This window comes from Shewanella sp. MM_2022_3 (assembly GCF_022557375.1).
Classification (GTDB): domain Bacteria; phylum Pseudomonadota; class Gammaproteobacteria; order Enterobacterales; family Shewanellaceae; genus Shewanella; species Shewanella xiamenensis.
Map to the genome: position 1 here is coordinate 1 of NZ_JAKZGV010000036.1, position 44,896 is coordinate 44,896.

Below are 44,896 nucleotides of genomic sequence, written 5' to 3' on the forward strand. Positions count from 1 at the left end.
AAACAATGGTATACCCTTAAAAAGTTGCAGGGGAGCAGTTTTCAGTACTAATGACCTAAAGTAAATTTATAGTTAATATAGAACCGAACATCATTGAAATTCTCACCTTGATCAAAATCAATAGTGGCATAACGAGCTTTTAACCCTAAACCGGAAAGTGCTCCAGAGAATTTATAACTAATTGAATAGTTCATTTCGCTAAAATCACTACCAGCATTTTCTGGCACATCATATTGACCATAATATGCATAGGCCTCTAATCCATTAAGGCCGAGTTTCTCAAAATCATAGGCTAGTTTTAATGCATTGACTTCTTCATCAGCACGCGCAGATTGATATACCTGTTGAATAACCACTTTTTCATCTCCCCATGGAGTGAGCACAGTGTCATCACCAGTTTTAGCATATAGATAAGTGATATCAGCACCAGCAAACTTGGCACCGAGATGGAAACCATATTGATATGTGTCTAGAGGGCCGCCAGTTTCATCACCCGTTGCTTTCTGAGTTAAGTAAGATGGAGTGAGATAAAAATTAACCGCACTGATGTCAGTGGAGAATTTTACTTTTGCATAGGTTTGATTAAAAACATCTTCCATGCGGTAATGCCAAAGATTAACCTCGGTTTTGACCGCTTCGAAAGGTAACTGATATTTAGCACCCAGAGCATAAACAGGGTTATCTGCCACCTCAGTAATCACACCCGCTCTGGCTAGCTCACTTTGTACAGCTTCTTTAACCGATATGAAGCTGTTATCAGACCATCCCATTGAGTCCGTAATATACAATGCGGAAAGAGTGAGATTATTTACGCTATTATTTTCAACAGAAAAACCACGAAAGGTTCTTGGAATGGCTCTAATATCGTGAGGATTCATCATCGGAGTTCTTAATTCTTGAGCTCCAAGTTTAAATTTAGTATTCCACCAATCACCTTGAATAAAATATTCTTGTAATCGATTGACACTATCATGGTCGCCATTTTCATCTCGAGCAACCAAACCATAAACACTATCAGAATCATTAGTCCAAATAGGATTAGCAGAGGCAAAGCTAGTACCAAAACTAATTCCGTTAACTTTAGCAGTATTATAATAAAACAGCCCACCTAATGACGTATCATGTTTTTTATTCGTTGCGCCATCATAATCACGCGTAAAATCAAATAACCGCAATTCTCCTTTAACAGTTCCATCGCTAAACATTTTATCAATCGTTGTATCTGCGAACGCAGATACAGAAAGAGCAGACAGCACAAAAAAAGATAGGCTTTTCATTTTCATCATCATCTTCCTGTTATTAGTTAACATGTTTGCCATGCCTATACTGGTTAAGAAACAGACTCCAAACCACCTTGGAGAAATGTATGACGTATAACCTTACTTAACAATGAAGACTGAACAAATATGAGAAACTAGTTGCGAAATTTATAGAGATGTTACTTCGATCAACAAAAATGAATGTTTTTTAATCACTAATATAGGAAATGCGAGAGTACATTTTCTGCCTCAAAAGTACTTTTATGTTAAGATGGCGGAACTAAGCATATTGAGGGCAAACTAGTGCATAACTTCAAGCCAATTAAGCAGATAAAAGCATCTAGTGAAGTTGGACAACAGCTAAAAAATGCTATTTTAGGTGGCGATTATAAAGCTGGTGATAAACTACCATCCGAACGCGAGCTCATAGAATTATTCCAAGTGAGTCGAACCGTTGTCAGGGAAGCCATTAAGAGCCTTGAAGCGAGCGGCTTGGTAGAAATTCGCCAAGGAGCAACGGGTGGTGCATTTGTTAAACATCTGACATTTGAGCGGTTAAGTGATGCCTGCCATGACATGTTTATGATGGGAAAGTTATCACTCCCCGAATTATGCCAAGCGCGCATTTTGATTGAACCTCAAGTCACCAGAATGGCAGCTAAAAATTGCACACCAGCACAAGCAATTGCTTTGCATGAAGCATTGCGACATGAAAATGACTCGTACGCATATCCCGAGACTGTCGCTTTACGCTCTGAAGTGCATTATTTATTAGCAGAAATGTCAGGCAATCGTTTCTTAGAGGCAATTGTAAAATCACTATTGATTTTACTTAAAAATCAAACAATAAAGTTTGAGCCACCAACGGATGAAATCCATCCCTTGGGCTTACACGATGTTATCGTTCAAGCCGTTATCGAAAAAGATGAAGCCAAAGCCGAAGCCGCCATGTTGGCACATTTAGAAGACTTTAATCGTCGTTTGAAAGAAATCGAATTAAGGTATATCAAGCGGCAAAATAACGCTTAGTACTGCCCGCGATAAATTTTGGCATTACAGTTTGATAAGCCGACTTACTGTAATGCCAAATTCTTCCATTACAACTCTTGACGACTGATTGAATCAACTCAATATCAGTATTATCTAATAAGTTAAGCTCGATTCTCTGCACCATACTCTTAAATATCAACCATGCAAGATTTAACAATTTGATTTTTAATAGATAAAATTAATTAACGCGTCAGATTTTACTATTCCCTTTGAGCGATTAACCGCCGCATTACACCTTTAAATAAAAACACCCGATGGGTTCATCAGGTGTTTTAGGAGTCAATCAGTAGCTCTGATGGCAAACCAGACAGTCGCACAAATTTGATCTAATTGATTGCAGATTTAGCTGAATTGAGAATGCTTATAACCCAAAGCTTCAGGATGTTATTTTTTGCAACGTCCAATGCGGGAACCAGTAGATGTGACTTTGTTACACTCCTTAGCGACTTTCTTTTCGGGAGTGTTTGCCACGCTAGCGTCAGCATCATTTGTCGATGCACAACCGCTCAAACCGAGAAATACGAGGGGAATAAGGCTCAGTGTCCATGTTTTTAGCATTGTATACATCCGTGAGTTAATTAGTGTTTAACATTTTGTTGCGGCATTGAATAGCGAAGACAGTAAGCTAACCAATAAAATCTCCTGATACAATGCTATAAACTGCAAAGACAATGTAAATTAATACATTCTACTGACGACATAAGGTTTATTAAGCGATAACACGGTAAAACACTTAGACGATGACCTGATGATAGGTTTCGACTTGGAACGACTCAACCAACTCAGGCATCACTTGGTGGAAATAATGTTGAATAGCCTCTTTAGCGCAGTGCTCATCAAAGGCAGTAATATCAACAAACTTCTCCACAAAGGTCACGCGGCGCGGTTCATCACGGCTGACGTTGAGCTCATACCGAATACAACCGGCTTCACGGCGGGTATCGGGGATCAGCGAGGCGAGCGCCGCAATCAAGGCCTCGGTTTTGCCTTCTTTGGCTAAAAAGCTCGCGACGCAAACGAGTTGTTGTTGATTGATTTTATAGTCCGCAACAGTAGTCATTTGATTTCCTTAATAAGATGTAAATTCAGCTAGTTAAAACTAGATTACTTAGGCTGGTAGCGCATGTCGATATGAGGAATGCCATCTTCCAAATACATTTCAGAACAGATGTTAAACCCGAGTTTTTGGTAGAAGTTTTTCAGATAATCCTGAGCACCAATTTGGATCCCCGCCTTGGGCCAAGTACTGAGTGCAGATTCGATCGCCCGCAGCATCAACGGCATTGCCAATCCTTTACCTCGTCCAGCAGATGACACCACCACTCGGCCAATGCTGGCCTCGGGATAACTCAGCCCCGGAGGCAAAATACGGGCATAGGTGAGTAACTCGCCCGCAGGCGATAAGCCGATTAAATGCTGGGTTTCAGGGTGTCTATCTTTATCATCAAGCTCTGGATAAGCACAGGCCTGCTCGACCACAAACACATCGACTCGCAGTTTAAGGATTTCATATAAGGTGTTGGCAGTTAATTGATTAAATTTAAGAATTTGCCACTCAACTGAATCTTGTATCGACATAAAAAGGCTCTGCGTACGACAGGAAAAGAGCTCGAGTCTATCACAGCTCTGCGCATAAAAAAGCGCCTTAATTCTGGGGGGAATTAAGACGCAAGGGTTACGCATTGCGAAAACTGACTCAGTGTTATTCGATCACCGCATCGTGGGCGACTGGGCCTTGTGGTTTACGGATAAGCAGTACAGCCACCACGGCAATTAACAACAGGGCCCCCATAATCAAAAACACATCGTTATAGGCTTGAATATAGGCCTGCTGACTCATGGTTTGCCCTAACAATGCCTTGGCCTGCATAGAGGCGGTGTAGGGATCCGAGCCACCCTGTTGCAACATACTGGCACTCTGATTCAAATAGTCCTGCGCCTGCGTGCTGACCGCTGGCAAAGATTCCTTCACATGGGCCAAATGGCTGCGAGCCAAGTTATCGGTTAAAGTCGCCACCAAGGCGATACCAAAGGCCCCACCTAAGTTACGCATCACGTTCAGTACGGTCGAAGCCGAAGGATTTTCATGGGGTTTTAAATGCGCAGTCGCGAGCATTCCGATAGGCACTAAAATAAACGGCTGGCCTAAGGCGCGTACCACTTGGGAGGCAATCATCTGCTGCCCAGCGTAATCTGCGGTCATTTGGCTATTCATGTAATAACTGAGGGCAAACATAAAAAAGCCGAAGGCGGCTAAATAACGTCCGTCGAAACGTTGCATTAACCGCGGCACTAATGGCAATACCAAGAGCTGCGGGAACCCCATCCACATAATCACCTCACCAATTTCCAGTGGTGTGTAATCATGCACTTGAGACAAATAAAGTGGGATCAAATAGATAGCGCCAAAGAGCGCCATCCCCAATAAAAAATACGCCACGGTTGAAAGCACAAAATCACGTTTACCGAGTAAGCGTAAATTCACTAAAGGATCTTTACGGTTGAGTTGGATCCACACAAACAGCACTAAATTCACTGCGGCAATGATGGCGAGATTGCGGATCAAATCCGAGCCAAACCAATCCTTACGGTTTCCCTCCTCAAGCACCACCTCGAGGCAACCCATGCCCAGCGCCATGGTGACAATGCCCGCTAAATCGGCATTTTTCAGCTTGTCCCATACCACAGGGCGTTTTTCGAGACCATAGGCCAACATCGCCATTACCAGCAATCCGGGCGGCACGTTGATATAAAACAGGTAATGCCAACTAAAATGCTCAGTTAACCAACCACCTAAGGTTGGGCCAATCGAGGGCGCAAATGTCGCAGTCACCCCGAATAACGCCATCCCCACGGCACGTTTATTCTCGGGTAAAAATTCTAAGATCAGCCGAAAAGCCAGCGGGATCAACGCGCCACCAAAGAAGCCCTGCAACGCCCGAAAGGCGATCATGGCCTCGAGGTTCCACGAAATCGAACACAGAATAGAAGCAAAGATAAAGGCTGCGGTGGTCCACAGCAGATAACGCCTGACCGAGAGCCCAGTGCTTAACCAGCCCGAGAGCGGGATCGCAATCATCTCGGCAACCAGATAAGCCGTTGAAATCCAGCTGCCTTCCTCAAGCGTCGCCCCAAGGCTGCCTTGGATTTCCTTCATCGAGGCATTGGTGATTTGAATATCGAGGATCGCCATAAAGGCACCAATCAAACCACCAAAAACGGCAATCCACGAACGGCGACTACCACGCTCATATTCGCTCGGCGTAGCCCCTGCGGCGATAGCCTCAGGTGCAGCAGCAATTGTGCTCATGTTAACGACCTACTTAGCGACCGACGTTTGCAGCGATGGCTGTCGTCGGATGCGACGCAGTATCGACCTTCACCACCGCACTTAACCCAGGGACGACACGCGCCTCTGCTTCGGACAGCTCTAAACGGATCCGCACCGGAATACGCTGCACGATTTTGGTGAAGTTACCCGTGGCATTTTCGGCGGGCAGCAGACTAAATTTGGCTCCGGACGCCGGCGACAGACTATCGATAACACCTGTAAAGGTTTTGTCGGGAAACGCATCGAGACTGACCTGCACCGACTGCCCGGGTTGCATATGTTGGATTTGGGTTTCTTTAAAGTTCGCCGAGATCCACACAGCCCCGTCCGGAACCAAACTAAAGAGTGCTTGGCCGGGCTGAACATACTGCCCCACCATAGCGCCGCGTTTACCAATCACCCCAGAGAAGGGCGCGGTCACACGGGTATCATTGAGCTGAATGTTAGCTAGCTCCAATGCCGCATTCGACTGCTCAACCACAGAGCTAGCTTGATTAAGCTGAGCATTAAACACAGCAAGCTCACGTTCTTTAGCCACTAACAGCGCCTTGGCTTCATCGAGGCGCGCAGCAGCAGAATCAAAACCCGCCTGCAATTGGTCGACATCGTCCTGTGAGCTGTAATTGCTGACTTTTAACTTTTTCGCTCGGCTTAATTGTTGCTCGGCACGAATTTTATCAGCCTGCGCCGCCACCACACCCGCACTCGCTTGGCTGATCAGCGCATGTTGCAGATCCACCTTAGCGGCTAAGGTTTGTAGATCGGCTTTGGCACTGGCAAGTGCAGCCTCAGCTTGGCTGACTTTGGCGCTAAACTGGTTATCTTCAAGTTGCGCCAATAACTCGCCCTTACGCACATGCTGGTTATCGGTCACATCGGATAACACCACATAACCTGGCACTTTTACGCTCACATGGGAGATATCAGCCTCAACATAAGCATTATCAGTGGTTTCGATAAAACGTACTTGCGTCCACCAGTAATAGCCGCCACCCGCAGCGGCGGCGAGTAATAGTGGAACGGCGATAATGAGCTTACTTTTGGACATGAATGACTCCTTGATTAGTGAGTACTAGTGTACTACTGTCTCATCAAGTTTATTAGGTAGTTAAAAATCAACCCACTGTTTCACAGGTGTAACAATCATGGATCTCAATCGGGTGCAAATATTTGCTCAAGTGGTAGAGCAAGGTAGTTTTACCGGGGCAGCTAAAGCCCTCGGACTCACTAAGGCAACAGTCAGTCGCAAAATTGCCGAACTAGAAGCCGATACGGGTACTCAGCTATTATTCCGAACGACTCGCGCACTCAAACTCACAGAAGCGGGTTCAAGTTATTACAATCGAATCAATAAGATCTTAAGTGATCTTCAAAGCGCCGAAAATCAGCTCAGTGCCCACCAGCAATTAATCAAAGGTAACCTAAGAATCGTATGCCCTATTGAATTAGGCCAACTGTTTCTTGGGCCGATCTTCGCCCAGTTTTTAACCCTTTATCCCGATATCACCATAGAAGCCGAGCTCACTAACCGTAAAGTGGATGTGATAGAAGAAGGTGTGGATCTGCTATTCCAAATCGCTGACTCGAGTGATACCCGCCTACAAAGTTATTCCTTAGTTAACGCCTATAAATCCTTAATGGCCAGCCCTAAATATTTGGCCGAACATGGCACGCCAAAAGTGCCACAGGATTTGGCTAAACATAAAGCGATTCGTTTACAGTCGGCCCATATTGAAGGGGCATGGAAGCTATTTGATGGTAAAACTTGGGTAGTCATTGAGCCCGTCACGCAATTAACAGTGAATAATGTCACCATTGCCCGCGAAGCTGCCATTGCAGGGCTTGGCATTACGGCCGTGCCGTCGATTATTGCCCAAGAGGCGATAGAGAAAGGCTATTTAGTGCGACTCCTTGACGATTATCCTATGGTGCAAACCAAGGTGGTACTCAGCTATCCCAAGCGAGCCTATCTGCCGCGCAAATACCGCGTTTTTATCGAGTTTATCTACGCCTCTTTGTTTAAACGCTGGGGCTCACAAGTATTAGAAGTGCCAGAATTTATCGGTCAGCAAAAATAGACCCATTCACACCAAAATTAACAACTGTAACCTTGAGAGTGTGAAATCTGCCAGTGCAGGATAAATCCTTAATCTCAGAATTGCCTTAATCCTTAAGCCCCTATAAGCTTGGCAAGGTAACAGGCAGCAAAAGACCCTAAGGTTTTCCTGATACAGTTAATACAATAAAATTTAACATTTAATCATATTTTCGGAGGAAACCTAATGAGCTTACTTAAAGAGTTCAAGGCTTTTGCATCCCGTGGCAATGTAATCGATATGGCGGTGGGTATTATCATCGGTGCCGCTTTTGGCAAGATAGTCTCATCCTTTGTGGCCGATATCATTATGCCACCGATTGGGATCATTTTAGGGGGGGTGAATTTTAGTGATCTGAGCGTTGTGCTCCTCGCTGCCCAAGGTGATGCGCCTGCTGTTGTCATCGCTTACGGTAAATTTATCCAAACCGTTATCGACTTTACCATTATCGCCTTCGCGATTTTTATGGGCTTAAAAGCCATTAACAGCTTAAAACGTAAACAAGAAGAAGCGCCTTCTGCTCCGCCCGCACCAACCAAAGATCAAGAACTACTGTCTGAGATCCGCGATCTGCTTAAAGCTCAACAGGAAAAATAAGCCTCAAAAGTCACTTAGGCTGAGTATTGAACATAAAAAACCCATCGATTTCGATGGGTTTTGTTTTTAACCTGTCAGGTCTCGATTACTCTGCGGCTTCGTGCACGGTTTCGCTATAATCTTGCACCACTTCGGCGACTCGGATGCGATAAGCGTTAAACAAACAAGGCACTATGCCAGTCTGCTCGGCAATGCTGTGGGCCATTTGATTACGCCATTGGGTAATAGAGGCCATATCATCCCAAAACGATAAGCTCAGCACCTTACCATCGTCGGTTAAGCTCTGAAAACGTTCAATCGAAATTAATCCCTTGCGGCCTTCTAAATACTGGCGCATTTCAGCGGCCACATGCAGATATTCTTCCTTTCCTTCTTTCGTGGGAACGACTTCAAAAATGACTGCGATCATACTCTCTCCAGAGATACTTATCCTTAATACCAGCGCTAAGCCTAGCCTATATCACACACTATAGCTCGCTGATTTTTAAACTTTAACATTGATACTTACCACAAAATCATGCCAAGACTCAGCCCCAACTAGTCAGGCAATTTATCGTGTCGATATAACCAGCGGTATAAGGTCGGTAATACCAATAAGGTCAACGCCGTTGAGCTAAACAAACCGCCAATGATCACCACCGCTAGCGGCTTTTGGATTTCACTACCAACGCCCGATGACACTAAGATCGGAATTAACCCTAAGGCAGAGGTTAATGCCGTCATCAATACTGGTCGTAAGCGGCCCACAGTGCCTTCATAAACCGATTCATAGAGCGACTCGCCGCTCTGCCTGCGTTGGTTTATCGAATCCACTAATACCACTCCGTTGAGCACCGCCACCCCAAACAGCGTGATAAAGCCAATGGAGCTTGGCACCGACAGATAAGTACCACTAACAAACAACGCCACAATACCGCCGATGAGTGCTAGCGGCACGTTAGCCATAATCAGTAATACCTGCTTAACCGCGCCGAAGGAGAAGTACAACAGCAAGGCAATCAAGGCGATTGAGACTGGCACTACCAACATCAGCTTTTGCTGTGCCCGCTGCTGATTTTCATACTGACCACCCACAATCACAGTATATCCAGCAGGTAGATCGGCCTTTGGCACCAGCGCGTAAATATCATTTACCACAGAGCCCATGTCTCGCCCCGCCACGTTCGCTTGCACCACCACGCGGCGCTGCACATCATCACGGCGAATATTCGGCGGCGCCATTTCCACTGCAACGCTGGCCACCTCACCTAAGCGCACAATTGCGCCATTGCTGCCACTCAAGAGCAAATCCTTAATCACATCTGGACTGCTGCGAAACTCGGCGGCAAGGCGTAAATTAATGTCGTATCTGGCGTTACCGTCGATGACTTGGCCAGCACTGGCGCCACCAATACCTTGGCTGACGAGTGTCATCACCTGATCAACACTGATGCCATAACGGGCAAGCTGCGAACGGTCTGGCCGCACTACCAGCTGCGCCTCCCCACTCACCTGTTCGAGGGACACATCCACAGCGCCGGGGATTTTCGCCACCAGATCGGTCAGCACTTGACCCTTTTCAGATAAGACTTCTAAATCGGGGCCAAAGAGTTTAATCGCTAACTGCGCCTTAACCCCCGAAAGCAGCTCATCGACCCGAGTCGCAATCGGTTGTGAGAAGGTGAGTAGCAGCCCAGGGAAGACACTGAGCTTTTCCTCCATCAGCCGTTGCAACTCCAAACGCGAACTGGCCGATTGCCATTCTTCGATGGGTTTTAGGCCGATATAGACTTCAATATTGCTGACAGGCTCAGGATCGCCGCCTAATTCTGGCGCACCGATTCGGCTTAAGGCATACTCCACCTCGGGGAATTCCAGCAGCAAAGCCTCAAGCTTAGGTGCGACATCCAAAGAGGTGCCAAGGCTGGCGGTGGGTGCTAACGTGACCCTCAGGTTAATCGTGCCTTCCTCTAACTCGGGCACAAACTCGGTACCGAGTCTGGGCAGCAATGCCATGCTCATGACAAACATCAGTGCCGCACTGAGTACCACCATTTTAGGACGCGCTAGCGTTGCACTGAGCAGTTTGCGATATGCGCTATCCAGCGGCCTTAAGATCACACTTTCTTTGAGCACAACTCCACGTTTAAACAGATATACCGCTAAAGCTGGCACCGCGATTAATGCCACCAGCAAGGCGGAAATCATCGCCAAAATAATGCTGACAGCCATAGGTTGGAACAGCTTGCCCTCAACCCCTTCCAGCGCAAATAGCGGTGCAAACACCACAATGATAATCGCCGTCGCGAAGAAGATAGGACTGCACACTTCTTTCGCCGCCAGCATAATGCGCACGGCCATATTCCCCTGATGTTCGTCATCATCAGCGTTAACACCACCATCCTCATCACCATGGTACGGGTCAGTTTCACCATCGGCACGCGCCCTTGCCTCAGCTAAATGGCGGCGATCCGGTTGGGTTAAATGTTTGAAAATATTCTCAACCATCACCACTGAGGCATCGACCAACATACCAATGGCTACCGCCAAACCACCAAGGGACATCAAGTTGGCTGAAAGGCCATAGTAAGACATCACCATCAGCGCCAAACCGATGGACACAGGGATAGACAGCAGCACTAACAGGGTGGCGCGGATATTCACAAGGAACAGCGCCAAGATAACCACAATAAACACAAAAGCCATTAACAGCGCATCACGCACTGTGGTAACAGCTTTATCGACTAAGTCTGCTTGATCGTAAAACACCTCAAAGGACACGCCCTTCGGCAACGCCTGCTCAATCAGATTAATCCGCGCATCGATATCATCAATCGTCGCCTTAGTGTTGGCGCCCATGCGCTTAAGCACTACGCCCGCGACCACTTCGCCCAAGGCTTGCGCCTGCCCCGCATCATCACGGCGCGTCATAGTCACGGCACCTACGCGGATCTCACTGCCAAAATCGACCTTTGCAATGTCACCCACTCGCACAGGCGTGCCACGTACTTCAGTGAGTGGAATTTGAGCAATTGAGGCAAGCCCTGCCTCTCCGGCGGGCAACATACCATAGCCTCGAACCACTAATTGCTCTTGACCTTGGTCCATAAACCAGCCACCAGCGTTACGGTTATTGCTTTCGAGCGCCTGACTCACCTGTGCCATCGACAAGCCATAAGCACGCAACTTATTAGGGTCGACCTGCACTTGATATTGGCGAACTTCGCCGCCAAAAGATAACACATCGGTCACGCCGCCAACGGGCATCAAGATAAGTTTGACGAGGTAGTCGTTAAGACTACGCAGCTCGGCGGCATTGATGCCTGCACTTGGATCTGCCCGCAAAATATATTGATAAATCTGCCCCAATCCAGAGGTGTTAGGGCCAATTTCTGGCACACCCACCCCGCTTGGGATCATCTCCCGCGCCGCCTGTAACTGCTCAAACACTTGCTGTCGGGCAAAGTAAATATCCGTGCCCTCAGCAAAGACGACCGTCACAATGGACAAGCCAGTGCGCGATAACGAACGCACTTCAGTCACCGCTGGCAAAGCATACATGGCCGATTCGACCGGATAACTGATGAGTTTTTCTACCTCTTCGGCGGCCAAGCCCTCGGCCTCGGTATTGATGGTCACCTGTACGTTGGTGACATCGGGAAAGGCATCGAGATTCAACTTGGGCAACATGGCCACACTGACAGCGACCGCCGCCAGCAGCGCCAACACCACTAATAGCCGATTTTTAATCGCGGCTTCGATTGCTTTTTGCAACATAAGAATTCCTTAAGCGAGAATCATAGGCACAGTGATAGGCATCGCGATTAGTGGGCATGAATATCAAAACCAGCTTTCGCCTGCTCCGATGCCAAGAAAAATGCCCCTGCAACTACCACCTTTAATTGTGCCTGCCGTGCTTTATCCAGCTCACTGCCGCGCACTAAACTCAAGCCGCGCTGACGCTGCACCAGCTCGACCTCAATGGCTTCAAAACCATCCTCATCCTGAATAAAAATCTGCCAATCGCCATCACTGCTACGGGTTAATGCCGCATCGGGTAATACAATTCCCGATGAAATACCTGACCCGCTACTCGCCGCTGCCATGTTTTGAGAGGCATCGGCAAAGTACAGCTCGGCAAATTGCCCTGCGTGCAACACATGATCAGGATTAGGCATACTGACTAACACTTGCTCAGTACGTGTCACGCTATCCAGCTCGTGGGAGCGGCCGATAATCTTACCTGCTAAGGTTTTATCTCCCACTTGGATCAAGGCTGGGGCACCCACCTTCACATTGACTGCCTGGGCAGGCGTTAGCTGAGCTTCCACCCAAAGGTGCGACTCATCGGTCAACTGCATTAATGGCGTGCCTGCGCTAAACACTTGGCCTAGCATGGCGATATCTTGCTGCACACGGCCGTCGATAGGCGCCAACAGTTGATAACTACCGATAGCTTCAGGGCTCGACTCTAAGGTACGAATTTGCTCAGGGGTCATTTTTATCGCCTCTAAAATCGCCCGTTTCAGTTCGGCATCGACTTGAGCCTGCATTCTGCGACTCACACTCACAGCGCCTTCACTCATGCGGCGCACGCGGCTCCACTCGGCGGCGGCATTGATATATTCCGCCTGCGCCTTGGCGACTTCAGCGCCGCCTAAGGTGAGTAAGGGCTCACCTTTTTTCACCTCTTGGCCTGGTACCACATGGCGCGCTTGTACGCGAACATCGAGCTGTGGCGCTAAGGTCGCGGTTCTATCACGGTCAACCACTAAAGAAGCCGTTGCTCGAACATCGAGGTTTAAATTGGCAAGACTTAAGCTATCGCTGCTCAAGGGTAACAAACGAATTCCCGCCAGCTCCAACTGTGACGGCGTAAAGGTTAACGCTTGCTCGCTATGGTCATCCGGTGCTTGCTCGGCAGCGGTACTCTTCACTGCGGTGTTAACTTGTTTTTCGCCAGCATGATCATGGCCGTCACCAGCAAATGCTGACGTTGGCGTAATCACGGTTAACGAGGTAAGCATCAGTGCCAACGCTAAACGTGATGGCGTAAACACCGATACGAAACCTGCGGCAGACACATTGGCGAAAGAGTGAAAAACAGATTTAGGAAAAGTTGAATTCATTAGTGTGACCTCACGATTGACTTGGCTGGCACGGCGTTAGTGGGAGAAGTGGCTGTTAACGAATCGATAAAGGGCAGCAGTTGACCGCTGTCCCCCATCCAGGTTAACCAGCTCTGATAAATCGCCGTTTCGAGGTTTAAACCGACCAAATAACTGGCCGCAAGTTGTCGCCGACTCTGTAAATACTCGCTGGTGCTCACATCGCCCGAGCGCCACTGTTCACTTAAGGATTTAGCGGCTTTACTCCCCGAGGCTGCGACTCGCTCACGCCAATCTTGGTAGCGAGCCAGTAAACGGGGTAAGGCATTGTTAAATTGCGCCTGTTTAGCAGTAAGTACTCGCTCACGGGCTAAGTAGGACTGCTCTGCGATAGCGATGCCCTTATCTGCAACCGACTGTAACTCACTGTAGTTATTACGAACCTGCAAGGGGATAGCCACACCGACGCCAAACTTGTTGTCAGAGCCTTCCCGTTCGAGACCAAGGTTGATGATGGGATCCGCCGCTGTATCAGCCTTAACCTTCATGGCATTGGCCTTGGCCAATAACACCTGCTGATGGGCACTGGTCAATGCGGGTAATTCCGCTTTCGGGGCAATCATCGACACAAATTGGCCAATGTCAGAGATGAACTCCCTAAACTTGAGCTTATCAACCCCAAGTAACTCAATCACTTTACCTTCGGCGACTAAGGCCGCTTGTTCGGCCAGCGCATAGTCGGCGGTATTGCTTGCCAGTTCGAGTTTAAGCAGTTGCAACTCAACATCGGACAAATCTCCCGCGGCAAAGCGCTGCTCGGCAATATTGAGCTGTGCCTGAGTAAATCTTAATTGCTGCTCTGCAAAAGTAAGCGCCTTGTGGCTTTGCGACTGCTCGGCCAGCGCTAATAGACGCTCGGCCAACATCTGACTGCGTTCTAACTGTATATCCGCTAACAGGATCTGCGCCTCAAGCTGGGCAAGGCGGGTTGCTACGCCACGCTTATCGCCCCAATCTATGGTTTGGCTCAGCCCTAGGCTGTAGGTATCAGTGTCGGCATTTTGATAATTGAGTCCTAGTTCAGGGTTATAGACGGCGCGATCCTCCGCGGCAATCACCAGCTCCGCCTGTTGCTGCCGAGCAATTTGCGCCTGCACCTCTGGCAACTGATTAATTTGCTTGAGTAACTCTGGCAACCACTGATTCAGCGAGGTTTGAGTTTCTTGGGTTAATAGTTCACCTTGCGCTACTGCATCTAGCTCTTTGACGTCTAGGCTTGAGCTTGCTGCAACAGCGTAGTTCACCTGTCCACCAACGAGCACTAGCGTACTCAACAGGCCAAACAAGGCCTGGGCGATAATGGTTTTCTTCATCGCAATTCCTAACAATATCTAAATAGGATTGGCCCTACGCCATCGACGTGCGGATACCAATCGAATGCTCCCCTGAGGCAAAATGTCGAATAAGCTCAAAGCGCTAGCGCGAGCCAAACACGTTCGAGGTTAATAAAACCTTTGCTTTGGGGATAAATTAAGGGCTTATTGCGGCGCGCCCGAACAATAGATACGCAACCAGAAATAAGCAGATATTGAGGGTTAAGCGATGGGTGGGCGGTACTTAGGTAATTGATCTGGAGGGAAATAGGCTAAATCCGTTGGCACATAGGCCGCTTCAAAGGCTGTAAGCGTTTGGCTGTCGGAATAGGAGAGTAAAGCCACATGACCGCCATGGCATTGGCAATCAAGGCAAAGGTCAAAGTGTTGAATTTCAGTGGTTTGCACTAAATGTGAGTGGCTACTAGCACTGGCAGTCGATACGCCCGCATTGAATGCGGCTTCACCAAACGGCTCGGTACTGAATCCGGGAGCCTGCTCATTGGGGCACACACAATCCACACATTGAGTTAAGGTGGTCACAGGAGCACTAAATTGTAGGTGGGGATGATTCTCGGCTTCTTCAACGCCATTACCCGCATGTAACTGATGGGCACCCAAATTCGCGCCCGCAAATTGCAGCACGATAATGGCTATCAGTAGGGTCACCATTCGGCTAAAGAATGGCTTAGCGGTCGAAATCAAATATCACCTTTGGACGATTTAGTCATAATTCAGCAATAGCTTGTGCAAACTTAAGACAGGGATTTTAAGCATAAGTTCACAGCTTGCAAGGATTAATCTGTCAAGCTGTGACACTATTCGCTTGAAAAACTTACTTAAACACGCAGTGTTTGGCGTAATCGGCCGCTTCGTTCGCAGTCCAATCACCTTTAGGTTTTTCCTTCATTTGCTTACACCAAGCATCACTACCTACCTCTGGCGCACAGGCACTTAAGCCTGCGGTAAAGGCCAACACTAGGGCGATAGCGCCTAATTTAGCGGTCGGTTTGGCAGTCATAGTTTTCAACAAAGACATAGTTAATTCCCTATAAGTTATACCCACCATGGGCCATTAAAAAGTTGAACGTTTAGCGATCCACGCAATGGCTTTGGCTTTCTGCTCCAAGGGGAACCAAGCCACTTCGCCCTGCATAAAGGGGCCGAGTAAGCGCACAGCATTACCCACCCAATCTGGGCCGCCAACAAATACTAAAGCTTCAAAATTAGGAAGTTGGACTTCACCACTGCCCGTTAGCGACTCAAATTCCCAACCTTCGAGTAAGACGTCCGCCTCGATATACAGGCAAACCTGTCCCCAATCCTTGCGGTAACTCTTAATGGCCGGCTGTAAGCGGGTACGATAATCGGTTGAAGAGAGTCGACCACTGGCGAAAAGACTGATAACACCCTTAGCAATATCGGGGATTTGGCATAACATAAAGGCACTCCGAAACGAGAACACTATTTTGCGAACGGGCAACCACGCCTGCCCTGCAAGAATGCGCCCGATGATAACAAATCTATTGAAAAGCCATAAGCAGTTATTGCTCGCTTCTCAAAGCAATTGGACAAAACCCTAAGTCTGCCATGATAAAAATCTCAAACCGTGTGGAACTTCCGGAAAATGAAATCGAGTGGCAATTTATCCGCTCCAGCGGGGCTGGCGGGCAGAATGTCAATAAAGTCTCCACCGCCGCCCAATTGATTTTTGATATCAGAAACTCGTCATTACCCGAGTTTTATCAGCAGCGCCTGCTGCAAAAAGCCGATCATCGGATTACCGCCAGCGGCAAAATCATTATCAAATGTCAGGCGAGTCGCAGCCAAGAGGCGAATCGGCAAACCGCATTGGAACAATTTATCGCCCTAGTTGCCAGCGTGGCCGAAGTGCCAAAAAAACGTATCCCCACCCGTGCGACCAAAAGCAGCCAAACCAAACGCTTAGACACCAAAAAGCAACGTGGCGCCACTAAAGCGATGCGCCAGCTTAAGCTGGATTAACCCAGCTTGCACAGTAACGACATTCATAATGCAAAATCCGCCCGAACAGGTTAAGTTAATGGCATTCAACCCGTTAAGGCATGTCGCAAAAGGAAAGCGTAATGAATCATAAAGTTCTGCTCATCAATGGCCCCAATTTGAATCTCCTTGGCCGCCGCGAGCCCAGTGTTTACGGTCATCAAACCTTAGCCGATATTGTTGCCCTGTTAACAGAACAAGCGCAGGCGGCGGGCGTAGAACTTGAGCATATTCAATCGAATGCCGAATTTGAGCTGATCAACGCGATCCATGCCACCGATGCGCAGATGATTATTATCAACCCCGCAGCCTTTACCCATACCAGCGTGGCCCTGCGTGATGCGCTACTTGGGGTGGATATTCCTTTTTATGAAGTGCACTTATCTAATGTCCATGCCCGCGAACCTTTCCGCCACCACTCCTATTTGTCCGATAAGGCCATTGGGGTGATTTGTGGTTTCGGTGCCCAAGGCTATGAGTTTGCCCTCGCGGCGGCGATTAAAAGATTAAAGGCATAAACGCGATAAGCGTGAGCACTGGGAGCCACAAGCCATGGCCGTTGACCTTCGGAAGATCAAAAAACTGATTGAATTAGTGCAGGAATCTGGGATTGCAGAGCTGGCGATTACCGAAGGGGAAGAGTCTATTCGCATCACCCGCTACGGCCCACATACAGTAAGCACACTCGAAGGCGCGCATAATCCACCGCCCTCCACAGCATCAAGCCCAAAGCTGGCGAAAGCCCGTGACGCCCTGCCTGTGATTGAAGGCTTTGTGCAAGTATCGCCCATGGTGGGCAGCTTCCATACCTCGCAAGGCCAAACCGAGGCGCCCTTGGTGCGCATCGGTCAACGGGTGGCTCGCGGCGACACGCTTTGCATTATCGAAGCCATGCGAATGCAAAATCCCATCGAGGCCGAGCGTGACGGTATAGTCGGCGCTATTTGGGTGAAAGACGGAGACGAGGTCGCCTTCGACCAGCCGCTGTTCACTCTGATCGAAACCTAGACTTCGAAATAGAATTTAGAGGTAAAGATGATACTGATTACTGGCGCAAGCAGTGGCTTAGGCGCAGCATTAGCCGCCCTGTATGCCAAGGATAACCAAGCACTTACACTGACGGGACGCGATGCCAACCGTCTGCATACCGTGGCCAATGCCCTCAGCCCATTTTCGAATCAAAGCATTAGCGCCATCAGTGCCAATTTAGCAGACGAAGCGAGTGTCGAAGCGCTATTCGATGGCCTTACCGATGCCCCCGACACGGTTATCCACTGCGCTGGCAGTGGTTACTTTGGCGCACTGGAAACCCAAGGTGCGAGCGAAATCCAAGCGCTGCTGAATAACAATGTCACCTCAACGATTCTGCTGGTGCGTGAATTGGTGAAACGCTATAAGCAGCAAGCGGTTAAGGTGGTGATCGTTATGTCCACCGCCGCCCTCGCCGCCAAAGCGGGAGAGTCGACTTACTGTGCCGCCAAGTGGGCGGTGCGGGGCTTTATCGAATCGGTACGTTTGGAGCTCAAGCAAAGTCCAATGAAGTTGATTGCGGTTTATCCCGGCGGTATGGATACCGGCTTTTGGCCAAGCAGTGGTAAGAGTCTAGATACCTCAAGCTTTATGTCCGCCGATGAGGCCGCAGGCATGCTAAAACAAGCGCTACTCGCCACTGAGCACGGTTATATCGCCGATATCACCATACAAAGAGGTTAAGAAGTTTACTTAAAAGCGGCGCAGAGATGGATCTGCGCCGTCATGGTCGGCTTAATCAATGCAGTTTGCAGTACAAAGATTATCAGCGCGGCGACTCTCCCTGTGGGTTAACCACCACATGACTAAACCGCCAAGGGATAGAAGTGCTGCGGCATAACCAGTCGCGGCGATGCCTTGGCCTGATAAGATCACTAAGCTGCCAACCCAAGGGCCAATCGCATTGGCAAGGTTAAAGGCACATTGCACTAAGGCACCTGTCATGGCCTGCCCATCGGGGGCCACATCCATTAATCGCGCCTGCACTATCGTTGCTAGACCAATCCCCGAACCCACAAAGAATACAATCGGCATTAATGCCCAATAAGATCCCGTCAAACTTGGATACAGCGCCAATACTAAGGTGCTTAACACCAGCGACCAAAATGCCGCCGCCAGCGCCGACTTATCCGCCGCCCAGCCACAGACTAAAGTGCCTAAGGTGGCACCAATCCCAAAGACCGCCATCATCACCGGGATTTTAAAGGGCTCGACCTGGGTGACTTGGATCAGCGTTTCGGCCAGATAGGTATACACACAGAAAATCCCGCCAAAACCGATAGCCGCAATGCCGAGCGTGAGCCAAACTTCGCGGTTCTTAAGGGTTTGCAGCTCTTTTTTCGGGCTGGCATTTTGCGGTACGGCGACATTCGGGGCGAGAAAATACAGCATCACGGCAGTAACGGTGGCAATAATCGCCACTATGCCGATACCAGAGCGCCAACCGACGGTTTGCCCCATCCAAGTCGCGAAGGGCACGCCAACGATAGTGGCTAAGGTTAAGCCGATAATCACCCGAGAAACCGCTCGAGCCTTCATCTCTGGCGGCACTAAGGACGCCGCCAGTAACATAGCGACACCAAAATATGCACCATGGGGCAAGCCACTTAAAAAACGGAAAAAGACTAACCAATTCAAGCTGGGCGCCAAGGCACTTAAACCATTAGCAACTGCCATCATGGCGGCCAAGGCGATTAACAGGGTGCGCCGCTTAATCCTCACTCCCAGCACCATAATGATGGGCGATCCCACCACCACCCCAAGGGCATAGGCGCTGATGGCATAACTCACATGGGCGACATCGACACTTAAATCGCTGGCGATATAAGGCACTAAGGTCATGGCGGCAAACTCTGTGGTGCCTAGGGCAAAAGTGCCTAATGCCAAGGCTAACAACACCCAAAGCGCGCTGCTTTGGGCTGGGGGTTGAGAGTTGGGGTGAACTGCTTGCAAACGATTTCTCCGCGATTCTGTAAAACGACAACTTGCTAAGAAAAAAACAGGAGCCCACTCGGGGCTCCAGTTATAGAAGCGTTGATAAAAATGGATTACTTAACTAACTGTTCTTGATAGGTTTGGCTATTCCAATCGAAGGCATAAAGCGTGCCTTGCCATTCATATAAGGTACGGCCATCTTGCTGCACTATTCTGGCATTGCTCGGCAGACTCGACACACTGCGCGCCGCTCGCGCCCGGGGAACTGCGGCAGTTGGCTCCGCTGAGACTGTTGAAGCTCTCGCCGTCGAGGCCGCCGACATTACAGTTGCGCTATTGGTTGGCATATTCGACACCATCCGACCTTCGCTCGGCGAATATTGCATGCTGGTGGTAACACGCACAGGCGCAGAAATGGCCACTGGCGTATCATCATAGCCTGTCGGGATCGACAAACCGATGCCCGAATAAGGCGAATGCCAGTAACGCTCGCGATTCCAACGCCAGTCGTCATTCCATATCCCATCATTCCAGCCATAGCCAAGGTTCCAGCCCGTCGCTAAGCCAACTCCTAAACCCAATCCCCAAGGATAATAGGGACGGTAATATGGGCGATAGTAACGATGGCTATCACTATGTTTATGATGCTTTTTATAGTGATTATCTTGGCGCCCATAACTCTCGCTATAGCGATCATTTGTGCCTCGATCCCCCGCAATCGCCCAATCTGGCGCGGCAAGACCACCGATCAACAAGGCGCCGAGTAAAGACAAAGCCAAGCCTGTTTTATGCCAAGGCTCCGCGTGCTTACTTAAGGAAACCGATTGATGTTTAAGGCATTTATCTTTAGCAAGGAATGAATAGAATCTCATATAAACCTCGATATACCGGGCGTTGGTCAAATAAACACCGACCTAGGACAAGTATTTTACGCTTCCAAAGCTGGAAGATCACTGAATAGGTTAACCCTAAAACAGAAAAATGCTATAGTGCGCGCCACACGGATTTCCACTGCAGAGGCTATTTCCACATGAGTTTTAAGGATTTACGCAGCTTTATTGATCATCTGGAAGCCAATGGCGAACTCAAACGCATTAGCTACCCCGTTGATCCTCATTTAGAAATGACAGAGATCGCCGATCGCGTTCTGCGTGCCAAAGGCCCTGCACTTCTGTTCGAAAATCCAACCAATCATTCCATGCCAGTGCTGGCCAACCTCTTTGGTACTCCAAAACGTGTCGCCATGGCGCTGGGTAAAGACGACCCGTTAGCACTGCGCGAAGTCGGTGAGCTATTAGCGTTTTTAAAAGAACCTGAGCCACCACGCGGTTTTAAAGACGCGATTTCAAAAATCCCTATGTTCAAGCAAGCCTTGAATATGCCACCCAAGACGGTGCGTAATCCCGCCTGTCAGCAAGTGGTTAAAACCGGTGATGAGGTCGATTTAACTCAGCTGCCGATTCAACATTGTTGGCCGGGCGATGTCGCGCCACTGGTCACTTGGGGCTTAACCATTACTAAAGGCCCGCGTAAGAATCGCCAAAATCTTGGGATCTATCGCCAGCAATTGCTCGGCAAGAATAAACTCATTATGCGCTGGCTATCCCACCGTGGTGGCGCGCTTGATTTTGCTGATTTTAAAGAGCAATTCCCCGGTGAGCGTTACCCTGTAGTTGTAGCCTTAGGCTCAGATCCAGTGACTATTTTAGGCGCGGTAACCCCAGTACCCGATGCGATGAGCGAATACGCCTTTGCGGGATTACTGCGCGGTGAACGCACCGAAGTCTGCAAAGCCTTAAGCTGTGATTTAGAAGTACCCGCCAGCAGCGAGATTATCCTCGAAGGCTATATCGACCCCGATGAGATGGCCGAAGAAGGTCCCTACGGCGACCACACGGGTTACTACAACGAGACGGATAAATTCCCCGTCTTTACTGTGACCCATATTACTCACCGTAAAGATCCGATTTACCACAGCACCTATACTGGCCGTCCACCGGATGAACCTGCCATGTTAGGCGTGGCACTCAACGAAGTATTTGTGCCAATCTTACGCAAGCAATATCCTGAAATTATTGACTTTTATCTGCCTCCCGAAGGTTGTTCTTACCGGATGGCGGTGATCTCAATTCGTAAACAATATCCTGGCCATGCGAAACGGGTGATGATGGGCGCTTGGTCCTTCCTGCGCCAGTTTATGTATACCAAATTTATTGTGGTGGTCGATGACGATGTGAATTGCCGCGACTGGAACGATGTGATTTGGGCCATTACCACTCGTATGGACCCGAAACGCGACACCGTGATGATCGATAACACGCCTATCGATTACCTCGACTTTGCCTCTCCCGTAGCGGGCCTCGGCTCCAAAATGGGCCTCGATGCGACTAATAAGTGGGAAGGCGAAACCACCCGCGAATGGGGTACGCCGATTGTGATGGACCCTAAGGTTAAGCAAAAGATCGACTCAATCTGGGATGAGTTAGGTATAGACGACAGCCCAACCCTATAATTCAGCTTAAGCACGACGTACCCACTTAAGCCAAGAGAATTGGCCGCGAATGGCCCTAATGCGACACCTCTAACAAAATAAAAAGGTGCAAAGGAAGTTTGATGAAAACCATACGTTGTAAGATAGAGAAAGTAACCCCCTTTAACGACGCCGTATATCAGGTGTGGTTAAAGCCTGACACCCCGTTGGAGTTTCAAGCGGGACAATACCTGTGTGTTGTGATGGGTGAAAAAGATAAACGTCCCTTCTCTATCGCGTCCGCCCCTAATGCCGAAGTGATTGAGCTTCATATTGGTGCGGCCGTCAGCGAAAGTTATCCAATGCAAGTGGTTGAAAGATTGCGTAATAGCACGCATATCGACATCGAAGCGCCAGGCGGCGAAGCCCACCTACGCCACGACAGCCAGCGCCCACGTTTATTGATCGCCGGTGGCACAGGCTTCTCTTACATCAAGAGTATTGTCGAGCAACAAATCGCCCTCGGCCAACAGGTCGAAACAATCTTGTATTGGGGTTGCCGCACCCAAGATGCCATGTACTACGAAAGCATCGCCCGCGCATGGCACGACGCTCACCCTTGGTTGCATTTTGTGCCCGTTATTGAAGAGGCCCCAGCAAACTGGCAAGGCAAAACCGCCAATCTGCTCGCGCAAATCAAACAGGATTTTATTAGCCTCAATGGCTATGACATCTATATCGCAGGTCGTTTCGATATGGTCGGTGCCGCCCGCGAAATCTTCCGCGAAATGGGAGTAGACGAAGCCCATCTCTATGGCGATGCCTTCGCGTTTATCAAATAACGCATTGATTGATTAGCTTGGCAGGTTAACCTGCCAATATAGACTCAAACAATAAACCCCAGTTTTCACTGGGGTTTTGTTTTATAACCGGATGCGTAAAGGCTAAGTATTTTAGCCAACCTTAAACAGATTTTTGTGCTTATTTGCCCAAGTTGTCAGCTAACTGTTTAGCGCGACTGGCTGCCCACTGGTCGATCATCTTTTCCAGCTCGCTTGCACTAATTGGGGTATCTTTTTGGGTAGTGTCTTCACTCTCGCGAGCATCTAAAACTCGTACTAATAACTTACCGCTTTGTGAGTCAAGCAATTGCGACATGCTGCCAACCTTGAGCAAGTAAGGCTCCATACCTATTGCCTCTTTTGTCACATCAATGGCAATCTTCGCCGGTAATAAATCGCGTAATTTAAGCTCTGGTCGAGTTAAATCGAAATTTGTCACCGCTGCCTGAACTCTAATCACGCCTGGGCCCGACTCAGTCGCAATCTTGACTCCATTTTTCGTCAATTCATTTTTAAACTTAGTATGATAATAACGGCCAATCTCATTCTGCTCATTAGCCGTTAATAGATACCACTGGCCATTCTCTTGACGAATAAATTGTAATGGATCGAGCAACACTTGATTGTACTGGCGCAGATCTACACCCTGCTCCTTATAAATACGCTGATTGGGATTAGTTTCACTCGTTTTGAACGCATCAAAGGGCACAACTTGAAACCCACTCATCGCCCTTTCCTTTACCGAGCATCCACCCATCCCCAGTAAGACCGTCGCCATGGCAATCATTACCACTTTTTTCATATTTGCTCCTGCACTGATTAATAATTTGTTTTTAGGATGAACACCACGATAAGCGGGCCTTCTCCTAAGTAATATTCCAACCAACAGCCTTCCACAGTGGACACGACAAGGCAGCCCGTAACGACGACTCAAACAGTGACAACAGAACTCACTTTATCAAACGGGTTCAGCACTTTATCTTACTGATAGAATAGTAATAACGTAGATTTTAGCGATTAGAAAGTCGCGCAAGCATTTATCTGTAAACTAGGTATGTGCCATAGCGCTAACACAACATCTTTCATATGAAAAAACACCCAATACAACATTTCACTAAAGAAGATTGCAGATATACCGTTTTTCGCAGTAGGGTTGTTTTAAATACAGCAGGACCAGTACCTGCGGCATTTCGCAAATTGTATAAGTAATAATAGTTGCTAGCGAGCAAAGCACTTGTGCCAATTAGAGCCCAAAATGTACAGCACGTAAAAATAAATCAGTGGCCATACAAATGCGATGACTATACCTAAAAATTTACTTGTATTTTTGAAGCAGTGGATGACTGAACAACCCCATAAATAAAATAGCGTAACAATGATATTGTGTTGAGTAATATTTCTAATTTATTCATTTCCGAGCTATCTAAGCTCGAATCCGCTAAACGAGGGTCTCCAATATAGCTTAAAAAACCAAAATATCCCCACATCGCAAGACTAACTAGCACGATCAAAGCTAGAGATTTTGAATTCAAAAAATATTTCATTATGCTCGCTAATACGCCTCTATTACGTTGACAAAAAATCAGGCCAGCCATTTTAAATCAAAAACATAATATGCTCTCTGCTTACGTTCAAGAGATGAATTACAGGATTCGATCTAAGGAGGAGATAAGAAGTAACGGATGACCTACAAGGCAACAAAGAAGTTACAGGAGTTCACCCTCCCCTCGGAGTTGCCGCAGGGCATTTGCGTTGGTTGCGTGAGCGAGACATAGTCGGCCCCATAGGGAAATGGGAAGTGTCAGAATGATGTATGGAACATCATTGACCATGCACTTCACGACATTCAGGCATCCTGCCTATCAGATACCGAGAGAGCGTCAGTCAATCAGGGACAAGCGTCTGACCGCTTAATGCCCAAGGGGCTTTCAACTCCGTTAGGAGCCTCTTGGCTGCTTGTGAAAACAATAGCAAGGAGGACAGGACGAGCAGTCCTCCTTGGTCGATTCTTTATAAAAAATCTGGGGATGAAGCCCCACGACTTTGATTTTGCTTTAAAAACTCAAACGAAGTTTGAGTACCACCACCTACACTTGTGGTCTATGTAAATCAAACCGTAACGCTTCCGAAATCCCATAGTAGGCGGATGGGCCGCCAGCCCGCAGCACGGGTTCGGCGAGGGCGGTTTGATACACGCCGTCACTATCGAGTAAATGCTTGGCGATATGCACGGCAACCACTTCACCTAAGACTAACCAAGTATCAATCTTGTCGCCATTGGCGGCAGTTAATTGAATACATTGAGAAAGCTTACACTCAAAATTCACTGGGCTTTCGGCCACCAGCTCGGCTTGAACGATAGTGCCAGCCTTTGGGGTAAGTCCGGCAAAGGCAAACTCGTCCTCCCCGCGGGGCAACATGGCGGAAGTTTGATTCATTTTCTCGGCGAGGTTGCGGGTAGTGAGATTCCACACAAATTCGCCGGTGTCGACGATATTAGCAACACTGTCCTTCCAGCCCGTGCTGGCAAAACCGATGATAGGTGGTTTGTAGTTGAAACAATTGAAAAAACTATAGGGCGCAAGGTTGCGTTGTCCCTGTGCATTGCGGGAGGAGATCCAACCTATGGGCCTGGGGGCAATAATGGCATTTAAGGGATCGTGCGATAACCCATGTCCCTTACTCGGCTCGTAAAAATAGCGGTTTTCTACACTCATGCCTCATCCCTTAATCACAATGTAAATACTAAAGCATCATCTTACAGGACTTCGGCGAACCGCTAAATATTCTAATAGCTGAATAGCGCAAAGTATAAGGGGAACAATATGTTCCCGTTAGTTGATGCTGTTTAAGACGATGAACTTACCAGATCTTCACACGATCCTCTGGCGCTAAGTACAGCTTATCGCCGGGCTTCACATCGAATGCGGTGTACCAGGCATCTAAGTTACGCACGGTCAGCGCGCGGTACATGCCAGGGGCATGACCATCGGTCGCCACGCGGGCACGCAAAGCTTCGTCACGCATCTTGGTTGCCCAAGTCTGGGCGAAGCCGATAAAGAAGCGTTGGTCGCCGGTAAAGCCATCGATAACCGGCGCGGGTTTGCCATTAAGTGAAGCATGGTAAGCATCGAGTGCGGCCGCTAAGCCCGCCACGTCGGCAATGTTTTCACCTAAGGTCAGCTTGCCGTTTACATGCAAATCTGGGAATGGCGCATAGGCATCAAACTGTTTCGCCAGTGCCTCACCTTGTTTGGCAAACTGAGCAAAGTCCGCTGGCGTCCACCAGTTACGCATTGCGCCCGTCGAGTCGAAGGCGGCACCATTATTATCGAAGCTATGGCTGATCTCATGGCCAATCACAGCGCCAATCGCGCCATAGTTATAGGCGGCATCGGCCTTCGCATCGAAGAATGGCGGCTGTAAAATCCCCGCGGGGAAGTTAAGCGCGTTTTGCACTGGCAAGTTTACTGCGTTGACGACTTGCGGCGTCATCCACCATTCACCTTTATCCATAGGTTTGCCGATTTTGGCGAGTTGATGGGCATATTCCACCTTCTCACCATTGATGGCATTGGCGTAGGCATTGGTTGGCGATACGGCATAGGCATTGTAATTGCGCCATTTATCAGGGTAACCCACGCCAACGGCGATGGTCGCGACCTTAGCTAAGGCTTCCTGCTTGGTTGAAGGGTCCATCCACTCGAGTTTTTCGACCCGCTTACCAAAGGCACTGACGATGTTATCCACCATAGTGCTAACTTCGGCCTTGGCCGAGGCCGGGAAATAATGCTCGGCGTAGGCGCGGCCCACGGCATCACCAAGGTACTCATCCAAGGCACTCAATGCGCGTTTATCGCGGCTGCGCTGCTCGGGTGTGCCCGACAGTTTAGTGCCGTTAAAGGCAAAAGAAGCGTTATCGATAGCCGATGGCAATACATCGGCGTGGCTGTTGATATGGTGGAACACCAGCCAGTCTTTCCACGCATCCAACGGCTCAGAGGCCACCAACGCCGACAGCCCAGTAATGGCACTGGCGTGGTAAGCGGCAAATCTATCTTGCTTGCCAAGCTGGGCGGCATCCAAAAAGGCTGTCCAGTCGATGCCAGGGGCTTTAGCGTCAAAGTCGGAGCGGCTCCACACACCCGATGCCTTAGTGAAATCTTCACTGTCTTCACGGCTGGCGTGGGCGCTAGCGATCTTGTGTTCGAGAGCAAAAATACGATCTGCACGGCTAGCAGCATCGCTGATGCCCGCATCGGTCAACAGGGTTTCGATATAAGCGCGGTAAGCGGTGCGGATCTCGACCATTTTAGGATCGTCCGACAGATAGTATTCGCGCTCGGGTAAACCTAAACCGCCTTGCAGCAGGTAAGGCAGTACTTCACCCGGTGTCGCCAAACCTTGGGTGACGAAAATACCGAAGAGGTTTTCAGTGAAAAAGTCGGTGGCATTGAGCGGGTCCACATCGGCGCGCAGGTTAGCACCAAGCGCCGCCGATAAAGCCTGTTTATCCGCAATGGCTTGATAACGGGCTAAATCGGCTTCCATTGGCTTCATGCCCGCTGCATCGATTGCCGCGGTGTTAGTGTACGCCTTGTAGAAATCGGCAATGCGCGCATCATCGCTGCCAGCGGGGTGTTCGGCCTTGACTAAGTCGGCAATCAGGCTGGTCTTATGCTTTTCCGTCTCTTGGAAAGCCACTAAAAAGGCGCCCGTGCTTGAGCGATCGGCGGGGATCTCTGTGGTTTTCATCCATTCGCCATTGGCGTAGGTATAAAAGTCATCACCGGGTTTAACCTTGGGTGACATGGCCGCGAGGTTAATGCCAATTGGCATGGCGGGTTGGCTAGCAGCAGGCGCTGCACTGGTTTGTACTTTTGCTGTATTGTCGCTGGCGACGGTTTGATTGGTGTTATCACCACAGGCAGTTAATCCCGTCAGTACTGTTGTTGACAGTAATAAGGCGGGGATCAGGCGGTCCGACATAAGAGACTCCTTCCGTTGTTATTCTTGTATTTTTGGTATTTTGGCTAATCTAGATGCTTGCTAGCATGGTCAGGCAGTGTAACTGGCGATATGGTGGGATGTAAAAGAAACTCACACTTTATGATAGAAAGTTAATGCAAAGTCTTTAATACACGCTTTTGAGCGACGAGCCCAAAACAAAACAGCCGATGACTATCGGCTGTTTTAATAACATGCGAAGTTAGAGTTTGACTTGGGTGTACTGAGTCCACGCCAGCAGTTGTCCCATTTGCGGGACGATCCAAACGGCTGTGTCCTTATTTTGATAAACCCGATAATAGAACAGATCTTCATCGCGAATATCGTGCTTACGAATCGCGCGGTAAAACTGCATGGCCGAGTGGCTCACCTCATCGGGTTTGGTCAGCTCTTTTTGTGATACTTTGACATGAAAAACATCCACATTGAGATCACCTATCTGGGTTTGATATTGCTCAAAATCGCCCCGAATCGTGTACTTAATCGGTGTGGTTAAACAGTCCTGATCGGTAATGCATGAGGTGGAGTAAAACTTGCCTCGGCTTTGCCCCTCGTACACCAGCGACATGCTGAGATCCGTGCGAACCAGTAACTCACCAGCCACCGGAAAATAAATATCCGCATGGTAGTTATGCTCCAGTAGCTCCCCAACCCCTTTATCATCAACAGGTAAGACTACGCGGTTGTAGCGGATCCGCTCTTCCATCTTTTTACTAAGTGGAATAAATTCCGCCATACTCAGGCCAGCGGGTTTAGCATCAATCGAAGTGATATTGATGATGCCTTTGCCAGTACAATCCTTGGCATCTAACGCAGGGCATATTGCCATCGAATAGTTTTTACCATCCGTTGACGCAAAGGCACTGAAATAAGGTAAGCCATCGATATGATTGCCTTCTGGGGCTAAATGTTTTTGCCACCATGAGGGGTGTAAATGCTCTTCATCATCGATATACAACACCTGCGCCGTACCTAAGGTGCCACCAATATTCAGGCTGATATATTTATCGGCATTCCATTTCGCGACATGCTTCACCACAGCATGGTGATCGCTCCAGTACCAGATCAAGGTGAGGATCATCCCCAGCATGACGATACCAGCAACCTTAGTCCAAGCAGAGACACCCACAATCGCATCGCGGATAGCATCGGCATCGTTAATCGCCAACATTTTTACATGGGACTGTTCTGAGACATGCAATTGATAACCGCGGCGCGCCACAGTTTTGAGCTGTACCTCGGTATAAGGCTCTAATTTTTTACGTAATGTGCTGATGCATTGGGTCAAAGAGGTTGGTGCGACCACGCGATCTGGCCAGCCTACTTGCAGCAATTCTTCCTTGGTAAAAATGGCATTCGGCGATGACAGCAGCAACACGAGTACAGCGGCTTCTGAAAAAGTCAGGCCGATCTCGGTTCCATGAACATGGTCAACAAGCAGCTTGGCCTGTTCATCTAGCATGAGGTATGAAGTAATTTTATGCATGTTAAGCGCCCAAAACTAAGCCAAAACAATAGACTATGATTGCGCTAACAACGGGCAAACACAGTGAAACTCAGTTTCACCCAAGAGCAACCGTGACTTGTGGCTACCAAATCAAGATGGCTTATTTTACCTTTTAACAACATAAAATACTGTGACTCTACACTCAGTTTACCTATTGTTTTTTAAGCGTAAATTTAAACTAATGCAGGGGTATCTAAACTTCTTGGCGATTAAAAATAACGCAACAAACCAGTAGCAAAACAGTCAACCAGCCCACAAATACACCATACATTAAAGGCAAGCCCATACCCGTTTGGGAAATTAGGGCGAGAGTACTCTTTACCGATAAGGTATCGGCAGGGTTTGCGAGTAAGTTTAAAGCCCGGAAAAGATCGGTAGGATTGATTAAAATCAATAGGTTAAATAGTTGACGATTGAGTACTTCAGCCATACTGACGAGGGCTGTTAATAGTACCAAATCGTAGACCAACACCAACACAAACCAAAGCAGCAGTAATACACCTAAAGCTTTGGCTTTTTCCCGCACACACAGGCTCACGCAGTAACCTATCAGTACAAACACTAAGGACAATAAAATCCCGCTACCCATCAGATGAATAAAGCCAATCACTAAGGCCAGCCGTGCGTGTTCGGCTCCAAGGACAAGCAGCAACAAGGCCGTTAAGCCAAATCCCAATAAACAGGCAGTGGCCATCACATAGGCGTGGCCGAGTAATTTGCCACAAACCAAATGCCAACGGGCTAAGGGGTAAGTCAGCAACAACAGCAAGGTGCCCGATTCCCGCTCACCAACAAAGCTATCGTAGCTCAGTAAAATGGCACCCAAAGGTAAAATAAACACCGCGAGCGTGACTAAACCAGAAAAAATTTGCGCGCTCTCAGATACCACTAAACTGCCCGACACTGCGCTGCCCATAAAGCTCACGCACAGGGATAGGATCAACAACATACCCGCCATAAGCCATAACCAGCGGTTACGTAGGTTGTCTTTAAATTCTTTTACTGCAACAGCTTGGATCAGTGTCAGTGCCATAGGAGGACGAAAACTCGCTAAGCCTTGCTGCTTTTCTAGCTGACGGATTTGACTCATGCGACTAACTCCGATTTAACCGCTGCTGAACCAGCAAAAGTGTTACAACTGGATGCACTTTGGGGGTGAAGACTCGCCATATAAAAATGGAAAATATCCTGCAAACTCGGCGGTATGATAGAAACTTCATCAATCTTTAAGGCGTGTAGTTGCTGTATCACTTTGGCTTTTAGCGCATCAGGCACCCTTAAACATAATCTTTCTGAGGCTGAGGGTTCTAACAGTGAGGCGAACAACGCTTGGCTTAGCAACTGCTGATATTGCAGCGGCGTAAGGTGATGCAACTCAATCAGGCTTGGCAGCGAGGTTGCAGCCCGAAGACTGTGCAAATCCCCCGAGGCAAGCATCTGGCCTTGGCCTAAAATCAGCGCACTATCCATTTGATCTTGTACTAAACCTAACTCATGGGTACTGATAATAATCGCGCAGCCCTGCGCCTTAAGTTGCGCCATTTTTTGGTATAAAAAGGCCGATGCGAGGGGGTCAAGTCCGACCGTTGGTTCATCCAACAACAGCACTTTAGGATCGGCCAGCACCGCCTGGGCTAAGCCTAAACGTTGGCGCATCCCCTTAGAAAAGGTTCGCAGCCGTTTATCCTTAGCCGCCATCAGGCCAAACTCTTCCAGTAAAAGGCTGACTCGCACAGGTGCAACCCCCTTAAGCTTGGCAAAGTAGCTTAAGAGTTCATGTGCCGTCATATTGTCATAAAAGCTTACATTTTCAGGTAAATAGCCTAAAGACAAACTCGCATTGACCCGTTTGGCTTGTACCTCTTGCCCCTGTACAAACAACTGGCCCGCGCTTGGGGATACCAAGCCTAAAATCATTTTGATCAGGGTAGATTTACCGGCACCATTATGGCCAAGCAGCGCTAAGGTTTGGCCCGTTAGCACCTCAAAATTAAGATTTTTTACCGCTTCAAACTCAGCATACCGCTTACTCAATCCCACGGCCTTAACAGCCACTTGCCCTTGGGCGGTAGGTTTTTTTGTCATTAATGTCAGCGCCTGTGGATTAATAGCGTTGTTGGTAAAATGGCTCATATTCCATCTCCCTCTGTGGTCAGTCGCATTAAGGGAAAGCTATCACTCACACCGCTGACACTCGTTGGCTGAAACTGCCGCTCTACCCAACGCAGCAGCAATACCACAGGGCTTTCCATCAGTAGTTTCGCCTCGGGATAGAGCCAAAATAGCTTGTCTAAATTGTCGTTGGGTCTGTGGGCAACATCTCCCACTCCGTCGCCATTAGCATCCCAGCCGCGGTATTCAGACCAATAATTGCCCTGCCCCTGATAACTCCACTCCAGCTGCGCTTCGCCGACATACTTAACTTGGGTCTGATTGGCTAAAATACGATTATGCCAAAGGCGGTTTGCTTCGCCGCCCATCGCCATGCTGATCCCAGTATCACTGTGACTAAATTCATTATCTTGAATGCGATTATTCTGCGCGGCGTAGATAAAAATGCCCTTGCCTTCGTTACCGAGTTCTACCGAACCTTGGGGATGCTTCACGTCTGTGGCGATATTCGCCTGAATATGAGAGTCGTTGGTGATATTGAGCAGAATGCCAAAGTCCCGCGCTTGGCTAACGTGATTATGGTGCAGGTAGATTTGTTGTGAATTCATCAATGCGTAGCCGCCGTCGACGCTAATCGCTTGATTGTTTGAGGCTTCATCACCTCGGGTATACATGTAGTGGATGCCGTATTGAAGCTTAGCGAATTGATTATGGTGAATTTTGCTGTCCGTCACCGACTCGAGATATACCCCATCACGGACAAAGATAACATGATTTTGTTGCACATCGGGCGCGGTCACATGCTTAAGGAAAATCCCATCGCCTCGGTCTAATACATAGATAGCGCCATTGCCACTGATGCTATTTTCAAGAATACGGGGCGCAGCAAGTTGCTCGCCATAAATCCCAAAGCCATCCCCCACAAGCCGATTGCCTTTGATAAGCACCTCGTCTGCCCCGGGCTGCAATAAAATACCTGCATCATGGTAATAAAGATCCCGCCCCCAATGGCGGATATTGAGTCCTTCGACAATCACTTTGGGTGCAGTAATGGTGAGGGCGCTGCCTTGGCGTAGGGCATCGAGGGTCGCGCCCGCTTCGGCCTTAATATGAATGGAGCGGGTGACACTGAAATTACCTTCATACACTGCGGTATCAAGTACGAGTGTGTCACCGTCCTGCGCCTGCGCCAATGCTTGGGTTAAAGAGGCAGTATCTTTAACCCTTAACTCCTGCGTCACACCGATAAAGGATAAGGTGCAGAGCCAACAGAGGAGCAATAAACGCAGCATGATCAATCGCCTACTTATCGCCAGCGAGTAATTCGAGAGTGATATCTTCAAAGGTTAATACGCGTCCACCGTATTCCTTTGCAAAGGCTTCGGCGGCGGCTTTAGTACTAAAAGGTGCGACGGCTGGCCCCATCACGGCTTTTTTACTGGTGCCGTAAACATAAAATGCGCTGGCGGCATCGATAAAGGCGCCATCGTCAGGCTGTTCCCAATCGGTTGTCGCGGCGTCATGCACCATCATGTAAGCAATTTGTCTTTTATTTTCAGGCTGTAAGGCAAAGTTAAACATATCGCGGCTAGAGCAAAACTTAGGCACCATCTTCTCGGCCTTAAGGTGTACTTGCCCCTTTGGTCCAGGGTATTTAGTGATCACCATACCGCATAGGTGGCAACGATCATGCTCGTGGATCATCTCGGCTTTGTGTTGGTGATCGGTAGCTTCACTCTTATTGCAGCCTAATAACAAAGGAGCGAGTAGTAACAACCCAAAGAACTTTTTCATGCTGTTAATCCTTTGAAAAATATCAACGCCTCGCCAAGGCACCTTGCAGGGACAGACCTCTTGCGACGAGGGTTGATAAAAAAATGGTTCATCAAAGGCCGAGGCCTTAGTACATCGTTAAATCGCGTAGTTTTGGCCCGCTAACAGGATAAAGAGTCGTAGACACATCATCCCCACTACCGCACACATTCCCGACATATAAAACGCTTTGGCCGAATGGCTAAAATGTTTACCCGTCGCAAAATTCAGTAGCAGTGGCGCGGCAAAGCCGATACCCACAACACCAATCCAAAATACGCTTGCCCACACACCTTCATGGAAGGCGGCAAAAGCAAATTGACCACCGGCATTACCCGTTAATAGTGCTGTCGCGATCATGAAAATAAACATGGCTTCGGCGAACATAATGGGCCACTCAGCGCCGTGCAGGATCTTCATTTCGCCGCTGTGCAGGGGCTCTTTAAATAACCACACCGCCAGCATTTTGGCTGAAGCGCCACCCGCGGATAGACCCGAGGCAATAAACAGCGCAGGGAGTACCGAGGTGTTGATCAGCGGGAAGCGGATCAGCGCAGAAATCAAGAAGCCTGTGTAAGCACACACTGATAACGCCAGCACTAACGCGAGCGCTTCCATTGGGCGTCTAAAGCCTTTTAACTTGGCAATAATCGGCGCTAAAAACTTCAATTGTGGGATGGCCATCAGCTCTTTTTCGAGGGCTAAAAGTGCCACCACTGCCACTAACGGGATATACACCGACAGCGCAATAACACCAATCGACATCACAGAATTTAAGTTATAAAACACCAAAATTCGCCAGAAGAATAAGGGGTTAGTCAAGTCGAGTACCAGACATAACATCCCTAAGCTAATGGTCACAAAGGACAGCAAGGTCGCGGCTTTTAAGAAGGCGGTATTTTCAACCTGGCCTAGGTAAAAACGCAGCGCCAGCGCAATGGTTAACGCCCCGCCCGAAATCCCCGCGAAAAATAAATACACTGCAATCGGCCAAGGCCAAGCAACGCCTTGGGATAAGCCGAGGGTAAATTCCATACTGGTATCCATATTTACACTCCCAGTTTGACGATTGGTATGTAACGTAAGCTCGGCTCAGTACCAAACTGCGGTTTAATCCGCACTGAGTCTTTTACCGCCAATAACTTACTCACATAGGACTGAGGATCATTGGCATCACCAAAGATCAGCGCGTCGTACTTACAACTCTGCACGCAGGCGGGTAACTCGCCCTTAGACAGCTTGCTATGCAAACAGAAGTCACAGTTATCCGCCACATCCGTCTCTTTGTTGATGTAACGAGCGTTGTAAGGGCAAGCACCAATACAGTACTTACAACCCGCGCATTTGCTCGCATCCATAGTCACGATGCCCGTTTTCGCGTCGCGGTGCGCCGCGCCCGTTGGACAAACCGTGACACAGGGGGCGTTTTTACACTGCTGGCAGGAAACCCGCACAAACTTACGCTCACAGTCGCAACTCATCTTGCCGCAATGAGGGCAGGCTTGGCCTTCAACACGACCACTTTGCTGCTCAAGGATCACCCGAGAAACACCCGCGGGTAAGTTGTTTGCTTGGTTACAGGCGGTTTTACAATCACCACAACCGACACATTTATTTTGGTCAAAGACCATGACGTAATGGGACTTATGGGCGCTGTCAGCATCTTCTTTGACCGAACAACCCGCTAAAGGTGTTAACATCAAAGAGCACATGCCAGCGCTTTTAAGGAACCTCCGTCTCTCTATATTTTCACTCACAACATCCTCCATCTATCGGTTTTATACCGACGTTTTTATTTATATCGTTATCGTTCCTACATGCCTGAAAATGGCTAGCGACTTGATTAATATCCACTTTCATTCAATTTGCTTTGGGCCTTGCCAATGGCGTTTAAAATGGCCTCACGATTAATCTCTGCCGTTGGCTGTGACAGTAGTGCCTGCCAATGGTCTATCGCCTCTTGGTAACGCCCATGAAGATACGCATCGGTGGCCTGTAACATGCGGGTCTGCGGCTCAAAGGGTGCAAACGCCAAGATCTGTGCAATCAGCGCTTGGGTTTGCGGCGTCATTTGGCGACCATCGTGGTAATAGAGTGCATTCGCTTTAGCACCGAGCACCTCGGCATCCTCTCCCACCAACGCAAGCAACTTGTCCAAGGTCTGCACCGCATCGCTATATAAACCACCCGCGCTATAGGCCTGGGCAAGTGACATCAATGCCAGCGGGTTTTGTGGTTGATCGTCAACTAGGCGAACGGCTTTGGTGATGTCGGCTGCCACTAAGTAGTCAATATGCTCATTGACTATGCCCTTATCCCAATCCTGGTAACGCCCCGTTTGGCTGTAGATAGCGAGCGTCATAGCAAGCAATACACCACTGCACAGCACTGGCAACCCAGGGGAGACTAAAGGCAGCCCCGCAACGGTTTGCTGTTGATTTAAGCGTGCGTGTTGCCAAAATATCCAAGCAACAAATCCGCTTAATAGGAGTGCGATGGTGAACCCTAAACTTGCCATACCTAACCTCTTTGCTTGCCGCTCCAAGCTTATGACTGAGCGAACAAAACCGAACGCTCAGTCCCCGATGTTTGCTCTTAGTGAGCAGGCATCATGCCCATCATGCGGGCTTCTTTTTTCTCACTTGGCTTTTCGATATTTTTCAGTTCGATTTCAAAGATCAAGGTAGATTGCGGTGGAATTTCACCCACAAATTCATTGCCATAGGCTAAGTTTGCAGGGATAACAAAGCGGTATTTAGAGCCCATAGGCATCAGTTTTAAGCCTTCTTCCCAACCAGGGATTACCGTCATTAAGGCAAAACGCGTAGGGTCTTTGCGGCCAACGGTATTTTCAAATTCAGTACCATCGATAAGCTTGCCAACGTATTCAACGGTGACCACATCCTCAGGATTAGGTTTGTTACCAGTTCCTTGGGTTAACACTTCATATTGCAGGCCGGATTCGGTCACAATCACGCCAGCTTTGTTTTTGTTTTCAGCAAGAAAGGCTTCACCCGCCTTGGTATTTTCAGCAGCTAATTTTTCAGCGTTGGCTTTTCTCACTTGATTTAATTCTTCGGCGCGTTGATTGAGATACGTCACCACTTCTTCATCGGTTAATTGCTGTTGTTTTTTCAGCGCGTCCACAAAACCTTGAACCACTAAGTCCACATTCACTTCTGCGCCCAGTTCCACTTGGTTATAAACCTGGCCAGAAATGTAGTTACCGACAGAGGCACCGATACTGTAAGACGCTTTATCTGCATCGGTTTTAAGGCTTGGGGCGGCAAAGCTCGCCATAGACACAAACAGTGCGGCGCAGGTCGCCACTGTGATGGTTTTTGGGATAAAAGACGTTGGCATAGATGTTTTCATTTTATGTTCTCTACAATTTAGCCCTGGGGCTTGGTGCGTTAGCCGAAAACGTATGGACATTGCCCATAACCGATTAATGTATTTATCTGATTACTATGGTTTTTCTGTTGTTCTTCCAGACATGCGCCAACCGAAAATGCCATCGGCCATATGGCGTACACCGGTGTAACCTAGCTTCATGGTTTCCCGTGCAGCCATGTTGCTGGCGGTACAAAGGCGGTTAGCGCAATAAAACACCATCACCGCATCTTTATTCTTTGGAAGTAACTCTCTCCAATTTTGAACATTGAAAAAAACCGCCCCGGGGATAAAACCTTCCGCCCAGATTTCCAGCGTGTTTACGTCGAAAAAATAAACCCCTTGCTTACCGACTAAGGTCTCTGCTTCCCGCATGGAAATAGGATTCAACTGAATTTCGTTATAGGGTGCTTCAGAAATATCAGAACCGCCCCCTGCAATGGCTGGAAGGCTGATGCCACCCAAGCTCAGTGCAATTAAGCCGCCTATCAGGCTTTGTCGGATCACGTTATTCATTATTTGGCCTCGTATATTCCCCGGCACGGATGTGCCGGGGACAAGTTAGACTCGAGTCGAACTAGATTTTCTGTGCGCTCAGACCTTTACCATCGATAATGGCTTGGGCTTGAGTGACATAGGTTAAGGCTGCATCGAGACGTTTCAGTGAGTAAGTTGGGCCGTGCGCACCCCATGAGCCGTCAGCCTTGATCAGGCGAACAACATCTTGGGCTTTGTCGGTCAACATCAGCACTTGAGTCTTGTCTTCTACCGACAGCTTGGTGACTTCTAACAGCTTGTCGATACGGGCAAGGGCTTGTTCTACTTGGGCAAAAGTTTCTTTAACTGGTTTTTGCCACTTTTGAACTTCACCGTAGATTTCCATCTGGTCTTCAAAGTGCAGACCCACTTCAAGTTCAGATTGGAACTGGCTGTGACAACCTTTGTTTTCCACTACATCGTGGTCTGAAGCCGAAGTACGGGCACAGGTCCACATCAAGTCGAGGTAGTTGTAGCCGTTTTCATCTTTCGCCACAGTCCAACCTTTGGTCGTCGCATCGCGAGACTTACCTTCTGGTGGGTTAAGGGTCTTACGCAGTGGATCGACATCAATCTTCCACATGTGTGACTTACGAACGTTGTCGAAGCCCGCCATATCTGGGAATTGGATCGCAGTGAAGTTTTCACAGCTTCCCATGTTTGGCATGTGACAGCTTTGACAAGTTTGGTTGCTGTGGGTGTTAGTGTTCTTAGCAATCTCGGCTTGAGCCGTATGACACTCAGTACACTCTTTGATGATTTTTGGTTTAGTAATGCCTGACTTCCAATCACCATCGGTCACTTCGTGAGGATCGTGACAGGTTGAACAACGCATGCCTTTGTCATAGTGAGCAGAGGCAAACATTTGTGAACCTTCAGTACCGCAAGATGGGCAAGAAGATTTCATCTTCACGTTGAAGGCATATTCCAGCTTCTCTTTACCCTGCGGCGTTTCAGCTAACTCTTCAACAAAGTTGAAGCGTTGGTGACAACGTTCACAGTTAGATGGCATACCGCCACCAATACCGCCGTCTAAGTGGCCGCCTGCGCCATGACACTCTTCACAGGTAATCCCTTTAGAAATCGTGTGTTTTTGCAGCTCTTTCGGGTTACCTAAAGCAGCAAAGAATTCATCTTTCGTTTGGAAGTCAAACTTGAAGCTATGGCACATTTCGCAATAGGAGCTAGCAGGTTGGAATAGGAATTCCTTCTCATACTTAGCACCGTATGAGCTCATGCCCCATTGGTGTGAACCGCTGGTACCAAAATCTTCCATTTTGACGGGGAAACTTGGAATAGCTTTGTTAATTTTTGCAGCCATTTCAGGAGTTAACCACTCAGCCCAACCGCGGGAGAATTGGTTACCACCAGCGACCATAGTACCAGTGCCATCTTTCAACAGACCGTCTTTCACATGGTAAGTACCGCGCACTAGGTAGGCGTCGATAAAACCATATTTAGTACGTGGCGTACCCACAGTCGCGTAGATAGCGTCTGGCGTAATACCCGATGGCAGAATCGTGGTATCTTTGGTGGTATACATGGTTTTTTTCAGGTCGTTATCGACTTCTGGATGTTCGCCAGGGAAGCGAATCGTCTTAGAGTGACGTGAACGTCTCCATTTTTCGTATTGCGGCCCATGACACTCACCGCATTTTTCTGGGCCCACAAACTTGTTAGGGAAATCTAAAATCGATTTTGCCCCTAAACGGTATTGCAGTGCTTTTGGACGCTGACCATCGTTATAAGAGCTATAACGTACAGCGGTGCCATCGGTTGAGTTCACTTCTTTACTGTGTTTACTGTAAGCAACACTGTCACCACCGTGTAAATATTCTTCACCACGGTCACTGACTTTATAAGTGCCTTTTAAACGACCTTCTGCGTCATATTTAAAAACTGGGTGATTTTCAAATAGAAAATCAAACAATTCTTGCTCTTGAACAATATAATCCTGCAGTGTTTTAACACCACGGGATTTCTCCATTAAATTTTCATTTAAATTGGGGTTAGCCAAGATATCTTGAGTATAGTGAGTTTGTTGTTTATTACCCACACCAGGGACCACTTTACCATCCGATTTAGCATCGGATGCGATTGTGGTAGCGCTTACGGCAGAACCTAAACAAAACAGCACGCCTAAGGCTGTTTTGGTTTTCCATCGCTTCATCATTCACTCCTAATTTATCATTAGTTTTATATTTTCCACTGAACCTAACTGTTCACTGAACGACATAAACAATTGACCAGTGACGGCATAATGAATGAGAGAAAAAGCAAAAAATCTGCGCTAGAGCACATTAAATTTTGATTCAGAAATCAATAGAGCTAAAAATCAAAAAATACAAACAAATCATAAACTTGATAAAATTTTATTAGTGATTTTTTAGATTTTAAATCTGTTTTTTTACATCTAAAAAAACCTAAAAACAGCTTTGATTTTTCAAAAAGAACCAAAGCCACAAATGACGATTTTAATACCGAGACAGATCACATTCCTTCCGTTAAAACTCAGTTACCCTGCAAGCCAATCGTGGAATGGGTAAAGACTTCACATCTAACTTACCTAGATAAAAACAAATAAGTCTGTACCGATTAACCGCTAAAAAGTAACCTCTCATTAATTTCAGTATTAATGTAAATCGATAACTAATGCCATGCAGGAAATATCAATGATAAATATGATTCCAGAAATAGGGCACATATTGCTAATCATGAGCACTGTTTTTGCATTATTGTCGGCAACGAATCATTTAATTGGTAGCTATCGGAATAACGTTTACCTAATCCACTTTGGCAATAAATTATTTTACGCACTATTTATTACCTTATTTGCCGCACTGTGTAGCTTAATATTTAGCTTTATTAGCGATGATTTTTCAGTCGCCTATGTTGCCAACCATTCTAATAGTCAACTCGCTGTGGGCTATAAAATTGCGGCCGTGTGGGGCAGCCATGAAGGCTCAATGTTATTTTGGGTGTTCGCCATTGCCCTGTGGGGCGCAGTGATCAATTGGCGCCAAGCAACGAATAAGGTTAATCTCGATAGTGCCAGTTTACAGGCTGATAAGGCTTACTTTGGCCGAGTCCTCGCAATTTTGGCCTTAGTGATCCTCGGCTTTAATTTGTTTTTACTCTTTACCTCCAATCCCTTTGCCCGCTTGCTACCAAATATTCCAGTCGAAGGGCGCGACCTTAACCCCATATTGCAGGACATAGGCTTAATACTGCATCCACCTATGCTGTTTTTGGGATATGTCGGGCTAACGGTTTGCTTTGCCGCAGCACTGGCATCGTTACTGGGAGGAAAGTTACCGACTCGCCACCTCGAATACATGCGCCCTTGGGTGCTATTGGCGTGGATTTTCCTCACAGGGGGCAATGCCTTTGGTTCTTGGTGGGCTTATAACGAACTGGGCTGGGGCGGTTGGTGGTTTTGGGATCCCGTTGAAAACGCGTCATTTATTCCTTGGCTGGTCGCAACCGCGTTGGTGCATTCTTTAGTGCTCACCCGAAAAACACAGGGCTTTACCCTTACCACACTGTTTTTATGTTTATTAGCATTCTCCCTCAGTTTGTTAGGCAGCTTTTTGGTGCGTTCCGGTATCGTGCAATCGGTACATGCCTTTGCTGCTGACCCAACCAGAGGTATGTCAATCCTATGTTTATTAGTGCTTTTTGTTGGTGCGGCCCTATTTATTTTTGCGATAAAAGCCCCCGCACTGAGACGAGAAGTCACCCATGCGCTATTAAGCAAAGAGACCTTTTTACTGCTTGGGGTGATAGTGCTGGTAGTCGCGGCTTTTTCCGTACTACTTGGCACCTTTTATCCCCTGATATATGAGCTGTTAAACCTAGGTACTTTGTCGGTGGGCGCACCTTATTTTAATGCGATTTTTGTCCCATTGACCTTTATCGCTGTCGTCTTAATGGGCCTCGCCCCGCTACTCAATTGGGGGCAATCCACCCACAAACCACTCAAGGTATTGGCTGTCCCCACTGTAGCCATTGCCATTATTGCAACAGTGCTGGGTTATCAAGCTAAAGGCGATGGCGCATTATTCCTCGTTCTTGGCAGTGCCAGCGCGTTATTTTTATTGTTATGCCTTGGTTTGAGTCTAAAGATGATACTCAAGCCACCACGCGGCGCCCCAGAACGCTTACCCACAGCACGACCAATCCAGCCGTCAGCATCAAAGCGCGCAAGGGTCGCCATGATGCTCGGACACTTCGGGGTTGTAGTGACGATTATCGGCGCAACATCGGTGTCTTTTTTCGAACAGGAAGCCCTGCTACGAATGGGGCCAGGCCAGGGTAAACCGTTAGCGAATTATGTGCTGGTGTATGAGAGTACCGAGCAAGTTGAGAGCCAAAGTTTTACTGCTATTCAAGCCAATATCAGTGTACGCGATGCCAAGCAGGACGATCGAGTACTGGGCTATATCCAACCACAAAGACAAACCTTTAAAAGCAATGGTATGGAAATGTCCCACGCGGGCATCGACCACGGTTTTTGGCGCGATATTTACGTCTCAATGGGACTGCAACTGAGCGACACTGAGTACCTGATCCGCATTAGCTATAAACCATTGGCGACTTGGATTTGGCTAGGCGCCATGTTGATGATGCTCGCAGGAGCAATCGCTGCGTGGCCCGTCAGACAAGTTCGCCATGTCGAACACACAGAAGCACTGAGGGCAGCAGGCACCCCTCAGCTAGGGAGACTGTAACCCCATGAATCCATTATTTCGCTCCCCCTATTTGAGTTTATTGTTTTGGTTGTTGTCACTCATCCTCTGTTTTGGCGGGACAACCTTTCTCGCGACGGCACAGGAAAGCTCGGATATGGGCACATCCTATCAGCAACAGGCAATAGCGATCAGCAAAGTACTGCGTTGCCCAATGGCGACCAACCAAACCTTATTCGAGTCACAGGCACCTATCGCCCATGAGCTCAAGGGGCAAATTTTTTCGCTGCTTGAACAAGGCTATAAACGGGATGAGATCCTCGATTTTATGGTACAGCGCTACGGTGAAAAAATCCGTTATCAGCCAGAATTAAAACCCTCAACACTGGCGCTTTGGCTAGGCCCGCTGGCGTTATTAATCATAGGGTTAGGCTTAGGTCTTTCCCTGATAAAACGCAAGTCACCTTCCGCTAACAACGCGACTCGCTCAGTTTGAATATAAGGATAAACCCATGAAATCATCCACAGCCAAGCTCACCCTCCTTTGCACTTCATTGCTGCTGAGCTGCGTCGTGCAGGCCCATTCTCTGCAAAACAAACTCTATGACACTGGCGAAGCAATTCCAAAACCACGAGTCATGACGGGTTTTATTGAGATGCAACATGCCCGCGGGATACCCGAAGTGCCTTTTATGGATGAAGCAGGGCAAGCACAAAGCCTCAAACAACATCAAGGTAAGCTTACGCTAGTAAACCTCTGGGCAACCTGGTGTGTCCCTTGTTTAAGGGAAATCCCCGAGCTGCAAAAATTACAACAGCAATTTGCCGATAAAAAAATCGCTATTGTGCCAATTTCAATTGATGAAGAGATAAAAGAAGTACGCCCGTTTCTTAATCAGCATGGTTTTAATCAATACAGCACTTGGCTCGACCCCAACAAAAATATCGAGCAGATCATTCCTGCCAATGTGGTTCCTGCGACTTATTTATTTGATGCAAAAGGTAATCTTGTTGGATTTGTTCGTGGCTATTTAGATTGGTCTGACAAAGAGGTTGCCCCTTATTTGGATAAGCTGATCGCCAAATACGCGCAATAAGCCGTTAACCCAGCGGTCAATGACGAGGTCTTTAGTGACTTAGTCCGTGCCTGTTAATCAAATCTCCATTCGGTGTCCACCCTAATCTTTGCCGAAACCCGCTGCTCCCCGATTTGGCAGCGGGTATTTTTTACTTCAAGGCCAGCACACTTTGTATTCTGCGCCACCTTTCTTTAGAATTGCCGCAGTTATCCATAAATCGATTTCACCAATCTATTTGTAAAACCTATTGATAAAATCTAAGGCACTCCGATGAAACTCAGCTGTTTAACTCAACCTATTTATGACCACTTGTATCGTGATATCAGTGAGTTTCGCAGTACCTTCGACCTCGCCGTCAACGATGCCAGCTCATTTGATGATAAGGCTGACACCTTACATACTTCGCTGATTATTGAAGAGTTAACTGAACTTGCCGAAGCCGATAGCCGTATCGAACAAGCCGATGCCATTGTCGATTCAGTGTATGTGTTGATGGGGCGTTTAGTGCACTTAGGCGCCGAGCACATGCATGACAAATTAGAAATCAGCTACCTTATCGACTTGCTGCTGTGTGTCGCCAAAAACCGTGAAATTGACTTTATCGCCTGCTGGGACGAAGTCCATTCTAGCAATATGAGCAAAGTGTGCCGCAACGAGCAAGAGCTAGCCGAAACCATTGCTTTTTATGCCGAGCAAGGCGTTGACATCGTCGGCAGTAAAAAGGGCGAATTTATCATCGCCAAATGTGCTAAAGATGTAGAAATGGCCGGTAAAGTCGTGCGCCAAGGCAAGGTACTGAAATCCGTTTATTACCGCCCAGCGGATTTAACTCAGTTAGTAAAAGCGTAAAACCGCAAACCTAGGCTGCACAGCATGCAGCCTAGGCATCTCCCCTTAGTCCGACGTATCTTGCTCAGCATCCTTTCGGTATTCCAAAATATCCCCCGGCTGACAGGCTAAGTATTCACAGATACTCGCCAAGGTATCAAAACGCACCCCTTTGACTTTGCCCCGCTTAAGCAAGGACAAGTTAGCCTCGGTAATGCCTACTGCCTTGGCAAGCTCTTTAGAACTCACCTTTCGCATCGCCATCATGACGTCTAAATTAACGATAATATTCAAGATCAAACAAACTCTTTGTTTTCCGCCTCGTAATCGCGGGCGGCTTTAAGCAAATACACGATAAGCAACATCAATAAAATCGTGGTGATATTGCCAAAATCAAGCACTAATTCGATGCGACCATCCTCAAAAAATGACTGATGATAATAGCCTATGCCTAAGTTTTGTAGCATTTCAAACACTAAAGCGGCGGCTTTCAGCCATACGAGCCACAAGTAACATTTCATACTCTCATCACTGAAAAATAACCCCCGTTGATAGCAGGATAAGAGCCGTTGTAGCCAATAAACACCGACTAAAAATGAGATAAATAATGGGGTTAGCATGACGATCAACAGGTTTCGGTTAGCGTTCGGCAAGTTCCACAGTTCGAGGAACTGGGAATTACTGGTATTGAAGCGGATCTCATCATAGGCCCAATAGCTATAAAGCAGATGGGCGATAATCGCCACAGCAGACAAGAGCACCAGCCAGCGACAAAAGCCACTGATTTTTATTAATTTTTTAAAATTTTGATTCATCCACTCACCCAAACATCATCCCAAGCC

Annotated in this window: 43 protein-coding genes; 13 read left to right on the top strand and 30 right to left on the bottom strand. The window is 48.0% G+C overall.

The features are described from left to right. Positions 1–47 precede the first annotated feature (47 nt). Positions 48–1,310, bottom strand: a complete 1,263-nt coding sequence (locus MMG82_RS15685) for an OprD family outer membrane porin (protein WP_241407076.1) — start codon at positions 1,308–1,310, stop codon at positions 48–50. 252 nt (positions 1,311–1,562) lie between these two features. Here MMG82_RS15685 and MMG82_RS15690 point away from each other — a divergent pair, with 252 nt between their 5' ends. Next, positions 1,563–2,288 carry a FadR/GntR family transcriptional regulator gene (locus MMG82_RS15690; protein WP_088586193.1) on the top strand — a complete coding sequence of 242 codons (726 nt, stop codon included), beginning with the start codon at positions 1,563–1,565 and terminating at the stop codon, positions 2,286–2,288. Between the two features lie 754 nt (positions 2,289–3,042). On the opposite strand, the gene MMG82_RS15695 is transcribed toward MMG82_RS15690, so the two are convergent. From MMG82_RS15695 to MMG82_RS15710, 4 genes are all read right to left on the bottom strand, one after another. After that, on the bottom strand, positions 3,043–3,369 hold the full coding sequence (locus tag MMG82_RS15695; protein ID WP_037413979.1) for a putative quinol monooxygenase: 327 nt from the start codon (positions 3,367–3,369) through the stop codon (positions 3,043–3,045). Between the two features lie 44 nt (positions 3,370–3,413). Next, the gene (locus MMG82_RS15700) at positions 3,414–3,887 is read right to left on the bottom strand and encodes a GNAT family N-acetyltransferase (protein ID WP_144375746.1); all 474 of its coding nucleotides are present in this window, start codon (positions 3,885–3,887) and stop codon (positions 3,414–3,416) included. 124 nt (positions 3,888–4,011) lie between these two features. Then, positions 4,012–5,619: a DHA2 family efflux MFS transporter permease subunit gene (locus MMG82_RS15705; RefSeq protein ID WP_144375745.1), complete on the bottom strand. Its 1,608-nt coding sequence runs from the start codon at positions 5,617–5,619 to the stop codon at positions 4,012–4,014. 13 nt (positions 5,620–5,632) lie between these two features. Beyond that, positions 5,633–6,688 carry an HlyD family secretion protein gene (locus tag MMG82_RS15710; RefSeq protein WP_241407077.1) on the bottom strand — a complete coding sequence of 352 codons (1,056 nt, stop codon included), beginning with the start codon at positions 6,686–6,688 and terminating at the stop codon, positions 5,633–5,635. A 97-nt stretch (positions 6,689–6,785) separates the two neighbouring features. Between MMG82_RS15710 and MMG82_RS15715 the strand changes: the two genes are divergently transcribed. Together MMG82_RS15715 and mscL are read left to right on the top strand one after the other, a co-directional pair. Continuing rightward, the gene (locus MMG82_RS15715; RefSeq protein ID WP_088586195.1) at positions 6,786–7,718 is read left to right on the top strand and encodes a LysR family transcriptional regulator; all 933 of its coding nucleotides are present in this window, start codon (positions 6,786–6,788) and stop codon (positions 7,716–7,718) included. 204 nt (positions 7,719–7,922) lie between these two features. Next, the gene (gene mscL, locus MMG82_RS15720; protein WP_037413967.1) at positions 7,923–8,333 is read left to right on the top strand and encodes a large-conductance mechanosensitive channel protein MscL; all 411 of its coding nucleotides are present in this window, start codon (positions 7,923–7,925) and stop codon (positions 8,331–8,333) included. Between the two features lie 85 nt (positions 8,334–8,418). Here the strand turns inward: mscL and MMG82_RS15725 are convergent, their stop codons facing one another. The 7 genes from MMG82_RS15725 to MMG82_RS15755 all read right to left on the bottom strand — a co-directional run bounded on the left by MMG82_RS15725 (position 8,419) and on the right by MMG82_RS15755 (position 16,234). Then, positions 8,419–8,742, bottom strand: coding sequence for an antibiotic biosynthesis monooxygenase (locus tag MMG82_RS15725; RefSeq protein ID WP_037413966.1), 324 nt, complete (start codon positions 8,740–8,742; stop codon positions 8,419–8,421). 128 nt (positions 8,743–8,870) lie between these two features. Continuing rightward, on the bottom strand, positions 8,871–12,089 hold the full coding sequence (locus MMG82_RS15730) for an efflux RND transporter permease subunit (RefSeq protein ID WP_241407078.1): 3,219 nt from the start codon (positions 12,087–12,089) through the stop codon (positions 8,871–8,873). 47 nt (positions 12,090–12,136) lie between these two features. Continuing rightward, on the bottom strand, positions 12,137–13,441 hold the full coding sequence (locus MMG82_RS15735) for an efflux RND transporter periplasmic adaptor subunit (protein WP_241407079.1): 1,305 nt from the start codon (positions 13,439–13,441) through the stop codon (positions 12,137–12,139). Next, entirely contained in the window at positions 13,441–14,793 is a 1,353-nt protein-coding gene (locus MMG82_RS15740) for a TolC family protein (protein ID WP_047540035.1), read from the bottom strand. The genes MMG82_RS15735 and MMG82_RS15740 overlap by 1 nt, the downstream gene beginning before the upstream one ends. 222 nt (positions 14,794–15,015) lie before the next feature. Then, positions 15,016–15,465, bottom strand: a complete 450-nt coding sequence (locus MMG82_RS15745; protein ID WP_047540906.1) for a hypothetical protein — start codon at positions 15,463–15,465, stop codon at positions 15,016–15,018. 163 nt (positions 15,466–15,628) lie between these two features. Further along, positions 15,629–15,832 carry a DUF3012 domain-containing protein gene (locus MMG82_RS15750; RefSeq protein WP_037428695.1) on the bottom strand — a complete coding sequence of 68 codons (204 nt, stop codon included), beginning with the start codon at positions 15,830–15,832 and terminating at the stop codon, positions 15,629–15,631. Between the two features lie 36 nt (positions 15,833–15,868). Further along, positions 15,869–16,234 (bottom strand): STAS/SEC14 domain-containing protein, encoded by a 366-nt coding sequence (locus tag MMG82_RS15755; RefSeq protein WP_023268861.1) that lies wholly within the window; start codon positions 16,232–16,234, stop codon positions 15,869–15,871. Between the two features lie 149 nt (positions 16,235–16,383). Between MMG82_RS15755 and arfB the strand changes: the two genes are divergently transcribed. From arfB to MMG82_RS15775, 4 genes are all read left to right on the top strand, one after another. Beyond that, positions 16,384–16,797 carry an alternative ribosome rescue aminoacyl-tRNA hydrolase ArfB gene (arfB, locus tag MMG82_RS15760; RefSeq protein ID WP_047540033.1) on the top strand — a complete coding sequence of 138 codons (414 nt, stop codon included), beginning with the start codon at positions 16,384–16,386 and terminating at the stop codon, positions 16,795–16,797. Between the two features lie 101 nt (positions 16,798–16,898). After that, the gene (aroQ, locus tag MMG82_RS15765) at positions 16,899–17,333 is read left to right on the top strand and encodes a type II 3-dehydroquinate dehydratase (protein WP_047540031.1); all 435 of its coding nucleotides are present in this window, start codon (positions 16,899–16,901) and stop codon (positions 17,331–17,333) included. A gap of 34 nt (positions 17,334–17,367) precedes the next feature. Then, positions 17,368–17,823, top strand: coding sequence for an acetyl-CoA carboxylase biotin carboxyl carrier protein (gene accB, locus MMG82_RS15770; protein WP_047540029.1), 456 nt, complete (start codon positions 17,368–17,370; stop codon positions 17,821–17,823). A 27-nt stretch (positions 17,824–17,850) separates the two neighbouring features. Beyond that, positions 17,851–18,528 (top strand): SDR family NAD(P)-dependent oxidoreductase, encoded by a 678-nt coding sequence (locus MMG82_RS15775; RefSeq protein ID WP_037413948.1) that lies wholly within the window; start codon positions 17,851–17,853, stop codon positions 18,526–18,528. 51 nt (positions 18,529–18,579) lie between these two features. On the opposite strand, the gene MMG82_RS15780 is transcribed toward MMG82_RS15775, so the two are convergent. Continuing rightward, a complete protein-coding gene (locus tag MMG82_RS15780; RefSeq protein WP_047540027.1) occupies positions 18,580–19,797 on the bottom strand; it encodes an MFS transporter in 1,218 nt (405 codons plus the stop codon). A 95-nt stretch (positions 19,798–19,892) separates the two neighbouring features. Next, entirely contained in the window at positions 19,893–20,651 is a 759-nt protein-coding gene (locus MMG82_RS15785; RefSeq protein ID WP_047540025.1) for a hypothetical protein, read from the bottom strand. Between the two features lie 158 nt (positions 20,652–20,809). Between MMG82_RS15785 and ubiD the strand changes: the two genes are divergently transcribed. After that, positions 20,810–22,291, top strand: coding sequence for a 4-hydroxy-3-polyprenylbenzoate decarboxylase (ubiD, locus tag MMG82_RS15790; protein ID WP_037427322.1), 1,482 nt, complete (start codon positions 20,810–20,812; stop codon positions 22,289–22,291). Positions 22,292–22,392: 101 nt separating this feature from the next. Further along, complete coding sequence (gene fre / locus MMG82_RS15795; protein WP_241407080.1) at positions 22,393–23,091, top strand: NAD(P)H-flavin reductase; 699 nt, start codon at positions 22,393–22,395, stop codon at positions 23,089–23,091. A 139-nt stretch (positions 23,092–23,230) separates the two neighbouring features. Here fre and MMG82_RS15800 read toward each other — a convergent pair whose 3' ends face one another. The 14 genes from MMG82_RS15800 to sirA form a co-directional block, all read right to left on the bottom strand. After that, entirely contained in the window at positions 23,231–23,893 is a 663-nt protein-coding gene (locus MMG82_RS15800) for a DUF3313 domain-containing protein (RefSeq protein WP_037413939.1), read from the bottom strand. Positions 23,894–25,178: 1,285 nt separating this feature from the next. Beyond that, positions 25,179–25,808 (bottom strand): flavin reductase family protein, encoded by a 630-nt coding sequence (locus MMG82_RS15805; RefSeq protein WP_047537531.1) that lies wholly within the window; start codon positions 25,806–25,808, stop codon positions 25,179–25,181. A 145-nt stretch (positions 25,809–25,953) separates the two neighbouring features. Beyond that, positions 25,954–28,080 (bottom strand): M13 family metallopeptidase, encoded by a 2,127-nt coding sequence (locus tag MMG82_RS15810; RefSeq protein WP_241407081.1) that lies wholly within the window; start codon positions 28,078–28,080, stop codon positions 25,954–25,956. 220 nt (positions 28,081–28,300) lie between these two features. Beyond that, positions 28,301–29,584, bottom strand: coding sequence for a helix-turn-helix domain-containing protein (locus MMG82_RS15815; RefSeq protein ID WP_037413903.1), 1,284 nt, complete (start codon positions 29,582–29,584; stop codon positions 28,301–28,303). Positions 29,585–29,798: 214 nt separating this feature from the next. After that, positions 29,799–30,695 carry an ABC transporter permease gene (locus MMG82_RS15820; RefSeq protein ID WP_241407082.1) on the bottom strand — a complete coding sequence of 299 codons (897 nt, stop codon included), beginning with the start codon at positions 30,693–30,695 and terminating at the stop codon, positions 29,799–29,801. Further along, a complete protein-coding gene (locus MMG82_RS15825) occupies positions 30,692–31,738 on the bottom strand; it encodes an ABC transporter ATP-binding protein (protein WP_241407083.1) in 1,047 nt (348 codons plus the stop codon). The genes MMG82_RS15820 and MMG82_RS15825 overlap by 4 nt, the downstream gene beginning before the upstream one ends. Next, complete coding sequence (gene nosD / locus MMG82_RS15830) at positions 31,735–33,009, bottom strand: nitrous oxide reductase family maturation protein NosD (RefSeq protein ID WP_241407084.1); 1,275 nt, start codon at positions 33,007–33,009, stop codon at positions 31,735–31,737. The genes MMG82_RS15825 and nosD overlap by 4 nt, the downstream gene beginning before the upstream one ends. Positions 33,010–33,019: 10 nt before the next feature. Continuing rightward, the gene (locus MMG82_RS15835) at positions 33,020–33,511 is read right to left on the bottom strand and encodes a nitrous oxide reductase accessory protein NosL (protein ID WP_037413896.1); all 492 of its coding nucleotides are present in this window, start codon (positions 33,509–33,511) and stop codon (positions 33,020–33,022) included. Between the two features lie 117 nt (positions 33,512–33,628). Next, positions 33,629–34,576: an NrfD/PsrC family molybdoenzyme membrane anchor subunit gene (nrfD, locus tag MMG82_RS15840; protein WP_047537518.1), complete on the bottom strand. Its 948-nt coding sequence runs from the start codon at positions 34,574–34,576 to the stop codon at positions 33,629–33,631. Between the two features lie 2 nt (positions 34,577–34,578). Then, complete coding sequence (locus MMG82_RS15845) at positions 34,579–35,286, bottom strand: 4Fe-4S dicluster domain-containing protein (protein ID WP_037427340.1); 708 nt, start codon at positions 35,284–35,286, stop codon at positions 34,579–34,581. 86 nt (positions 35,287–35,372) lie between these two features. After that, complete coding sequence (locus tag MMG82_RS15850; RefSeq protein WP_241407085.1) at positions 35,373–36,047, bottom strand: tetratricopeptide repeat protein; 675 nt, start codon at positions 36,045–36,047, stop codon at positions 35,373–35,375. A 77-nt stretch (positions 36,048–36,124) separates the two neighbouring features. After that, positions 36,125–36,904, bottom strand: a complete 780-nt coding sequence (locus tag MMG82_RS15855) for an FKBP-type peptidyl-prolyl cis-trans isomerase (protein ID WP_241407086.1) — start codon at positions 36,902–36,904, stop codon at positions 36,125–36,127. Positions 36,905–36,997: 93 nt separating this feature from the next. Beyond that, entirely contained in the window at positions 36,998–37,438 is a 441-nt protein-coding gene (locus MMG82_RS15860) for a rhodanese-like domain-containing protein (RefSeq protein ID WP_241407087.1), read from the bottom strand. Between the two features lie 61 nt (positions 37,439–37,499). Next, complete coding sequence (sirA, locus tag MMG82_RS15865) at positions 37,500–39,629, bottom strand: dissimilatory sulfite reductase SirA (RefSeq protein WP_037413884.1); 2,130 nt, start codon at positions 39,627–39,629, stop codon at positions 37,500–37,502. Between the two features lie 502 nt (positions 39,630–40,131). Here sirA and MMG82_RS15870 point away from each other — a divergent pair. From MMG82_RS15870 to MMG82_RS15885, 4 genes are all read left to right on the top strand, one after another. Further along, on the top strand, positions 40,132–42,189 hold the full coding sequence (locus tag MMG82_RS15870; protein WP_047537512.1) for a heme lyase CcmF/NrfE family subunit: 2,058 nt from the start codon (positions 40,132–40,134) through the stop codon (positions 42,187–42,189). A 4-nt stretch (positions 42,190–42,193) separates the two neighbouring features. Further along, positions 42,194–42,643 carry a cytochrome c-type biogenesis protein gene (locus MMG82_RS15875; protein WP_069453715.1) on the top strand — a complete coding sequence of 150 codons (450 nt, stop codon included), beginning with the start codon at positions 42,194–42,196 and terminating at the stop codon, positions 42,641–42,643. A gap of 16 nt (positions 42,644–42,659) precedes the next feature. Further along, positions 42,660–43,244, top strand: a complete 585-nt coding sequence (locus tag MMG82_RS15880) for a TlpA disulfide reductase family protein (protein ID WP_037413878.1) — start codon at positions 42,660–42,662, stop codon at positions 43,242–43,244. 252 nt (positions 43,245–43,496) lie between these two features. After that, complete coding sequence (locus MMG82_RS15885; protein ID WP_241407088.1) at positions 43,497–44,075, top strand: nucleoside triphosphate pyrophosphohydrolase family protein; 579 nt, start codon at positions 43,497–43,499, stop codon at positions 44,073–44,075. A gap of 45 nt (positions 44,076–44,120) precedes the next feature. On the opposite strand, the gene MMG82_RS15890 is transcribed toward MMG82_RS15885, so the two are convergent. Both MMG82_RS15890 and MMG82_RS15895 read right to left on the bottom strand, forming a co-directional pair. After that, entirely contained in the window at positions 44,121–44,348 is a 228-nt protein-coding gene (locus MMG82_RS15890) for a helix-turn-helix transcriptional regulator (protein WP_039978987.1), read from the bottom strand. Positions 44,349–44,350: 2 nt separating this feature from the next. Beyond that, positions 44,351–44,869 (bottom strand): DUF2975 domain-containing protein, encoded by a 519-nt coding sequence (locus tag MMG82_RS15895; protein WP_069453716.1) that lies wholly within the window; start codon positions 44,867–44,869, stop codon positions 44,351–44,353. Positions 44,870–44,896: the final 27 nt, after the last annotated feature.

Excerpts from the sequence above, each read along its gene's own strand:
- MMG82_RS15700 (WP_144375746.1), bottom strand. The coding sequence starts at position 3,887 with ATGTCGATACAAGATTCAGTTGAGTGGCAAATTCTTAAATTTAATCAA.
- MMG82_RS15820 (WP_241407082.1), bottom strand. The coding sequence starts at position 30,695 with ATGAGTCAAATCCGTCAGCTAGAAAAGCAGCAAGGCTTAGCGAGTTTT.
- MMG82_RS15805 (WP_047537531.1), bottom strand. The coding sequence starts at position 25,808 with ATGAGTGTAGAAAACCGCTATTTTTACGAGCCGAGTAAGGGACATGGG.
- MMG82_RS15825 (WP_241407083.1), bottom strand. The coding sequence starts at position 31,738 with ATGAGCCATTTTACCAACAACGCTATTAATCCACAGGCGCTGACATTA.
- MMG82_RS15755 (WP_023268861.1), bottom strand. The coding sequence starts at position 16,234 with ATGTTATGCCAAATCCCCGATATTGCTAAGGGTGTTATCAGTCTTTTC.
- nrfD (WP_047537518.1), bottom strand. The coding sequence starts at position 34,576 with ATGGATACCAGTATGGAATTTACCCTCGGCTTATCCCAAGGCGTTGCT.
- MMG82_RS15745 (WP_047540906.1), bottom strand. The coding sequence starts at position 15,465 with ATGGTGACCCTACTGATAGCCATTATCGTGCTGCAATTTGCGGGCGCG.
- MMG82_RS15885 (WP_241407088.1), top strand. The coding sequence starts at position 43,497 with ATGAAACTCAGCTGTTTAACTCAACCTATTTATGACCACTTGTATCGT.
- MMG82_RS15810 (WP_241407081.1), bottom strand. The coding sequence starts at position 28,080 with ATGTCGGACCGCCTGATCCCCGCCTTATTACTGTCAACAACAGTACTG.
- MMG82_RS15735 (WP_241407079.1), bottom strand. The coding sequence starts at position 13,441 with ATGAATTCAACTTTTCCTAAATCTGTTTTTCACTCTTTCGCCAATGTG.
- MMG82_RS15815 (WP_037413903.1), bottom strand. The coding sequence starts at position 29,584 with ATGCATAAAATTACTTCATACCTCATGCTAGATGAACAGGCCAAGCTG.
- MMG82_RS15875 (WP_069453715.1), top strand. The coding sequence starts at position 42,194 with ATGAATCCATTATTTCGCTCCCCCTATTTGAGTTTATTGTTTTGGTTG.
- MMG82_RS15895 (WP_069453716.1), bottom strand. The coding sequence starts at position 44,869 with ATGAATCAAAATTTTAAAAAATTAATAAAAATCAGTGGCTTTTGTCGC.
- ubiD (WP_037427322.1), top strand. The coding sequence starts at position 20,810 with ATGAGTTTTAAGGATTTACGCAGCTTTATTGATCATCTGGAAGCCAAT.
- MMG82_RS15695 (WP_037413979.1), bottom strand. The coding sequence starts at position 3,369 with ATGACTACTGTTGCGGACTATAAAATCAATCAACAACAACTCGTTTGC.
- MMG82_RS15730 (WP_241407078.1), bottom strand. The coding sequence starts at position 12,089 with ATGTTGCAAAAAGCAATCGAAGCCGCGATTAAAAATCGGCTATTAGTG.
- MMG82_RS15870 (WP_047537512.1), top strand. The coding sequence starts at position 40,132 with ATGATAAATATGATTCCAGAAATAGGGCACATATTGCTAATCATGAGC.
- aroQ (WP_047540031.1), top strand. The coding sequence starts at position 16,899 with ATGAATCATAAAGTTCTGCTCATCAATGGCCCCAATTTGAATCTCCTT.
- MMG82_RS15740 (WP_047540035.1), bottom strand. The coding sequence starts at position 14,793 with ATGAAGAAAACCATTATCGCCCAGGCCTTGTTTGGCCTGTTGAGTACG.
- accB (WP_047540029.1), top strand. The coding sequence starts at position 17,368 with ATGGCCGTTGACCTTCGGAAGATCAAAAAACTGATTGAATTAGTGCAG.
- MMG82_RS15685 (WP_241407076.1), bottom strand. The coding sequence starts at position 1,310 with ATGTTAACTAATAACAGGAAGATGATGATGAAAATGAAAAGCCTATCT.
- MMG82_RS15855 (WP_241407086.1), bottom strand. The coding sequence starts at position 36,904 with ATGAAAACATCTATGCCAACGTCTTTTATCCCAAAAACCATCACAGTG.
- MMG82_RS15725 (WP_037413966.1), bottom strand. The coding sequence starts at position 8,742 with ATGATCGCAGTCATTTTTGAAGTCGTTCCCACGAAAGAAGGAAAGGAA.
- MMG82_RS15860 (WP_241407087.1), bottom strand. The coding sequence starts at position 37,438 with ATGAATAACGTGATCCGACAAAGCCTGATAGGCGGCTTAATTGCACTG.
- MMG82_RS15835 (WP_037413896.1), bottom strand. The coding sequence starts at position 33,511 with ATGAAAAAGTTCTTTGGGTTGTTACTACTCGCTCCTTTGTTATTAGGC.
- MMG82_RS15710 (WP_241407077.1), bottom strand. The coding sequence starts at position 6,688 with ATGTCCAAAAGTAAGCTCATTATCGCCGTTCCACTATTACTCGCCGCC.
- MMG82_RS15705 (WP_144375745.1), bottom strand. The coding sequence starts at position 5,619 with ATGAGCACAATTGCTGCTGCACCTGAGGCTATCGCCGCAGGGGCTACG.
- fre (WP_241407080.1), top strand. The coding sequence starts at position 22,393 with ATGAAAACCATACGTTGTAAGATAGAGAAAGTAACCCCCTTTAACGAC.
- mscL (WP_037413967.1), top strand. The coding sequence starts at position 7,923 with ATGAGCTTACTTAAAGAGTTCAAGGCTTTTGCATCCCGTGGCAATGTA.
- sirA (WP_037413884.1), bottom strand. The coding sequence starts at position 39,629 with ATGAAGCGATGGAAAACCAAAACAGCCTTAGGCGTGCTGTTTTGTTTA.
- MMG82_RS15715 (WP_088586195.1), top strand. The coding sequence starts at position 6,786 with ATGGATCTCAATCGGGTGCAAATATTTGCTCAAGTGGTAGAGCAAGGT.
- MMG82_RS15750 (WP_037428695.1), bottom strand. The coding sequence starts at position 15,832 with ATGTCTTTGTTGAAAACTATGACTGCCAAACCGACCGCTAAATTAGGC.
- MMG82_RS15775 (WP_037413948.1), top strand. The coding sequence starts at position 17,851 with ATGATACTGATTACTGGCGCAAGCAGTGGCTTAGGCGCAGCATTAGCC.
- MMG82_RS15880 (WP_037413878.1), top strand. The coding sequence starts at position 42,660 with ATGAAATCATCCACAGCCAAGCTCACCCTCCTTTGCACTTCATTGCTG.
- MMG82_RS15785 (WP_047540025.1), bottom strand. The coding sequence starts at position 20,651 with ATGAGATTCTATTCATTCCTTGCTAAAGATAAATGCCTTAAACATCAA.
- MMG82_RS15800 (WP_037413939.1), bottom strand. The coding sequence starts at position 23,893 with ATGAAAAAAGTGGTAATGATTGCCATGGCGACGGTCTTACTGGGGATG.
- MMG82_RS15850 (WP_241407085.1), bottom strand. The coding sequence starts at position 36,047 with ATGGCAAGTTTAGGGTTCACCATCGCACTCCTATTAAGCGGATTTGTT.
- nosD (WP_241407084.1), bottom strand. The coding sequence starts at position 33,009 with ATGCTGCGTTTATTGCTCCTCTGTTGGCTCTGCACCTTATCCTTTATC.
- arfB (WP_047540033.1), top strand. The coding sequence starts at position 16,384 with ATGATAAAAATCTCAAACCGTGTGGAACTTCCGGAAAATGAAATCGAG.